General features: G+C 61.7%; 52 protein-coding genes and 1 riboswitch (2 of these 53 only partly in view). Of the genes, 39 read left to right on the forward strand and 13 right to left on the reverse strand.

Annotated features, from left to right (window positions below; translation table 11 throughout):
• A riboswitch (cobalamin riboswitch) is annotated at positions 1–116 on the forward strand (it extends 133 nt beyond the left edge of the window).
• 79 nt (positions 117–195) lie between these two features.
• The 13 genes from cobO to HBO19_RS04285 all read left to right on the forward strand — a co-directional run bounded on the left by cobO (position 196) and on the right by HBO19_RS04285 (position 11,445).
• Positions 196–807: a cob(I)yrinic acid a,c-diamide adenosyltransferase gene (gene cobO, locus HBO19_RS04225; protein WP_032857045.1), complete on the forward strand. Its 612-nt coding sequence runs from the start codon at positions 196–198 to the stop codon at positions 805–807.
• Positions 804–2,168, forward strand: coding sequence for a cobyrinate a,c-diamide synthase (locus HBO19_RS04230; protein ID WP_170056944.1), 1,365 nt, complete (start codon positions 804–806; stop codon positions 2,166–2,168). The genes cobO and HBO19_RS04230 overlap by 4 nt, the downstream gene beginning before the upstream one ends.
• Positions 2,165–2,815 (forward strand): 5,6-dimethylbenzimidazole synthase, encoded by a 651-nt coding sequence (gene bluB, locus HBO19_RS04235; protein WP_170056945.1) that lies wholly within the window; start codon positions 2,165–2,167, stop codon positions 2,813–2,815. Before HBO19_RS04230 ends, bluB begins: the two co-directional genes overlap by 4 nt.
• Complete coding sequence (gene cbiB / locus HBO19_RS04240; RefSeq protein ID WP_170042595.1) at positions 2,812–3,720, forward strand: adenosylcobinamide-phosphate synthase CbiB; 909 nt, start codon at positions 2,812–2,814, stop codon at positions 3,718–3,720. Before bluB ends, cbiB begins: the two co-directional genes overlap by 4 nt.
• Positions 3,713–4,702: a threonine-phosphate decarboxylase CobD gene (gene cobD, locus HBO19_RS04245; protein ID WP_170056946.1), complete on the forward strand. Its 990-nt coding sequence runs from the start codon at positions 3,713–3,715 to the stop codon at positions 4,700–4,702. Before cbiB ends, cobD begins: the two co-directional genes overlap by 8 nt.
• A complete protein-coding gene (locus HBO19_RS04250; protein WP_170056947.1) occupies positions 4,699–6,150 on the forward strand; it encodes a cobyric acid synthase in 1,452 nt (483 codons plus the stop codon). The genes cobD and HBO19_RS04250 overlap by 4 nt, the downstream gene beginning before the upstream one ends.
• Positions 6,151–6,160: 10 nt before the next feature.
• The gene (gene cobU / locus HBO19_RS04255) at positions 6,161–6,682 is read left to right on the forward strand and encodes a bifunctional adenosylcobinamide kinase/adenosylcobinamide-phosphate guanylyltransferase (RefSeq protein ID WP_170056948.1); all 522 of its coding nucleotides are present in this window, start codon (positions 6,161–6,163) and stop codon (positions 6,680–6,682) included.
• A complete protein-coding gene (cobT, locus tag HBO19_RS04260; RefSeq protein ID WP_170056949.1) occupies positions 6,679–7,734 on the forward strand; it encodes a nicotinate-nucleotide--dimethylbenzimidazole phosphoribosyltransferase in 1,056 nt (351 codons plus the stop codon). Before cobU ends, cobT begins: the two co-directional genes overlap by 4 nt.
• Positions 7,731–8,306: an alpha-ribazole phosphatase family protein gene (gene cobC / locus HBO19_RS04265; RefSeq protein WP_170056950.1), complete on the forward strand. Its 576-nt coding sequence runs from the start codon at positions 7,731–7,733 to the stop codon at positions 8,304–8,306. The genes cobT and cobC overlap by 4 nt, the downstream gene beginning before the upstream one ends.
• Complete coding sequence (locus HBO19_RS04270; RefSeq protein ID WP_169955252.1) at positions 8,307–9,035, forward strand: adenosylcobinamide-GDP ribazoletransferase; 729 nt, start codon at positions 8,307–8,309, stop codon at positions 9,033–9,035.
• Between the two features lie 42 nt (positions 9,036–9,077).
• On the forward strand, positions 9,078–9,482 hold the full coding sequence (locus HBO19_RS04275; RefSeq protein ID WP_169955253.1) for a MarR family transcriptional regulator: 405 nt from the start codon (positions 9,078–9,080) through the stop codon (positions 9,480–9,482).
• Positions 9,483–9,543: 61 nt separating this feature from the next.
• Positions 9,544–10,743, forward strand: a complete 1,200-nt coding sequence (locus HBO19_RS04280) for an MFS transporter (protein ID WP_169955264.1) — start codon at positions 9,544–9,546, stop codon at positions 10,741–10,743.
• 150 nt (positions 10,744–10,893) lie between these two features.
• A complete protein-coding gene (locus tag HBO19_RS04285; protein WP_169955254.1) occupies positions 10,894–11,445 on the forward strand; it encodes a redoxin domain-containing protein in 552 nt (183 codons plus the stop codon).
• Between the two features lie 65 nt (positions 11,446–11,510).
• Here HBO19_RS04285 and HBO19_RS04290 read toward each other — a convergent pair whose 3' ends face one another.
• The 3 genes from HBO19_RS04290 to HBO19_RS04300 all read right to left on the reverse strand — a co-directional run bounded on the left by HBO19_RS04290 (position 11,511) and on the right by HBO19_RS04300 (position 13,934).
• Complete coding sequence (locus HBO19_RS04290; protein WP_169955255.1) at positions 11,511–12,803, reverse strand: outer membrane protein transport protein; 1,293 nt, start codon at positions 12,801–12,803, stop codon at positions 11,511–11,513.
• 146 nt (positions 12,804–12,949) lie between these two features.
• Complete coding sequence (locus tag HBO19_RS04295; protein WP_170056951.1) at positions 12,950–13,432, reverse strand: hypothetical protein; 483 nt, start codon at positions 13,430–13,432, stop codon at positions 12,950–12,952.
• A 277-nt stretch (positions 13,433–13,709) separates the two neighbouring features.
• The gene (locus HBO19_RS04300; protein ID WP_007898912.1) at positions 13,710–13,934 is read right to left on the reverse strand and encodes a hypothetical protein; all 225 of its coding nucleotides are present in this window, start codon (positions 13,932–13,934) and stop codon (positions 13,710–13,712) included.
• Between the two features lie 879 nt (positions 13,935–14,813).
• Here HBO19_RS04300 and HBO19_RS04305 point away from each other — a divergent pair.
• Together HBO19_RS04305 and rmuC are read left to right on the forward strand one after the other, a co-directional pair.
• The gene (locus HBO19_RS04305) at positions 14,814–15,137 is read left to right on the forward strand and encodes a sel1 repeat family protein (RefSeq protein WP_169955257.1); all 324 of its coding nucleotides are present in this window, start codon (positions 14,814–14,816) and stop codon (positions 15,135–15,137) included.
• Positions 15,138–15,312: 175 nt separating this feature from the next.
• Positions 15,313–16,677, forward strand: a complete 1,365-nt coding sequence (gene rmuC, locus HBO19_RS04310) for a DNA recombination protein RmuC (RefSeq protein WP_169955265.1) — start codon at positions 15,313–15,315, stop codon at positions 16,675–16,677.
• Between the two features lie 174 nt (positions 16,678–16,851).
• Here rmuC and HBO19_RS04315 read toward each other — a convergent pair whose 3' ends face one another.
• The 3 genes from HBO19_RS04315 to HBO19_RS04325 form a co-directional block, all read right to left on the reverse strand.
• Positions 16,852–20,322: a PAS domain-containing hybrid sensor histidine kinase/response regulator gene (locus tag HBO19_RS04315; RefSeq protein WP_169955886.1), complete on the reverse strand. Its 3,471-nt coding sequence runs from the start codon at positions 20,320–20,322 to the stop codon at positions 16,852–16,854.
• A gap of 106 nt (positions 20,323–20,428) precedes the next feature.
• Positions 20,429–20,815 carry a YbaN family protein gene (locus HBO19_RS04320; protein ID WP_169955888.1) on the reverse strand — a complete coding sequence of 129 codons (387 nt, stop codon included), beginning with the start codon at positions 20,813–20,815 and terminating at the stop codon, positions 20,429–20,431.
• Between the two features lie 20 nt (positions 20,816–20,835).
• Positions 20,836–21,423 (reverse strand): YecA family protein, encoded by a 588-nt coding sequence (locus HBO19_RS04325; RefSeq protein WP_169955890.1) that lies wholly within the window; start codon positions 21,421–21,423, stop codon positions 20,836–20,838.
• 274 nt (positions 21,424–21,697) lie between these two features.
• Between HBO19_RS04325 and recQ the strand changes: the two genes are divergently transcribed.
• Together recQ and HBO19_RS04335 are read left to right on the forward strand one after the other, a co-directional pair.
• Positions 21,698–23,827 carry a DNA helicase RecQ gene (gene recQ, locus HBO19_RS04330; protein WP_169955892.1) on the forward strand — a complete coding sequence of 710 codons (2,130 nt, stop codon included), beginning with the start codon at positions 21,698–21,700 and terminating at the stop codon, positions 23,825–23,827.
• A 121-nt stretch (positions 23,828–23,948) separates the two neighbouring features.
• The gene (locus HBO19_RS04335) at positions 23,949–24,383 is read left to right on the forward strand and encodes a MarR family transcriptional regulator (RefSeq protein WP_169955894.1); all 435 of its coding nucleotides are present in this window, start codon (positions 23,949–23,951) and stop codon (positions 24,381–24,383) included.
• Between the two features lie 145 nt (positions 24,384–24,528).
• Here the strand turns inward: HBO19_RS04335 and HBO19_RS04340 are convergent, their stop codons facing one another.
• On the reverse strand, positions 24,529–26,718 hold the full coding sequence (locus tag HBO19_RS04340) for a patatin-like phospholipase family protein (RefSeq protein WP_169955896.1): 2,190 nt from the start codon (positions 26,716–26,718) through the stop codon (positions 24,529–24,531).
• Positions 26,719–26,802: 84 nt separating this feature from the next.
• Between HBO19_RS04340 and HBO19_RS04345 the strand changes: the two genes are divergently transcribed.
• Positions 26,803–27,090: a SelT/SelW/SelH family protein gene (locus HBO19_RS04345; protein ID WP_169955898.1), complete on the forward strand. Its 288-nt coding sequence runs from the start codon at positions 26,803–26,805 to the stop codon at positions 27,088–27,090.
• A gap of 38 nt (positions 27,091–27,128) precedes the next feature.
• Here the strand turns inward: HBO19_RS04345 and HBO19_RS04350 are convergent, their stop codons facing one another.
• The 3 genes from HBO19_RS04350 to HBO19_RS04360 all read right to left on the reverse strand — a co-directional run bounded on the left by HBO19_RS04350 (position 27,129) and on the right by HBO19_RS04360 (position 29,268).
• On the reverse strand, positions 27,129–27,410 hold the full coding sequence (locus HBO19_RS04350; protein WP_169955899.1) for a hypothetical protein: 282 nt from the start codon (positions 27,408–27,410) through the stop codon (positions 27,129–27,131).
• A gap of 128 nt (positions 27,411–27,538) precedes the next feature.
• A complete protein-coding gene (locus HBO19_RS04355) occupies positions 27,539–28,420 on the reverse strand; it encodes a DMT family transporter (protein ID WP_169955901.1) in 882 nt (293 codons plus the stop codon).
• Positions 28,421–28,509: 89 nt separating this feature from the next.
• The gene (locus tag HBO19_RS04360) at positions 28,510–29,268 is read right to left on the reverse strand and encodes an AraC family transcriptional regulator (protein ID WP_170056952.1); all 759 of its coding nucleotides are present in this window, start codon (positions 29,266–29,268) and stop codon (positions 28,510–28,512) included.
• 133 nt (positions 29,269–29,401) lie between these two features.
• Between HBO19_RS04360 and HBO19_RS04365 the strand changes: the two genes are divergently transcribed.
• Positions 29,402–30,211 carry a UDP-2,3-diacylglucosamine diphosphatase gene (locus tag HBO19_RS04365; protein ID WP_170056953.1) on the forward strand — a complete coding sequence of 270 codons (810 nt, stop codon included), beginning with the start codon at positions 29,402–29,404 and terminating at the stop codon, positions 30,209–30,211.
• A gap of 123 nt (positions 30,212–30,334) precedes the next feature.
• Here the strand turns inward: HBO19_RS04365 and HBO19_RS04370 are convergent, their stop codons facing one another.
• From HBO19_RS04370 to phhA, 3 genes are all read right to left on the reverse strand, one after another.
• A complete protein-coding gene (locus HBO19_RS04370) occupies positions 30,335–31,534 on the reverse strand; it encodes an amino acid aminotransferase (RefSeq protein ID WP_170042609.1) in 1,200 nt (399 codons plus the stop codon).
• On the reverse strand, positions 31,531–31,887 hold the full coding sequence (locus HBO19_RS04375) for a 4a-hydroxytetrahydrobiopterin dehydratase (protein WP_170056954.1): 357 nt from the start codon (positions 31,885–31,887) through the stop codon (positions 31,531–31,533). Before HBO19_RS04375 ends, HBO19_RS04370 begins: the two co-directional genes overlap by 4 nt.
• 105 nt (positions 31,888–31,992) lie before the next feature.
• Positions 31,993–32,784, reverse strand: a complete 792-nt coding sequence (gene phhA, locus HBO19_RS04380) for a phenylalanine 4-monooxygenase (protein ID WP_099168095.1) — start codon at positions 32,782–32,784, stop codon at positions 31,993–31,995.
• Between the two features lie 277 nt (positions 32,785–33,061).
• On the opposite strand from phhA, the gene HBO19_RS04385 reads away from it, so the two are divergent.
• From HBO19_RS04385 to fliG, 20 genes are all read left to right on the forward strand, one after another.
• Positions 33,062–34,624, forward strand: coding sequence for a sigma-54-dependent transcriptional regulator (locus HBO19_RS04385; protein ID WP_170056955.1), 1,563 nt, complete (start codon positions 33,062–33,064; stop codon positions 34,622–34,624).
• Positions 34,625–34,892: 268 nt separating this feature from the next.
• Complete coding sequence (locus HBO19_RS04390; RefSeq protein WP_057438904.1) at positions 34,893–35,633, forward strand: flagellar basal body rod protein FlgF; 741 nt, start codon at positions 34,893–34,895, stop codon at positions 35,631–35,633.
• Between the two features lie 67 nt (positions 35,634–35,700).
• Positions 35,701–36,486 carry a flagellar basal-body rod protein FlgG gene (gene flgG, locus HBO19_RS04395; protein WP_057958870.1) on the forward strand — a complete coding sequence of 262 codons (786 nt, stop codon included), beginning with the start codon at positions 35,701–35,703 and terminating at the stop codon, positions 36,484–36,486.
• A gap of 52 nt (positions 36,487–36,538) precedes the next feature.
• Entirely contained in the window at positions 36,539–37,234 is a 696-nt protein-coding gene (gene flgH / locus HBO19_RS04400) for a flagellar basal body L-ring protein FlgH (RefSeq protein WP_032859002.1), read from the forward strand.
• Between the two features lie 27 nt (positions 37,235–37,261).
• Entirely contained in the window at positions 37,262–38,350 is a 1,089-nt protein-coding gene (locus tag HBO19_RS04405; protein ID WP_169955967.1) for a flagellar basal body P-ring protein FlgI, read from the forward strand.
• Positions 38,351–38,354: 4 nt separating this feature from the next.
• Positions 38,355–39,617 (forward strand): flagellar assembly peptidoglycan hydrolase FlgJ, encoded by a 1,263-nt coding sequence (flgJ, locus tag HBO19_RS04410; RefSeq protein ID WP_170056956.1) that lies wholly within the window; start codon positions 38,355–38,357, stop codon positions 39,615–39,617.
• A 10-nt stretch (positions 39,618–39,627) separates the two neighbouring features.
• On the forward strand, positions 39,628–41,652 hold the full coding sequence (gene flgK / locus HBO19_RS04415) for a flagellar hook-associated protein FlgK (RefSeq protein WP_169955912.1): 2,025 nt from the start codon (positions 39,628–39,630) through the stop codon (positions 41,650–41,652).
• 14 nt (positions 41,653–41,666) lie between these two features.
• The gene (locus tag HBO19_RS04420) at positions 41,667–43,286 is read left to right on the forward strand and encodes a flagellar hook-associated protein 3 (RefSeq protein WP_170042613.1); all 1,620 of its coding nucleotides are present in this window, start codon (positions 41,667–41,669) and stop codon (positions 43,284–43,286) included.
• Positions 43,287–43,554: 268 nt separating this feature from the next.
• On the forward strand, positions 43,555–44,484 hold the full coding sequence (locus HBO19_RS04425; protein ID WP_170042614.1) for a ketoacyl-ACP synthase III: 930 nt from the start codon (positions 43,555–43,557) through the stop codon (positions 44,482–44,484).
• Between the two features lie 285 nt (positions 44,485–44,769).
• Complete coding sequence (locus HBO19_RS04430; protein ID WP_170056957.1) at positions 44,770–46,539, forward strand: flagellin; 1,770 nt, start codon at positions 44,770–44,772, stop codon at positions 46,537–46,539.
• A 74-nt stretch (positions 46,540–46,613) separates the two neighbouring features.
• On the forward strand, positions 46,614–46,958 hold the full coding sequence (locus HBO19_RS04435; RefSeq protein ID WP_170042616.1) for a flagellar protein FlaG: 345 nt from the start codon (positions 46,614–46,616) through the stop codon (positions 46,956–46,958).
• Between the two features lie 83 nt (positions 46,959–47,041).
• The gene (fliD, locus tag HBO19_RS04440) at positions 47,042–48,406 is read left to right on the forward strand and encodes a flagellar filament capping protein FliD (RefSeq protein ID WP_169955917.1); all 1,365 of its coding nucleotides are present in this window, start codon (positions 47,042–47,044) and stop codon (positions 48,404–48,406) included.
• A gap of 139 nt (positions 48,407–48,545) precedes the next feature.
• Entirely contained in the window at positions 48,546–48,935 is a 390-nt protein-coding gene (gene fliS / locus HBO19_RS04445) for a flagellar export chaperone FliS (protein ID WP_169955918.1), read from the forward strand.
• 25 nt (positions 48,936–48,960) lie between these two features.
• Positions 48,961–49,257, forward strand: coding sequence for a flagellar assembly protein FliT (locus HBO19_RS04450; RefSeq protein WP_057438799.1), 297 nt, complete (start codon positions 48,961–48,963; stop codon positions 49,255–49,257).
• A gap of 173 nt (positions 49,258–49,430) precedes the next feature.
• Positions 49,431–50,906 carry a sigma-54 dependent transcriptional regulator gene (locus HBO19_RS04455; protein ID WP_169955919.1) on the forward strand — a complete coding sequence of 492 codons (1,476 nt, stop codon included), beginning with the start codon at positions 49,431–49,433 and terminating at the stop codon, positions 50,904–50,906.
• Between the two features lie 110 nt (positions 50,907–51,016).
• The gene (locus HBO19_RS04460; protein WP_178121051.1) at positions 51,017–52,228 is read left to right on the forward strand and encodes an ATP-binding protein; all 1,212 of its coding nucleotides are present in this window, start codon (positions 51,017–51,019) and stop codon (positions 52,226–52,228) included.
• Between the two features lie 6 nt (positions 52,229–52,234).
• Positions 52,235–53,614, forward strand: a complete 1,380-nt coding sequence (locus HBO19_RS04465; RefSeq protein WP_170056958.1) for a sigma-54 dependent transcriptional regulator — start codon at positions 52,235–52,237, stop codon at positions 53,612–53,614.
• Positions 53,615–53,745: 131 nt separating this feature from the next.
• Entirely contained in the window at positions 53,746–54,075 is a 330-nt protein-coding gene (gene fliE, locus HBO19_RS04470) for a flagellar hook-basal body complex protein FliE (protein WP_169955921.1), read from the forward strand.
• Positions 54,076–54,091: 16 nt separating this feature from the next.
• Positions 54,092–55,867: a flagellar basal-body MS-ring/collar protein FliF gene (gene fliF, locus HBO19_RS04475; RefSeq protein WP_170042618.1), complete on the forward strand. Its 1,776-nt coding sequence runs from the start codon at positions 54,092–54,094 to the stop codon at positions 55,865–55,867.
• Positions 55,860–56,807, forward strand: the 5' portion of a protein-coding gene (fliG, locus tag HBO19_RS04480; protein WP_029292514.1) for a flagellar motor switch protein FliG. The gene runs 72 nt beyond the window's last position; 948 of the gene's 1,020 nt are visible here — the first part of the coding sequence; it begins with the start codon at positions 55,860–55,862; the stop codon falls past the right edge of the window. Before fliF ends, fliG begins: the two co-directional genes overlap by 8 nt.

Consider the following 56,807-nt stretch of genomic DNA (forward strand, 5'->3'; position numbering starts at 1 on the left):
GACGCTGCTTTTGCCACTGTATCGCCTGCGATATGGGAAGGCGCATCGTCGGCTCGCCCTGCTCAACAGGGCGCCACTCATGAGCCCGGAGACCGGCCTGATCCATCCAACAGCATCACGGTGGGCGATGCTTGGCTTCATTTAAGTGGTCTTTTCCTGCCCGCCGTTTTTGTCCAGCCCCAACGGAGAGCTGCCATGACTGATTCCCCCGATCGTGACGAACGCCACCTGGCGCGCATGCTGCGCAAAAAAGCGGTGATTGACGAGCGCATTGCCAACTCACCGAACGAATGCGGTTTGCTGCTGGTATTGACCGGCAACGGCAAAGGCAAGAGCAGCTCGGCCTTTGGCATGCTCGCCCGGGCCATGGGCCACGGTATGCAATGCGGCGTGGTGCAGTTCATCAAGGGCCGCAACAGCACCGGGGAAGAGCTGTTCTTCCGCCGCTTCCCCGAGCAGGTGCGTTTCCATGTGATGGGCGAGGGCTTTACCTGGGAGACCCAGGACCGCCAGCGTGATATCGCCGCTGCCGAAGCAGCCTGGAAAGTCTCCCGGGAAATGTTGCAGGACCCGTCCATCGGTCTGGTGGTGCTGGATGAGCTGAATATCGCGCTCAAGCACGGCTATCTCGACCTCGACCAGGTGCTTGGCGACCTGCAAGCTCGCCCACCCATGCAGCATGTGCTGGTCACCGGGCGTGGCGCCAAGCCAGAACTGATTGAAATGGCCGACACCGTCACCGAAATGGGCATGCTCAAGCATGCGTTCCAGGCCGGTATCAAGGCACAGAAGGGCATCGAACTTTGAACCAGCCGCGCCATTGCCCTGCCGTGCTGATCGCCGCGCCGGCGTCAGGCCAGGGCAAGACCACCGTCACCGCCGCCCTGGCCCGTTTGCACCGCAACCTGGGGCGCAAGGTCCGGGTGTTCAAGTGCGGCCCGGACTTTCTCGACCCGATGATCCATGAGCGCGCCAGTGGTGCGCCGGTCTATCAATTGGACATGTGGATGGTCGGCGAGCAGGAAAGTCGCCGCCTGCTGTGGGAAGCAGCGGGGGAGGCGGACCTGATCCTGATCGAGGGCGTGATGGGCCTGTTCGACGGCACGCCTTCCAGCGCCGACCTGGCGCGCCATTTTGGCGTGCCGGTACTGGCAGTGATCGATGGCACCGCCATGGCCCAGACCTTTGGCGCCCTGGCGCTGGGGCTGGCGCGTTACCAGGCAGACCTGCCGTTCGCCGGGGTCCTGGCCAACCGTGTCGGCACCGTGCGCCACGCCCAACTGCTCGAAGGCAGCTTGACCGAAGGCCTGCGCTGGTACGGCGCACTGTCCCGGGAAACCGGCATTGAGCTGCCCAGCCGTCACCTGGGCCTGGTGCAGGCCAGCGAGCTGAATGACCTGGACCTGCGCCTGGATGCTGCCGCCGCCGCCCTGGCCAGCAGTTGCGAGGTAGCGCTGCCACCGCCGGTGGAATTCGCCGCGCCCGAGCTGATCGAAGCCCAGCCGCTACTGGCCGGGGTGCGGATTGCCGTGGCCCGTGACGAAGCCTTTGCCTTCACCTACGGCGCCAGCCTGGATTTGCTGCGAGCGATGGGCGCGCAGTTGCACTTCTTCTCGCCGATCCATGACCGCGTGCTGCCCGACGCCGACAGCCTCTATCTGCCCGGTGGCTACCCGGAACTGCATCATCAGGCGCTGTCGCAAAATAGCGCGATGCTGCAGGCGATCCGTGCCCATCACGCTGCCGGCAAACCGTTGCTGGCTGAATGCGGGGGCATGCTCTACCTGCTCGATTCCTTGACCGATGTCGAGGGCACGCGCGCCGAACTGCTGGGCCTGCTGCAAGGCGATGCGGTCATGCAAAAACGCCTGGCGGCCCTGGCCCTACAAACGGTCGAGCTGCCGGAAGGCGTGCTGCGCGGGCATACCTATCATCATTCCCTGACCAGCACGCAGTGGCAGCCGATTGCCCGTGGCCTGAGCCCCAACGGCGGGCGCGGCGCCGAGGCGGTGTATCGCCAGGGGCGGATGACGGCTTCCTATGTGCACTTTTACTTCCCGTCGAACCCGGCTGCGGTGGCCGCGTTGTTTGCGCCAGACCGGCAAGCCGGCATGGCAGGCGACCACGGTTCAAATGTGGGAGCGGGCTTGCCCGCGATAGGGCCATGACCGACCACGCCTACCCCCAGGCCGAGCGCGACGCGATCTACCGCGCCATCGCCGAACGTCGTGACATGCGCCACTTCAGCGGCGGCACCGTCGCCCCCGAGCTGCTGCAGCGCCTGCTGCAAGCCGCGCACCAGGCCCCCAGCGTCGGCCTGATGCAGCCCTGGCGCTTTATCCGCATCAGCGACCGTAACCTGCGCGGGCAGATCCAGCAGTTGGTGGAAGTCGAACGCATCCGCACCGCGCAAGCCCTGGGCGAGCGTTCGGACGATTTCATGAAGCTCAAGGTCGAAGGCATCCACGACTGCGCCGAGGTGCTGGTGGCGGCGTTGATGGATGATCGCGAGCGGCATATTTTCGGGCGCAGGACCTTGCCGGAAATGGACCTGGCGTCGCTGTCCTGCGCGATCCAGAATCTATGGCTGGCCTCCCGCGCTGAAGGCCTGGGCATGGGCTGGGTGTCGCTGTTCGAACCCCAGGACCTGGCCGACCTGCTCGGCCTGCCGCCCGGCGCCAAGCCGCTGGCCGTGCTGTGCCTGGGCCCGGTGACGGAGTTCTACCCGGCACCGATGTTGCAACTTGAGGGCTGGACCGAACCGCGTCCGCTGAGTGACATGCTGTATGAGAATTATTGGGGAGTGAGTCAATGAGTGTGGCCTTGCTGAGCGTCGCCGCAGTGGCGCTGGATGCGCTGTTGGGCGAGCCCAGGCGCTGGCATCCGCTGGTGGCGTTCGGCAATTTTGCCGGGCGCATCGAGCAGCGTTTCAACTCTGCGGGGCGCGGCTGGCGCAGCCATGGCGTGACCGCATGGTTTATCACGGTGATACCGCTGACCTTGCTGGCCACTGCCTTGTCCTGGGCGCCATACTTCGGCTGGGTGATCGAGATCCTCGCGTTGTACCTGGCCCTGGGCATGCGCAGCCTGGGTGAGCACGTGCTACCGGTGGCCCAGGCCCTGCGCAGCGGGGACCTGGACGAGGCGCGCACGCGTGTCAGTTACCTGGTCAGCCGTCAGACCAGCGAATTGGACAGCACCGAAGTGGCGCGCGCGGCCACCGAGTCGGTGCTGGAAAACGGCAGCGATGCGGTGTTCGCCGCACTGTTCTGGTTTGTCGTGGCCGGGGTGCCGGGCGTGGTGCTGTACCGCCTGAGCAATACCCTGGATGCCATGTGGGGCTATCGCAACGAACGCTTTGAGCGCTTTGGCTGGGCGGCGGCGAAGATTGACGATGTGCTCAATTACATTCCGGCACGCTTGGTTGCGTTGACCTACGCCGTGCTAGGCAAGACCCGCCTGGCGCTCACATGCTGGCGCCGCCAGGGCCCGACCTGGGACAGCCCGAATGCCGGGCCGGTGATGGCTGCGGGCGCGGGCGCCCTGGGTGTCGAGTTGGGCGGGGCGGCGATTTATCACGGTGAGTTGCACCAGCGTCCGACCCTTGGCGAAGGGCCGCCGGCCGATGCCGATTCCATCGAGCGTGGCTGGCAACTGGTGCAGCGCGGCGTGTGGCTGTGGGTGTTGATCCTGTGTGCGGGGGCGCAATTCTATGCTTGAACACGGTGGACGGCTGCGCAAGGCGGCGTTGCAGTACGGCATCGCCCAGGAAGACTGGCTGGACCTGTCCAGTGGCCTCGCGCCCTGGCCCTGGCCAATCCCGCCTATCCCGCTGCGGGCCTGGGCCCGCCTGCCAGAGACCGATGACGGCCTGGAGCAGGCCGCCTGCGACTACTACGGCGCAGCCCAGGTGCTGCCGGTGCCGGGTTCCCAGGCGGCGATCCAGCTGCTGCCGCGCCTGCGCCGGGCGGGCAAGGTCGGCGTGTTGTCGCCGTGCTACGCCGAGCATGCCCAAGCCTGGCGCCGCGCCGGTTACATCGTGCGCGAGGTGCTGGAGCAGGAAGTCGACTTCTTTCTCGATAGCCTCGACGTGCTGGTGGTGGTCAATCCCAACAATCCGACCGGCCTGAGCCTTACGCCCCAGCGCCTGCTGGATTGGCATGCACGTCTGGCCCAGCGCGGTGGTTGGTTGGTGGTGGATGAAGCCTTTATGGACAACACCCCGCACTTGAGCCTGGCGAGCCAGGCCAATCAAGTGGGGTTGATTGTGTTGCGCTCGTTCGGCAAGTTTTTCGGCCTGGCCGGGGTGCGCCTGGGCTTTGTATTGGCCGAGCGCAAGCTGCTCAAGCTGCTGGCCGAGCAGGTCGGCCCGTGGGCGGTGAGCGGGCCGACGCGGGAGTTGGGCCAGGTGTGCCTGCGCGACAGTACCGGCCACACCTACCAGCGCCAGCGCTGCGAAGACGCCAGCCAGCGCCTGTTTCGCCTGTTGGAGCAGTATGGCCTGCGCCCACAAGGCGGCTGCGCGCTGTTCCAGTGGCTGATCACCGACCGCGCCGAGCTGCTACATGAGTTCATGGCCCAGCGCGGCATCCTGCTGCGCCTGTTTGTCCACGACAGCAGCCTGCGTTTTGGCCTGCCCGGGACTGACGCCGATTGGCTGCGCCTCGAACACGCCCTGACTGCCTGGAAGCAAACTTCATGACCACCCTGATGGTGCAAGGCACCACCTCCGACGCGGGCAAAAGCACCCTGGTGACCGCGCTGTGCCGCTGGGTCGTGCGCCAGGGCGTGCCGGTAGTGCCCTTCAAGCCGCAGAACATGGCGCTCAACAGTGCGGTCACGGCAGAAGGGGGCGAGATCGGCCGCGCCCAGGCCGTGCAGGCCCAGGCCGCCAACCTGGCACCGCACACCGACATGAACCCGGTGCTGCTCAAGCCCAATAGCGACACCGGCTCCCAGGTGATCATCCATGGCCATGCCGTGACCAGCATGAATGCAGTGGCCTATCACGATTACAAAGCCATCGCCATGCAGGCGGTGCTGGCCTCCCATGCGCGCCTGAGCGCGGCCTACCCGGTGGTGATGGTCGAAGGCGCAGGCTCGCCGGCCGAGATCAACCTGCGGGCCAACGACATTGCCAATATGGGGTTTGCTGAAGCGGTGGATTGCCCGGTGCTGCTGATCGCCGACATCAATCGCGGCGGGGTGTTTGCTCATCTGGTGGGCACGCTGGAGTTGCTGTCGCCGTCGGAGCAGGCGCGGGTCAAGGGCTTTATCATCAACCGCTTCCGTGGCGATATCGCCCTGCTGCAACCGGGCCTCGACTGGCTTGAGGCGCGCACCGGCAAACCGGTGGTGGGCGTGCTGCCGTACGTGATGGACCTGCACCTGGAAGCCGAGGATGGCATCGACCAGCGCCAGATCGACAAGGCCGCGCAGGTACTCAAGGTGGTGGTGCCGGTATTGCCGCGCATCAGCAACCACACCGACTTCGACCCGCTGCGCCTGCATCCCCAGGTGGATCTGCAGTTTGTCGGGCCGGGCCAGGCAATCCCCGCCGCCGACCTGATCATCTTGCCCGGCTCGAAAAGCGTGCGCAGCGACCTGGCCTATCTGCGCGCCAATGGCTGGGACCGCGCGATTGCCCGGCACTTGCGCTATGGCGGCAAAGTCCTGGGCATCTGCGGTGGCCTGCAAATGCTGGGTGAGCAGGTCCACGATCCGCTGGGCCTGGAAGGCGCGGCGGGTTCCAGCGCTGGCCTGGGCCTGCTAGCGTTCAGCACCACCCTGGAAGCCGAGAAACAATTGCGCAATGTGCGCGGCCGGCTGGTGCTGGAAGAGGCGCCGGTCAGTGGTTATGAGATCCATGCGGGCGTGACCCGAGGGCCTGCCCTGGAGGAGGCGGCGGTGCGCCTGGATGATGGCCGCAGCGACGGTGCTTGTAGCGATGATGGGCAGATCCTTGGCACTTATCTGCACGGTCTGTTCGAGACGCCCGCCGCATGCAGCGCCTTGCTGCGCTGGGCCGGTTTGCAGGATGTGCAGGAAGTCGATTACCACGGCCTGCGCGAGCGCGATATCGAGCGCCTGGCGGATTTGGTGGAGCAGCATCTGGACACTCGGTTGCTGCGCCAGTTATGTGGCATTTGAGGGCTTGACCATGTTGCAACTGATCCTCGGCGGCGCCCGCTCCGGTAAAAGCCGCCTGGCCGAACAACTCGCCAGCGACAGCGCCATGCCCGTCACCTATATCGCTACCAGCCAGCCCCTGGACGGTGAAATGAACGCGCGCGTGGCCCTGCATCGCCAGCGTCGTCCCAGCCATTGGGGGCTGATCGAGGAACCGCTGGAATTGGCGCGGGTGCTGCGTGAAAACGCTGCCCCGGGCCGTTGCCTGCTGGTCGATTGCCTGACCCTGTGGCTCACCAACCTGTTGCTGCTGGACGACCCACAGCGCCTGGGCGTCGAGCGTGAATCCCTGCTGGACTGCCTGGCGTCGCTGCCGGGGGAAATCATTTTTGTCAGCAACGAGACCGGTCTGGGTGTCGTGCCGCTGGGCGAATTGACTCGCCGCTATGTGGATGAAGCCGGTTGGCTGCATCAAGCCTTGGCCGAGCGTTGTCAGCGTGTAGTGCTGACCGTTGCGGGCCTGCCCCTGACTTTGAAAGGTACTGCGTTATGAGCCAATCCTGGTGGCTGCAACCCTGCAAGGCGCTGGACGCCACGGCCTATGAACAAGCCCTGGCCCGCCAGCAGCAACTGACCAAGCCCGCCGGGTCCCTGGGGCAACTGGAGGCGCTGGCAGTGCAACTGGCCGGGTTGCAAGGCCGGGTCAAGCCAACGGTCGAGCAGGTGTGGATCGCGATCTTTGCCGGCGACCATGGTGTGGTCGCCGAAGGCGTCTCGGCCTATCCCCAGGAAGTCACCGGGCAGATGCTGCACAACTTTGTCAGCGGCGGTGCGGCGATCAGCGTGCTGGCCCGGCAACTGGATGCACAGCTGGAAGTGGTGGACCTGGGCACCGTGACGCCAGCGCTCGACCTGCCGGGCGTGCGCCACCTGAATATCGCCCCGGGCACGGCCAATTTTGTGCTGGGCGCGGCCATGACCGAGGCCCAGGGTCAGTTGGCCCTGGCGGCGGGGCGTGACAGCGTGCAGCGGGCGATCAACGCTGGTGCGCAGCTGTTTATTGGCGGCGAGATGGGCATCGGCAACACCACTGCCGCCAGTGCACTGGCCTGCGCCTTGCTCGATTGCCAGGTCAGCGACCTGACCGGCCCCGGCACCGGCCTGAATGCCCAGGGCGTCAGCCATAAAGTGGCGGTGATCGAGCGCGCCCTGGCGTTGCATGCCGGGCAGCGGGGTGACCCGTTGCAGACCCTGTTCAACCTCGGTGGCCTGGAGATTGCGGGGTTGGTGGGGGCCTATTTGGCCTGCGCCCAGGCGGGGGTGGTAGTGCTGGTCGACGGGTTTATCTGCACCGTCGCGGCGCTGGTCGCCACGCGCCTGAACCCGTCTTGCCGGCCATGGCTGTTGTTCGGCCATCGGGGCGCCGAGCCGGGCCATCGCCATGTGTTGCAAAGCCTTGAAGCCCAGCCGCTGCTGGAACTGGGCCTGCGCCTGGGCGAGGGCAGCGGTGCGGCGCTGGCGGTGCCCCTGTTGCGCCTGGCCTGTGCGTTGCACGGGCAGATGGCGACGTTCGCAGAAGCCGCCGTGGCGGATCGCCCGGCATGACCTTGCACCTGGACCTGCTGCGCCATGGTGAAACCGAACTGGGCGGTGGTTTGCGCGGCAGCCTGGATGATGCGCTGACCGCCAAGGGTTGGGCGCAGATGCGCGAGGCGGTGCTGGCGCGCGGGCCGTGGGATCGACTGGTCAGCTCGCCGCTGCAGCGCTGCGCGCGGTTCGCTGAAGAGTTGGGCGCACGCCTGAACCTGCCGGTGAGCCTGGAACAGGATCTACAGGAGCTGCATTTCGGCGCTTGGGAAGGGCAGAGCGCGGCGCAGTTGATGGCGACCGACGCCGAGGCGCTGGGCCTGTTCTGGGCGGATCCCTATAGCTTTACGCCGCCGGATGGCGAGCCTGTCGAGGCGTTTTCCCAGCGCGTGCGCGGCGCCGTCCTACGTCTGCATCAGCTGTATGCCGGACAACGGGTGCTGCTGGTCAGCCATGGTGGCGTCATGCGTTTACTGCTGGCCCAGGCCCGTGGCTTGCCCCGTGAACAGTTGCTGAATGTCGAGGTCGGCCACGGTGGCCTGTTCAGCCTGCGGGTCGAAGCCGATGGCATGTTGAGCGAGGGCGCCTGAATGTTGCCGTTCTGGATTGCCTTGCAGTTTCTCAGCAGCTTGCCGATCCGCCTGCCGGGCATGCCGCAACCCCAGGAGCTGGGGCGCTCGCTGCTGTTTTATCCGCTGGTGGGGCTGTTGTTCGGGCTGCTGCTGTGGGGCTTGAATACGCTGTTGATGGGCGCGCCTTTGCTGTTGCATGCGGCCCTGCTGCTGACGGCCTGGGTGTTGCTCAGTGGCGGCCTGCACCTGGATGGCCTGGCGGACAGCGCTGACGCCTGGCTGGGCGGTTTTGGCGACCGCGAACGCACCTTGAGCATCATGAAAGACCCGCGCAGCGGCCCGATTGCGGTGGTGACCCTGGGCTTGGTGCTGCTGCTCAAATTCACCGCGCTGGTGGCGCTGATCGAGCAACACAATGGCGCTGCGTTGATCCTCGCGCCGTTGATCGGTCGCAGCTCGCTGCTGGCACTGTTTCTCACCACCCGCTATGTGCGCGCCGGGGGCCTGGGCCAGGCGCTGGCTGACCACTTGCCACGGATTGTCGGGCAGCAGGTATTGATCCTCAGTGGCCTGGCGTGTGTGTTGATCGGCGGTTTCAGCGGCGGGATTGCGGTGTTGCTGGCGGCCATCTGCTTTGTGGGCTTGCGGCAACTGATGATCAATCGGCTGGGCGGCACCACCGGTGATACGGCCGGCGCCTTGCTGGAGCTGCTTGAGGTAGCGGTGTTGATCGGTCTGGCTCTGTAACACTTTCTTGCATTTCCTTAATCGCGGGTATATACACGTTCCATGCTTGCCTCCCAATGTTTATGCACCAACCTGCGTCGTGCCGCCCGTGGCGTCAGCAGGCACTATGACGGCGCCCTCGATGGCTTCGGGATCAACGTCGCCCAGTATTCCTTGCTGTGTAACCTGCAGCGCCTGAACCAGCCGAGTATTTCTACCCTGGCCGATGCCATGGGCCTGGATCGCAGCACCCTGGGGCGTAACCTGCGGGTGTTGGAGGGTGAAGGCCTGGTGCGGTTGGTGGAGGGCGATGACCTGCGCAACCGTTTGGTCGTGCTCACGGAGGAAGGCAAACAGCGCCTGGCGGCCGCGTTGCCGGCCTGGGAAGCGGCGCAGCAGAAACTGATTGATAAGTTAGGCGTGCAAAAACGCGAAACCCTGTTGGCCTTGCTGGATGAACTCGCTTAAAAGCGGGCTTGTTCGAATACAAGCGGGTATATACCCGTAGCGGAGAATAATAATGACCTCGATGTGGCGTACCAGTGGCTGGATTCTTGTCGGGAGTGCGCTGATCCTGGCCCTTTCCCTGGGCGTGCGACATGGCTTTGGCCTGTTCCTGGCGCCCATGAGCGCCGAGTTCGGCTGGGGCCGTGAAACCTTTGCCTTTGCCATCGCCCTGCAGAACCTGATCTGGGGCCTGGCGCAGCCGTTTACCGGGGCCCTGGCCGACCGCTTTGGCGCGGCCAAAGTGGTGATGATCGGTGGCGTGCTGTATGCCTTGGGCCTGGTGTTCATGGGCTTGTCCGATTCGGCGTGGTCGCTGTCGTTGAGTGCCGGCTTGTTGATCGGGATCGGCCTGTCCGGTACCTCGTTCTCGGTGATCCTCGGCGTGGTCGGGCGTGCCGTGGCCCCGGAAAAACGCAGCATGGCCATGGGCATTGCCAGCGCCGCCGGGTCTTTTGGCCAGTTCGCCATGTTGCCGGGCACCCTGGGCCTGATTGGCTGGCTGGGCTGGTCCGCCGCCTTGCTGGTGCTGGGCCTGCTGGTGGCGCTGATCGTGCCGCTGGTGACAATGATCAAGGACCGCCCGCTGCCGGTGGTGGCAGGCCAGCAAACCCTGCGCGAGGCCCTGCACGAAGCCTGTTCCCATTCCGGGTTCTGGTTGCTGGCCTTTGGCTTTTTTGTCTGCGGATTCCAGGTGGTGTTTATCGGTGTGCACTTGCCGGCCTACCTGGTGGACCAGCATCTGCCGGCGACCGTCGGCACCACGGTGCTGGCGCTGATCGGCCTGTTCAACATCTTCGGCACCTACACCGCAGGCTGGCTCGGCGGGCGGATGTCCAAGCCACGTTTGCTTACCGCGTTGTACCTGCTGCGGGCGGTGGTGATCGTGTTGTTCCTGTGGGCGCCGGTGACGCAAATGAGTGCCTACCTGTTCGGCATGGCCATGGGCTTTTTGTGGCTGTCGACCGTGCCGCTGACCAATGGCACCGTGGCGACCTTGTTTGGCGTAAGAAACCTGTCGATGCTGGGTGGGATCGTGTTCCTGTTCCATCAGTTGGGCTCGTTCCTCGGCGGCTGGCTGGGGGGCGTGGTCTATGATCGAACCGGTAGCTACGATTTGATCTGGCAGGTGGCGATCGTCTTGAGCCTGGTCGCGGCCGCCCTTAACTGGCCTGTGCGTGAGCGACCTGTGGCCAGGTTGCAAGCGCAGATGGGGGTTGCATGAACTCGATCGGGTACTGGGTTAGCGCAGCCGGCCTGCTGACGTTGTTGTTGCTGGCCTGGTGGGGCTGGCAGCGCAGCGGGCTGGCGTTGATGCAACTGGGTATGTCGATCTGTTAAGTTGCTTGCCTGACTTTGTCCAAGGACACCCCACATGTTAATGCGTTGGCTTGCAGTACCCGCCCTGATGATGGCCTTTGGTGGTGTCGCCATGGCCGCCGATTGCCCGACGTTGCTTGAAGGCCAATTGCCGAAGTTGCGCGCCAAGGAATCCATCGATCTGTGCCAGCGCTTTGCCGGCAAGCCTCTGGTGATCGTCAATACCGCCAGCTTTTGTGGGTTCGCCCCGCAGTTCAAGGGCCTGGAGGCGTTGTATCAGCGCTACAAGGGCGATGGCCTGGAAGTGATTGGCGTGCCTTCCGATGACTTCAAGCAGGAAGCCAAGACGGGCGAGGAGACCGCCAAGGTCTGCTACGTGAATTACGGCGTGACCTTCACCATGACCGAGCCACAGAAGGTCAGGGGCCCTGATGCGGTACACCTGTTCAAGGTCCTGGCCGAACAAAGCAACGCGCCGAAATGGAATTTCTACAAGTACGTGGTAGATCGCCAGGGCAAGGTGATCGCCAGCTTCTCCAGCCTGACCAAGCCGGACAGCCCGGAGCTGATCGAGGCTGTGGAGCAGGCGCTGGCGTCCAAGCCCTGATTATCGGCCACTAAAAAGCCCCGCCTCCTGTGCAGGAGAGCGGGGCTTTTTTATGCAGCGTTGGATCAGAACTTGTACGTCATGCCCAGGCCAAAACCGTTGGCGCTGTTTTCATATTTGGCGTTGTACGTCTGGCCCAGCTTGTTGTGGCTGTTGACCTTGATGTCTTCTTCCTGGAGGTACGAGTAAGCCAGGTCGATGGTCATGTTATCCATGACCGCGTAGCCCAGGCCAACACTGAAGATTGTCCGGTCGCCGGTAGGGATACGTGGCGAACGATTAGTGTTGTTGGTAGGCGACTGGTCGAAAGTCAGGCCGGTCCGCAGGACCACTTGCTTGGTCAACTGGTACGAGGTACCGACTGCGTAAGCCCAGGTGTCGTGCCAGTTCTGTTCTTCCGTGATGGTGCCCACCAGCTGTGGTGCTGCACCGCCGCCGTTGCCCGCAGTGACACCTTCGTTGTTGACGGTGATGTCTTTCAGGCGGCTCCAGCGTGTCCAGGTCGCACCGGCATACAGCTTCCAGGCATCGCTCATGTCCTGGGTCACCGACAGGTCCCAGGATTCAGGGGTGTCGATCTTCAGCGAAGCGTCGTAGCGGTTGCCGCGCAGCAACTGGCCTGGAACGCCGGTGCCTGGGGACACTTCGGTGTGGCCTTCGAGCTTGTACTTCACTTTCGAGTGGTAGGTCAGGCCCACGCGAGTGGTGTCGGTGGCTTGTACCAGCACGCCAACGTTAAAGCCCAGGGCGGTATCGTCACCCTTGATCTTGATGTTGTTGACGGCGTTAGGCACTTGCGGCAGCGAAACATCCGACTCCAGCGTACCGGCGATGCGGTTGAAGGTCGGACCGAAACCTACGGACACCCGGTCGTTGAAGGCATAGCTGACAGTTGGCTGGAAGGTAATGACCTTCACTTCGCTCTTGCTGCCAAAGCCGCGACCCTGGAAGCCACGTTCGTAGTCAGTGACCAGGCCGAACGGTGCATAGACGCCGAAACCGACTGCCCACTGCTCGTTGAGTTTGTTGGTGTAAAAGCCGAACGGCACGGCAGTGAAAGGCACCATATCGCCTTTGTTGCTACCGGAAGTGTTGGTGTTGCCGCTGACCTGGCTGATATTGGTCGTGGCATCAATCGCTGCAACACCGCCTGTGACTTGCTGGCCTTCAAGGCGAGCCATACCGGCAGGGTTGCCAAAAACAGTGCTTGCATCATCGGCAGAAGAAGAACGGCCTGCGAAACCGGTACCCATCCCGCTAACACTCTGTTCGTTGAGGGCAAAGCCGCTTGCGAACAGTTGGGAAGAGGCCATGGCAACGGCGAGGCTAAGTGTGGTCTTGAGCATTACTTTTTTCATTATTAGAACTCCGTGGTGATCACCGCTGCGGAAAGTATCAATAAAATTAACTTAGCGCTATAGGCTGTAATGTAGGAGATAGAGCGGTTTTGTAGGACAATCCGACCAAAATTGCCGCTTTTTGCCGAATCTTGCAAAGTGCCCGATCAGCAGGCGACCTGATTCATTGGGTTTACACAGGTTTGCCAGGCCTGGGTGTAATCGCGCAGCCGACCCTGGGGGTGAAATATTTCTTTCCAGATACGCGCCATGGCCAGCAGGTCGTCGGGTTGGGGCAGCTCGGGGCGATGTTGTTCCACCAGCAACCAGGCGATGGCGGTGGCGTAACGCAGGTTAACCGCCAGCTCCAGCTGCGGCCCGCTAAGGAAGGCATGCTGGCTGGCGAGGCCGCGCACAAGGCTGGCACGCTCGGGGTCCAGGGCCAGGTAGTTGTCCCACAGGGCTCTGTGACGCGGTTCGGTGATGCGATACAGGCCGTGGCCGCGCCGGTCGTGCAAGGCAGAACCCAGTTCCGATTGGCTGGCGGCAACTCCCAGCAGCAGGGTTTCTGCTGTCTGGCTGTGGCGACCGAGGTAAATCAGCGTGGGTCGGATCACATAACGACACAATTCGCCGGCGGCAATGCCCATAAAACCCTCGAAACCTTGAAAGTGGTCGACGAGGCCTGAGAAGGGGGGCTTGGCAGCGGTGAATCGGATCTCAGGCTCGCCGGAGGCGGATCATGCCGCCTGAGTTGAAGTGTAGTGTCAGATTCACGACGTAAAGGACTGTTTTTAAAATATTTCCGGCCGGTGGTTATAAGCGTTATATCTGTTTGGCCTAAAGGGAACTGCTGAAAAACCGAATCGCGGGCAATAAAAAACCCTGCCTTGCGGGCAGGGTTTTCGATGTTCAGCGTCGGGTCAATCAGGCAACCAGGGCCTGACGGGTACGCTCGATCACGGCCTGCAGCGGTTCTGCGCTGGAGTATTGATCGGGGTACAGGCGTTCGCTGTGACGAGCGATACCGTGTTCGTTGACCAGGGTGAAGCTGAAGCAGCCTTTGCGAGCGGCCATGATCAGGCAGTTCATTGGGGCAAAAGCATTGGTGAGGGTGCGAATGGCATCCTGAGTATGGATTTGAGTGGACATATTATTGGTGTTCCTACAAATGACACGGATAAGATCCGTGCAACGTTAAAACGTTCCAGTGACGCTGATCACCATTGATCATGCGAAGAACCCGACTGGAACAAAGCAGCCAGTTTGAAGCGCTAAATAGTTTGGCGCGCTTGGGCTGGCAGGTAGGTACTTAGGAGGGCAGGCAACACAACAGGGGCAAAGGTTCTGGGCCCAGGGTGCAGATCCTGATCAATTTGCAGGTTGGTTCGGTCAGAGTATGGAAACTTCGCGACACCCTTTGCATTGTTCAAAGGCAGTGTCGTCGCAAGTGATACCTGGAAACCATCGAGGTGGTCGATCCCATCAAGATTGACAGAACTTCTCTTTAGGGAAGCTACATCGCGGGGATTTGTTCGACCAGAATTGACTTTCAGCTTGGTACTAACGCCGCAGATAGTAATGGCTTGAAACAGGCAAAGCAAGTGTGTTAGCCAAAATACTTTACTGGGGGCCAGGCCTCGGTCCGGGCTAGTGTGTCACCGGCGTAACGTTTTGCGCCGTGTGAGGGTGGGGATATAACCGCCAGGCAGGTAGTTGTGCACATTGGTTGCGCAGTGTGTCACCAGGATGGTGCGCGGCCGGATTGGCCCACGAATGCCTGCATCGAAAATTTAAGTCAATGAAAAACCTGGCTTTTTTTTATTGGTGAAAAAATCGTCAGTTTAAGCGCGGCCCCCATTCCATGGGCCTTTGCGCGAGTTAAAGCACGGTTGTCCACTGAGTTATCCACAGCTTCTGTGGATTGTCCCGAGCGCTTGCTCTAGAACGGGCGTGCAGGGTTTTTTCAGCTTTACCCGTACGAAAAAAGGAGTAGAGTGGCGCGCCTTCCGTTCTGCCCTACAGTGCTTTATGAAGTTTCGCTCAGTATCACCTTCTGTTACCGACAACCCTGCTAGTGTTACCCCGCCCAAGCGTTTCTCCTTGAAGGTCGCCTTGTGGCTGCTGGATAGCCCGCGCATCGGCGATAACCCCAATATCAAGCATTTCGCCGGACGTTTGCTCAAGCAGCCGGCTCGTGAAGGTGTGGTCGTGGCACAGAGCCGCCTGGGCCTGTTGATGTGTCGCGAGTGCGGCAATGCCCGGGACCGCCGCATCGGCCATGACCTCCTGCGCCAGGCCGCCCGTGCCGGCGACGTGGGCGCCCAGCGTGAATTGGGTCAGCTCAAAGACTGAGCTGTCCACGAAGCGCCTGCTTGGTTAACCTTCCTCTTTTACCGTAATGGCAGGAATGGCTATGGCTTTTGACTGGACCAGTGTGGCACTGGGCCTCGCCGCTGCGGCGTTGCCTCTATCGGTCCTGTGCTGGCAGATCCAGCGCCGCCTGAACGCACGCCGCACCGGTTGGGAACTGCTGGAAGAGCGCCTGGCCACTGCGCAACTGGCCCAGGAAGGCCTGGCCGCGCAACTGGACGCCAGCCGCGACGAGATCAGCGACCTGAGCCAGGCCAATGCGGCCAAGCAGGCGGATCTGGCAGCGGTACGCCGGGAAGTCGAGTTGCTGCAAATCGATCGCGATAACGCGCGGGATGCGGCCCACGCCTGGAACATCGAGCGCTCCGCCAAGGAAGGTGAGCTACGCCGCCTGGATGCCTTGTCGGCCTCCCTGCGCGCCGAACTGCGCGAGCAGCAGGACAGCCATCAACAACGCCTCAACGACCTGCAAGGCTCGCGGGATGAACTGCGTGCGCAGTTCGCCGAGCTGGCCGGGAAAATCTTCGATGAGCGTGAGCAGCGGTTTGCCGAAACCAGCCAGCAGCGTCTGGGGCAATTGCTTGACCCGTTGAAGGAACGCATCCAGTCGTTCGAAAAGCGCGTGGAAGAAAGCTATCAGAATGAAGCGCGCGAGCGTTTTTCCCTGGGCAAGGAGCTGGAGCGCCTGCAGCAATTGAACCTGCGCCTGTCGGACGAAGCCACCAACCTGACCCGCGCCCTTAAGGGACAGAAGACCCAGGGCAACTGGGGCGAACTGATTCTGGAGCGCGTGCTGGAACATGCCGGCCTGGAGAAAGGCCGTGAGTACCAGACCCAGGTCAGCCTCAAGGGCCCGGATGGCGAGCGTTTCCAGCCGGACGTGCTAATCATGTTGCCGGGCGACAAGCAGGTGGTGGTGGACTCCAAGGTCAGCCTGACCGCCTATCAGCAGTACGTGGCGGCCGATGACGAGGTGATCGGCCAGGCCGCCCTCAAGCAGCATGTGCTGTCGTTGCGCAATCATGTCAAAGGCTTGGCCGGCAAGGACTATAAGCGCCTGGAAGGCCTGCACAGCCTGGATTTCGTGTTGTTGTTCGTACCCATCGAGGCGGCGTTTTCGGCCGCGTTGCAGGCCGAGCCGAACCTATTCCAGGAGGCCTTCGACCGCCATATCGTGATCGTCAGCCCGACCACCTTGCTGGCAACCCTGCGGGTGATCGACAGCCTGTGGAAGCAGGAGCGGCAAAGCCAGAACGCCCGGGAAATCGCCGAACGCGCCGGCTGGCTGTACGACAAGTTCGTGCTGTTTATCCAGGACCTGGATGAAGTCGGCAATCGATTACAGCAGTTGGATAAGGCTTACAGTGCTGCGCGCAACAAGCTCACAGATGGTCGCGGCAATCTGGTCAGCCGGGTGGAGCAACTCAAGCTGCTGGGCGCGCGGGCCAGTAAAGGCTTGCCTGCCGATCTGTTGGAAAAAGCGATGACTGACGAAGATGGCGTCGCCCAGCTACCTGACTAAACACAGAACTCTATGTGGGAGCGGGCTTGCTCGCGAAAGCAGTGGGTCAGTCGACATCAATGTTTGCTGGGCCGACGTCTTCGCGGCGATGCGGCGATCCGACAAGCCCGCTCCCACAGGGGGGGGGCTCGTTCACTTAACTGAACGGCATTACGGCAAGCCAGCACCCGCACGTTACAACGGCAAATGCCGGTTCAGCAGTGCGCGCAACGCCGCCGGTTTTACCGGCTTGGCCAGGTAATCCAACCCCGCTGCATGTACCTCGGCCACCATCTCCGGACGGCCATCGGCGCTGATCACCACCCCAGGAATCGGCTCCGCCAATTGCGCGCGCAGCCAGCCCATCAACTCCGTGCCGGTCTCGCCGTGGTCCAGGTGGTAATCCACCAATGCCAATTGCGGGCGCATGCCCTCGGCCAGCAACGCCGCGCATTGCGCCTGGTCGCGTGCGGTCCAGACCTGGCAGCCCCAACGACTCAACAGGCTGCGCATGCCAATCAGGATGCTGTCTTCGTTGTCCACGCACAGCACCTGGGCGCCGCTCAGTGGCAGGCCCTTGTCCGGTGTGGCCTGCACCTGCAAGCTGGTCTGTGCCTTGGCCAGCGGCACACTGACGCTGAACACGCTGCCTTTGCCTGGCCATGAGCGCACGCGCAAGCGGTGACCGAGCACGCGGCACAGCCCGTCGGCAATGGCCAGGCCAAGCCCCAGGCCCTTTTCGGCACGGGTCTGGTGGCTGTCCAGGCGCTTGAACTCTTCGAAGATCACTTTCTGTTTATCCAGCGGGATGCCCGGGCCACGGTCCCACACCTCCAAGCGCAGTTCGCCGCGACGCCGTCTTACACCCAGCAGTACCGGGCCGTGGGCATAGCGAAAAGCGTTGGTCAGGAAATTCTGCAGGATTCGCCGCAGCAGCTTGATATCACTGTCGATGCGCAAGCGGCTGCCGCGCAGGCGGAAACTCAAGCCTTGCTCCTGGGCCAGCACCTTGAACTCCGCGCCCAGGGCGTCGAACAGTTCACTCAAGGCAAACGGCTGGCGCTGAGGGTTGATCTTGCCGTTTTCCAGGCGGGAGATATCCAGCAAGTCGCTGATTAGGTCTTCGGCCGAGCGCAGCGAACTGTCCAAGTGCTGCACCAGTTGCCGGGCCTCGCCGGATAAGCCTTCGCTCTGGTGGGAGAGGGCGGCCGAGAACAGTCGCGCCGCGTTCAACGGTTGCATCAGGTCGTGACTGACGGCGGCGAGGAAGCGGGTTTTCGACTGGTTTGCCGACTCGGCCACGCCCTTGGCATCGGTCAGGGCCACATTCAGTTGCGACAGTTCATGGGTGCGCTCGGTGACCCGCTGTTCCAGGCCTTCATTGGCCTCGGTCAGAGCCTGCTCGGCCTCGCGGAACGCAGTAATGTCAGTAAAACTCATGACAAACCCACCGCCCGGCATCGGGTTGCCGATCAACTCGATCACCCGGCCGTTGGGAAACAGCCGTTCCGACGTATGTGCCCGGCCCTGGCGCATCCAGTGCAGGCGCCGCGCCACGTGGACTTCGGCCTCACCCGGGCCGCACAGCCCGCGCTCGGCGTTGTAGCGAATAATGTCGGCAATCGGCCGGCCGACGCTGATCAGGCCGTCGGGATAGTTGAACAGTTCCAGATAGCGACGGTTCCAGGCCACCAGCTTGAGGGACTGATCCACCACACTGATGCCCTGGGTGATGTTCTCGATGGCGCCTTGCAACAGCGCCCGGTTGAACTGCAGCACTTCGGAGGCTTCGTCTGCGATACGGACTACGTCCTCTAGCTGCATTTCGCGGCCTTCAATGGCCGCTTTCACCACCGCCCGTGTGGATGAGGCGCCGAGCACGCCAGCCAGCAGTCGTTCGGTGTGGGCAATCCAGTCGTTGTCGGCGTTCTGGTTGGGGTTAAAGCCTTTGCCTTGGCGATAGGCGAAGCGGATGAAGCTCTGCTGCGCGCGTTCCTCGCCAACAAACCGCGCGGCCAGGCTCAACAGGTCATTGATCTGCACCGACAGCATGGAGCGGGCGCTGGCGCGCTGGCTGGTTTCCTGGCCGATAAAGCGCCCGGCCTGCCAATGCTCCGACACCCGTGTACGCGACAGCACCGAGACCCAGGCAAACAGGGTGAAGTTACCGGCCAAAGACAGCACCACACCCTGGGTCAGTGGCGTGATCGGCAGCCCCAGCGGGTTGCCGTGCAGCCAGGCCAGGCCCGGGAAGATATTCAGCGACCAGCCCAGGCTATGGGCGGCAATCGGCAACACCAGGGTGTAGAACCACAGGAAGGTGCCTGCCGCCAGGCCGGCAAACACGCCGCGTCGGTTGGCTTGCTTCCAGTACAGTGCGCCGAGCATCGCCGGTGCCAGTTGGGTCACCGCAGCAAAGGCGATCTGGCCGATGGTCGCCAGGCTGGCGGTGGAACCGAGCAGGCGGTAACTGACATAGGCCAGCAGCAGGATAATCACGATGCTGACCCGGCGTACCGAGAGCATCCAGTGGCGGAAGACTTCGAACGGGCGCTCGGCGTTGGTGCGGCGCAGCAGCCAGGGCAGCAACATATCGTTGGAAACCATGGTCGACAGCGCCACACTGGCCACGATGACCATGCCGGTCGCCGCCGAAGCGCCGCCGATAAACGCCAGTAGCGCCAGGGCCGGATGGGCTTCGGCCAGGGGCAGGCTGATCACGTAGGAGTCCGGCAGCACCGAGCCGGGCAGCAGCATTTTGCCGCCCAGGGCAATCGGCACCACAAACAGCGCAGCCAGCACCAGGTACGCGGGGAACACCCACTTGGCCAGACGCAGGTCCTGGGGCTCGATGTTCTCCACCACGGTGACGTGGAACTGGCGGGGCAGGCAGATGATCGCCATCATCGCCACGCCGGTCTGCACCACCATCGACGGCCAGTTGACGGTCTCTTTCCAGTACTCCTCCAGCCTCGGCGCGAGCATGGCCTGGCTGAACAGATCGTTGAAACCGTCGTACAGGCCGTAGGTAACAAACGCACCGACGGCGAGAAACGCGAACAGCTTGACCAGGGATTCGAAGGCAATCGCCAGCACCATGCCACGGTGGTGCTCCGTGGCGTCGAGGTTGCGGGTACCGAATACGATGGTGAACAGTGCCAGCACCAGGGACACGATCAGGGCGGTGTCCTGGGCCCGCGTGCCGGTGGCATCGGCACCGGCGCCAATCAGCAGGTTGACCCCCAGCACGATGCCTTTGAGTTGCAGGGCAATATAAGGCAGCACGCCGACCAGGCAGATCAGCGCCACGACCACCGCCAGGGACTGGGATTTGCCATAGCGCGCAGCGATAAAGTCAGCGATGGAGGTAATGTTTTCCTGCTTGCTGATCAGAATCATCTTTTGCAGGACCCAGGGTGCCAGCACCAGGAGCAGGACGGGTCCCAGGTAGATCGGTAAAAATGCCCACAGCTGTTCAGCAGCCTGGCCCACAGCGCCGAAGAAGGTCCAACTGGTGCAGTACACCGCCAGCGACAGGCTATACACCCACGCGCGCACCCGTGGCGGCAGCGGCGCGCGGCGGCGGTCACCGTAGAAGGCGATGGCAAACATAATGGCCATGTAGGCCAGGGCAACGGCGGCGATCAGCCCGCTGGACAGCGTCATGAGTACTCCGGACATAAGAACACCCGGGCATTCCAGGCCCGGGGCGACAGTCTCGCATGATGGCCGGGGTTAGTCAGTGTCGACGAAGGTCGTGTAGGGGCGGTTCCTACGAACGTGGAGGTAGGGTCTTCTGACGCAGGATGTAGATCGTCACCAGCACCGCACTGGTCAACATGAACCCGCGTGCCCAGGGCAATGGCACCAGGTAGCAGGACAGGCCGATGCTCAGCCACATCAGGCCGATGGCGTACACCTTGCCTTTTAATGGAATGCCGTTGCCGTCCAGGTAGTCGCGAATCCACGGACCAAGGCGCGGGTGATTCACCAGCCAGTCATAGAAACGCGGGGAGCTGCGGGCAAAGCAGCCGGCAGCCAGGAGCAGGAAGGGGGTGGTCGGCAAGACCGGCAGGAAGATCCCGATCACCCCGAGTGCGACGCTCAACCAGCCAATGGCCAGCAGCACGTAGCGCACAATCGGGGAGCGGTTGCCCATGGGCGCCACGGGCGGGGTACTCAGTGGTGGCGAGGCTTGAGGATCGCCGGTTTTTCGTCGGGGGCGTTGCACAGCAGGTACAGGGCGGTCAGTGCTTCCGGGATCTGTACGATCATGTCGTCCATCAGGTTGGCGTCGCTGGCGATATCGGCGAACTCAGGCTGGTCGTCGAACAGGCCGGAACCGACCATGATCGGCAGCAGCATTTCGCTGACTTCTTCCTCGGCGGTTTCGAACCAGGCCGCTTCACGCAGGAACACACCTTCCATGAAGCCAATGCACCAGCCGCGCAGGTCGGAGTCGTCGGGCTCTTCGCCGAGGTCGAGGTCGCAGGGCAGCTCGAACTCCTCATCGGACGCCAATTGGCGTGAGATGTGCGCCTTGAGCTGGAGCAGGGTTTCTTCGATCTCGGTGCGCTGGGCCTCATCCTTGTAGTGCGGCTCTTCGGCGAACAGGGCGTCGATCCATTCACGATCAGGCACAGGTTCGGAGCAGATCGACAGCGCAGTCAGGTAGCCGTGGGCGGCCACGTAGTCCAGCGCCTCGTCATGCAGCTCATCGGCATCGAGGAAGGCTTGCAGGCGGTTTAGTTGCTCAGCGAAGGACATTGAAAGACTACCTTGGGAATAAACGATGCTGAATTCTAGGCCTTCTTGAGCGTGCAGGCCAGCCGCACGGCATATTTGCAAGGTTTTCAGATGGGCCGCTATTCGTCAGTGGCACCCTTTGCCGGAGAGCGCTCGGGTATACTGCCGCGTTTTGTGATGCCCCTGCAGGCCGGATGCGGTTGCGGGAAAAGTTCGCTTACGGATTATTTCCCGGCCAGGCGCGCTTTTTCAGCCAGCCTGTACAGAGGGATTTCGGTGGAATTTGGAGTTTTTCATGCTTGAACAGGCTCAACGCGTCCTCAAGGACATCTTCGGCTACGACAGCTTTCGTGGCCGCCAGGGTGCGATCATTGAGCGCGTGGCCAGCGGCGGTGATGCCCTGGTCCTGATGCCTACCGGTGGCGGCAAGTCGTTGTGCTTCCAGGTGCCGGCATTGTTGCGTGAAGGGCTGGCGGTAGTGGTCTCGCCGTTGATCGCGCTGATGGACGATCAAGTGGCCACCCTGGAAGAGTTGGGCGTCGCCGCCGCCGCGTTGAACTCTACCCTGAGTGCCGAACAGCAACGCGACCTGGCGGCGCGGATCCGCCGTGGCGAAGTGAAGATGCTCTACCTGGCGCCCGAGCGTCTGGTCCAGCCGCGGATGCTGGCATTCCTGCAGAGCCTGGAAATCTCCCTGTTCGCTATCGACGAGGCCCACTGTGTATCCCAGTGGGGCCACGATTTCCGCCGTGAATACCTGCAATTGGGGCAACTGGCCGAACTGTTCCCCAATGTGCCGCGCATCGCCCTGACCGCCACGGCCGACAAGCGCACCCGCGAGGAAATCGTCGAGCGCCTGCACCTGCAGAACGCCGAGCGTTTTCTCTCCAGCTTCGACCGTCCCAACATTTTTTACCGCATCGTGCCCAAGGAACAGCCACGCAAGCAGTTGCTGGCGTTCCTCTCCGAGCGGCGCAGCGATGCCGGGATCGTCTACTGCCTGTCGCGCAAGAAGGTCGATGAAGTGGCGGCGTTCCTGTGTGAGCAGGGCTATCCCGCGCTGCCTTACCATGCCGGCCTGCCCAACGAGTTGCGGGCCTATCATCAGAAGCGCTTCCTTAACGAGGAAGGCCTGATCATGGTGGCGACCATTGCGTTTGGCATGGGCATCGACAAATCCAACGTGCGCTTCGTGGCCCATATGGACCTGCCAAAGTCCCTTGAGGCGTACTACCAGGAAACTGGGCGTGCCGGTCGCGATGGCCTGCCGGCGGATGCCTGGATGGTCTACGGCCTGCAGGATGTGGTGATGCTCAAGCAGATGCTGCAGAACTCCGAAGGCGATGAGCGCCACAAGCGCCTGGAGCAGCACAAGCTCGACGCCATGCTGTCGCTGTGCGAAGAAACCCGCTGCCGTCGTCAGACCTTGCTCGCCTATTTCGACGAAGACATGCCCCAGCCCTGTGGGCATTGCGACAACTGTGTGGACGGCGTGCAGACCTGGGACGCTACCGAGCCGGCGCGCCAAGGCTTGTCGGCGATCTTCCGGACCGGCCAGCGTTATGGCGTCGGCCATCTGGTGGATGTACTGCTGGGCAAGGACAACGAAAAAATCCGCAGCTTTGGCCATCAGCACCTATCGGTGTACGGCGTAGGCAAGGCGCGGGCTGAAGGCGAATGGCGCTCGCTGTTCCGCCAGATGGTGGCACGCGGCCTGGTGGATATCGACCTGGAAGGCTACGGCGGCCTGCGCCTGAACGACAGTTGCCGGCCACTGCTCAAGGGCGAGGTCAGCCTGGAGCTGCGCCGCGACCTCAAGCCGCAGACCACTGCCAAATCCAGCAGTACCAGCCAGGCCAGCCAACTGGTGCGGGGCGAAGAGCGCGAACAGTGGGAAGCCCTGCGTGCCTTGCGCCGCAAGCTGGCGCAAGAGCACAGCGTGCCGCCCTACGTCATCTTCCCCGACTCCACGTTGCTGGAGATGTTGCGCGAGCAACCGACCACCATGGCCGAAATGGCCCGGGTCAGTGGCGTCGGCGCGCGCAAGCTTGAGCGTTATGGCCAGGCCTTCCTGGAAGTCCTTGGTGGCCAGGCCGAGGCACCCAAGGAAATCGCCGATATCCGCCACGAACTGATCAGCCTGGCCCGCGCCGGCATGACCCCGATCCAGATCGCCGGGCAGTTGCAGTGTTCGGAAAAAAACGTCTACACCTTGCTGGCCGAGTCCATTGGAAAACAGCAATTGTCCCTGGAGCAGGCCCTGGATCTGCCGGAAGATTTGCTGGGTGAAATCCAGGATGCGTTTCTCGACGGCGAGGGCGAGTTGCCACCGGTGTCCGACATCGGGCCGCTGTTCACCGGGCGAGTGCCGGAGGGTGTTTTGTACTGTGTGCGGGCCGCTTTGCAGTCGGAATTCGAGATTTGATGCGCCAATTACGACAATGTAACGAATCAGTACATTGCAAGCCTTGCCTACTGTCATAGGTCATGCTTAGCTGACTAATAATTAGCCACACTTTATTTTCAGTCTAATCCATGAGTTTTTTATGCCGTTAACCGATCAACACCGTTTTGGCATGCAGTTGGCGCAAATGTCCCGTGGCTGGCGCGCCGAACTGGATCGCCGCCTGGCTGGGCTGGGGTTGTCCCAGGCGCGCTGGCTGGTGCTGCTGCATCTGGCCCGCTTTGAAGAAGCACCGACCCAGCGTGAGCTGGCCCAGAGTGTCGGGGTGGAAGGGCCTACATTGGCGCGCCTGCTCGACAGCCTGGAGAGCCAGGGCCTGGTGCAACGCCAGGCTGTGCTGGAAGACCGGCGTGCCAAGCGCATTGTGTTGTGTGATCCAGCAAGGCCGTTGATCGATCAAATCGAGACCATTGCCACGGCTTTGCGCCAGGAGCTGTTTGTGGGGGTCGATGAAGAAGAGATGCGGGTGTGCATGCGTGTGCATGGGCATATTCTGGCGAACCTGGAAAAGACCTGATCCGATTACGCCGCTGATCAAAATGTGGGAGCGGGCTTGCTCGCGAAAGAGGTGTGTCAGTCAATGTATCCGGTGACTGAACCACTGCTTTCGCGAGCAAGCCCGCTCCCACACAAGCCTGCTCCACCTCGGATAAGCGTCGTTGTTAGAACGTCTGCCCAAGATTCAGATACACCGCCTTCTGATTGTCATCATTAAACCCATAGCTGAAGTTCAACGGCCCCAGCGGTGTATCAAACCCGAGGAAGATGCTCGCGGCATTGATATAGCCACTGTCGAACTCATTGTCGTTGTTCCACGCCCGCCCGCGTTCCAGGGAGGCGCCCAGGTACAGCGGGAAGTCCAACGGCAAGTAGGAGCGTGGGGTGAGGCGGCGGTAGTAGACCGCGCGCATCAGGCTGACGTTCTGCCCGGAAATCGCATCCTGGCGGAACCCTGACAGCTGCCGCGCACCGCCCAGCAGGAAGCTGGAAATCACCACGTCGGAATCATCCAGGGTGCGCCCGTAGCGCCCGCCCAGTACCAGGGTGTCCGGGCCGTGGCTCATGGCCTTGTCCAGCTTGAACTCCCATTGCCGGTAGCGCTGGTCGGAGCCCAGGCCCGGTTCGAATTCGCGGTAGGCCAGGCCAATATCTTCACCGGTATGGGGGAAGTACACGTTGTCCAGGGAGTCGAAGGAGTACTTCAGTTCATAGAAACCCTCGTTGAAGCTCACGCTGGGCAAGTCGCGGTCGCCGATGCGCACATCGGCCTTGCCCCAGGCTTCGCCGACGCCGAAGCGGATTTCGCCGCTGTTGCCGATCTGCCGGCCAACGTTCAGGCCAAACCCGTAGCGCTCCAGACGGTATTCGGAGATCGGGTCGTTATCCAGGATCAGTTCGACGTTCTGCGCCTGCGCGCTGATATAGGGTGCGACGAAGTAACGTGAGCCGGTATCCATCGGCTGGTAGAACTCACTGTACAGCTCCTGTCGATCGCCGATCTGCACCCTGGTGAGCCATTCGGCGCCAAGGCGGTTGATGCCGTTGACACGGTAGCTGGCGCCGAGGTTGAACGCGCTGTCGCCGCGCATGTCATCGGACAGGTTGAGCCCCAGGCGCAGGTAGTCGGTGCCGCTGCGTTTGCCGCGCGCGCTGATGACCAGGGTGTTGTCCGGGCCTTTTTTCACCACGCGGTATTGCACCTGCTCGAAGTAATCCAGGCCGTATAGGGTGCCCATGTCCGATTGCAGGCGGGCCAGGTTCAGCGGCTCGCCAATAGGTTGGCGGATGTAGTAGCGGATCACGTCGTCGCCGACTTTCGAGTCGTTCTCCACCTTGATCGCGGTAATTGTCGGGTTGCGCTGGCCTGGGGTGCGGGCGGCGGTCAGTTCGGCGTCCACCGACCCGGTTGGGCGCAGGCGTGCCAGGCGGGTATCCAGGGCCCTCGTGGCGCGGTAGCCGGCGTCGATCATGTCCTTGGCGCGGCCAAAATCGGTCACGCCATATGCGGCCAAGGGTGGCTGGATCAGCACGTCGCCTGGGTGCAGGGCCTTGAGTTGCTCCTCGGAGTTGCGGCGGGTCATCAGGGTGATGGACTGGTTGAGCACATCCACCACCGTCGCCAGTTGCTTGCGGTTGCGCAACGGCGTGCCGATATCCACCACGATGGCGATATCGACTCCCATCTCCCGCGCCACATCCAGGGGGATGTTATCGGTCATGCCGCCATCCACCAGCAGCCGGCCGTCCAGTTCCACCGGGGCGAACACTGCGGGGATCGACATGCTGGCGCGAATCACCTGAGGCAGATGGCCCTTGCGAAACACCACTTTCTCGCCGCTGGTGATGTCGGTGGCCACCGCGCGAAAGGGAATCGGCAGCTTGTCGAAGTCGCGGGTATTGCTGCTGTGGGCGAACATGCTCTCGAGCAGCAGCGCCAGGTTCTGGCCTTGGATCACGCCCAGGGGCAGGCCCAGGCTGCCGTCGTCGCGAAAGCTCAGTTTCTGCTTGATCAGGAAGTCCCGGTCATCCTGCTTGCGCCGGAACGGCACGTCTTCCCTGGGCGGGGCGTCGGACAGCGCCAATTGCCAGTCGATGCTCAGTGCCAGTTTTTCCAGTTCGTCGATCTTGTAGCCCGACGCGTACAGCCCGCCAATCACCGCGCCCATGCTGGTGCCGGCAATCGCATCGATGTGGATGCCTTGCTCTTCGAGGGCCTTGAGCACGCCGATGTGCGCCAGGCCACGGGCGGCGCCGCCGGAAAGCACCAGGCCGATTTTCGGGCGTGGGGCTTCAACGGCTTGGGCAAGGACAGGGAGCAGGCACAGCAGCAGGCAGGACAACAGGCGGCGCATCATCAATCTCGGGGCTGGGCGGCAAAGGCCGGTATTATAGCCATCCGATCCACCTGTCTCGTCATCTCAGGAGTTCTTCATTTTATGTCCGCATCCAAGCCCGAGATTGTCATCACCTATTGCACCCAATGTCAGTGGCTGCTGCGCGCCGCGTGGCTGGCCCAGGAACTGCTGAGCACCTTTGCCGACGACCTCGGCAAAGTCGCCCTGGAGCCGGCGACCGGCGGGGCGTTTCGCATCACCTGCGACGGCGTACAGATCTGGGAGCGCAAGGCCGATGGCGGTTTCCCGGAGGCCAAGGTGCTCAAGCAGCGGGTACGCGACCAGATCGCCCCAGAACGGGACCTGGGGCACAACGACCGGACTTCTTAGGCGACACTGCCGGCGCATGGCCGGCAGTGTGGGGTGGTTTATTTGGCAGCCATTTTATTCTTGATCCAGCCGACGACAAACGTCAGCACCAGGCCGCCGACACCGCCGCCGACGATATTGCTGCCCACGGCGGCAACATCCAGCGCGCCACCCGCTGGCATGCCAGTGATCGCCGCGACGATCTGCCCCAGCACCAGGCCGCCGACGCCACCGACCACCGTATTGAGCCCGGAGCCCAGGCCTTGCTTGCTCAGGCCGGCAATGTTGCCGCCGACTGCGCCACTGATGATCTGAATGATCAGGGGGATGAACATGTCCATGGTGAAACTCCTGCATAGCATTAAGGGAGCGACCACTCGCATGCAGCAACTTCAAGGACCACGGCTGTCGTCGAGGAGTCTGTATCCGTTGAACGACAGCTGACTGTTGCGGATAGGAAAAGTATAGATCAGGCCATGGCCGGCGGCTGTTTGGCCTTGGCCGGGCGGCTCATCAAGCCCGAGACGACGATGGCTGCAATGATCAGCGCGCCGCCCAGCAACATGCGCAGGGTCGGGGTTTCGCTGAACAGCAGCCAGGCTACGGTGATGCCATACACCGGCTCCATGGCGAACACCACCGCGGCGGTGCGCGCCTTGAGCACCTTGAGGCTGGCGACAAACAAACTGTGGGCCAGCCCGGTACAAAACACCCCCAGCAGACCGATCCACAACCAGTCCAGGGCACGTACCTCGCCAAGGCCTGGAGCGGCGACGGGCAGCAGGCACACGGCGACCACTACGTTTTGGCACAGGGCTGCCTGCACCGGGGGAATGCTGGCGCTGGCGCGGTTGTTCAACGAGAGCAGCGAGAACAGCAGGCCCGAGACCACGGCCCAGACCAGGCCGCTGGTGGCTTGGCTGGCCAGGTCGAAGTCCGGGGTGACCAGCACCAGGCCGACGCTGACCAGTACCACCAGTACCATTTCATTGGCGCGGATCCGCTCGCGGAAGATCAGGCCTTCAAGGATCACCGTGAACGCCGGGAACGTGGCGAACCCCAGCGTCGCAATCGCCACCCCCGCCACTTTTACCGCGATGAAGAAACTCACCCAGTGCCCGGCCAGCAGCAGGCCGCTGAGCAGCAGGCGCCGCAGGTCAGCGCTGTAGAGTTTTTGCCACGGTGTGCTGCTGGCAAAACGCGCGAACAGCACCAGGGCCAGCACCGCGAAAGCGGCACGGCCAAACACAATAATGCTCGGCGAGGCGGCGGCGAGTTTGCCGAAGACGCCAGTAAGGCCAAACATCAGTGCACCGATGTGCAGGGCGCCGAGGGCAGTGCGCGGGGTCATGACAATCCTTAAAGCAGTGGGCAGGCATCCAGTCTAGAGCGCCTGGCGCCTGGGTGTCTGTCGTGGGAATCGCCGGTTTTATCGCAGGACTAGCGCCCGTTGTCGAGCCGGCGCAGGGCCCCGGGCGAGCTGCCGAACGCGCGCAACATCGCTGCGGCAAACGCACTTTGCGAACCGTAGCCAACCCGCGCGGCGATCTCGCCAATCGGCAGGTGGCTGTCGCGCAGCAAGCCACGGGCCATGTGCAGGCGGCGGTTGCGGATGTAGTCCATGGGGGTCAGCCCGCATTCGGCGATAAAGCGTGCGTGCAGGCGGGCGACGGACATATCCGCCAGCCGCGCCAGATCCGCGACCTGCAGCGGGTAGGCCGCATGCTGGTCGATATGGGCGTTGAATGCGCCATAGGGCAGGCGTCGCGCGCCGGCTTGAGCCGGCGGCTGGCCATTGAGCGTAGCCAATAACAGTACCGCGCCTTGCTGGGCGATCAGTGGGTCATCCAGGGCGCCGCTCGCCAGCCAGTTGACCAATTGGCCCTGGCGGGCATCCAGGGTCACCCGGGCCGGTTGGTCGAGCAGGCGGCGACTGGCATCCGCGTGCTCGCCCAAAGATTGCACCATCCACTGTTCGTCGGGCACATCCAGCACCAGGCATTGGCTGCCCCGGGGGCTGCCACAGCTGTGGTGGGTGGAGAAGGGCAGGACCATCACCCCTTGTGGGCAAATCTCGCCGCCCATGCCTTCGACCTCGAAATCCAGGCGGCCGGCCAGGCCGAACACCAGTTGCGCGTGGTCATGGCTATGGGCAATCAGGTCATGGGTGTAATGGCGCAGCGTGAGGGTCGGTCTCATCGCAATCTCCCGGGCAGGCCGGCAGTTTACACCGCCCGACGGGCGGCGGGCGCTGTCATCTGACTGACGCAAGACTGTCATGGGCTATTAATTGCCCGGGAGCAAGCTGGCGAAAACACCCTCGAGGTATGCCATGACCAGCGCCGAGATCGCCAAACCCAGCCGCAAGCAACGGGTTCGTACCCTGTGGATCTCCGACGTGCACCTAGGCACCCGGGACTGCCAGGCCGAACATCTGTCGCAGTTCCTCAAGGGCTACCATGCCGACAAGGTGTACCTGGTGGGCGATATCATCGACGGCTGGAAAATGCGCGGCGGCATGTATTGGCCCCAGGCCCATACGAACGTGATCCGCCGCCTGCTGACCATGAGCAAGCGCGGCACCGAGGTGATCTACGTCACTGGCAACCACGACGAGTTCCTGCGCCGCTATTCAAAGCTGATCCTGGGCAATATCCAACTGGTGGACGAAGCGGTGCATGTGACCGCCGATGGCCGGCATTTGCTGGTGATCCACGGCGACCAGTTCGACGTGATCACCCGCTACCACCGCTGGCTGGCGTTTCTTGGCGATTCGGCCTACGAATTCACCCTGACCCTCAACCGCTGGTTGAACCACTGGCGGGCGCGTTATGGATATGGCTACTGGTCGCTGTCGGCGTACCTCAAGCACAAGGTGAAGACCGCGGTGAGCTTTATCAGCGATTTCGAGGAAGCCATCGCCCACGAAGTGACCAAGCGCGAGTTGCACGGCGTAGTGTGCGGGCATATCCACCATGCGGAGATTCGCAAGGTGGGCGAGGTGGACTACCTCAATTGCGGGGATTGGGTGGAGTCGTGCACGGCATTGATCGAGCACTGGGATGGGCATATCGAGTTGTATCGGTTGGCGGATGCCCAGGCCAAGGAGGCGCAGGTCAAGGCCGAGATGGTTGCGGGCTGAGGATCGCCTCGGTCAAAAATGTGGGAGCGGGCTTGCTCGCGAATGCGGTGTATCAGTCAACATATCCATCACTGACCCACCGCATTCGCGAGCAAGCCCGCTCCCACATTTGATTCGGTTTCGTCAGTTGCGGCACACGTCTGCAATGGCCTCGGCCAGCAACCCCAGCCGCGTTTCATCAATCCCGGCCACGTTGGCGCGCCCGGAACTGACCATGTACACGCTGTGTTTTTCCCGCAGCTGTTTCACCTGCTCGGCACTCAGGCCGGTGTAGGAAAACATCCCGCGCTGCACGCCGACATGGGCAAAGCGCTCAGACAGCCCGTGGGGCGCCAGCGCTTCGACCAGGCCCGAACGCAATTGCGCGATACGCGAGCGCATGCCTTCGACTTCGCTGCTCCACAGCTGCTTGAGCGCACTGTCACCGAGGATAGTCGCGACCACGGCGGCCCCGTGATCCGGTGGTGTCGACCACAGGTTGCGCGCGATAAACGCCAGTTGGCTGCGCACATCCAACAGTTTCTCGGCATCGTTGGCACACACGATCAGCGCGCCGACGCGGTCGCTGTACAAGCCGAAATTCTTCGAGCAGGAGCTGGTGATCAGCACCTCAGGCAGTTCATCGGCAAACAGGCGTACCGCCCACGCGTCCTGCTCCAGGCCATCGCCAAAGCCCTGGTAGGCGAAGTCGATCAGCGGCAGCAACTGGCGCTCGCGCACGATCTGCAGCACCTGGCGCCAGTCGTCCTGGGACAGGTCGAAACCGGTGGGGTTGTGGCAGCAGGCGTGCAGCAGCACCACGTCGCCCTCGGGCACGGTGGCCAGGGTGGCGAGCATGGCCGGCACGTCCAGGCGGTTATCACTGCCCACATAGGGGTAGTGGCTGACCTTGAGCCCGGCCTTGGCGAAGATGGTTTCGTGGATCGGCCACGTCGGGTTGCTCAACCACACGCCACGGCCTGGCAGGCTGTGGGCGATGAAGTCGGCGCTCAGGCGCAGGGCGCCGGTGCCACCCGGGGTTTGCGTGGCGCCGGCGCGTTGTGCCTTGAGCAGCGCGGAACCTGCGCCCAGCACTAATTCGCTGATCAGGCGGCCGAAAGCCGGGTCGCCATGCCCGCCGATGTACGTCTTGGTGGTTTGCTGCTCGACCAGGCGCTGCTCGGCGCGTTTTACCGCCTGCAGGACCGGAGTCAGGCCCTGGGCATCCTTATACACGCCCACACCGAGGTCGAATTTTTGCGGGTTGGCGTCCTTGGCATAGGACTCCATCAGCCCCAGGATCGGATCACCAGGCACCCGGCCAATCGCGGCGAAATGCATCACTTGCGGCCCTCGGCGTCCTTGGCCACTTCGTCGGTGCGCGCGGCCATGATGAAGTCGTTGCGGTGCAGGCCCTTGATCGAGTGGCTCCACCAGGTCACGGTGACTTTGCCCCATTCGGTCAGCAGGCCTGGGTGATGGCCTTCAGCCTCGGAGATTTCGCCCATGGTGTTGGTAAAGGCCAGGGCGAATTTGAAGTTCTTGAACAGGAATACTTTTTCCAGCTGCATCACGCCGTCGCGCACTTCGATGTTCCAGTCGGGGATCTGCTTGATCAGCACCGGCAGTTCTTCGTCGCTGACTTGCGGGGCGTCGGCGCGGCAGGCTTCGCAATGGGCTTGGTTCAAGGTGGTCATAAAGGTGTTCCTGAAATCGAGTATGTGGAATTCGGTTGCCAGTCGCGTCACCCTAAAGCAACGCGCGGCCAGGGAACAGGCTCACCTGGCCTTTAAAGCATCAGTTCAAGCCGCCTTGGGCTTGGGTGGGAACAGCGGCGCGTGCAGACCCAGCTGCATGCCGCGCTCGACCATGCCCATGATGTCTTCCTGCGCCACTTCGAACAGGCGCTTGAGGTTGGGCAGGGCGAAATACAGCGGCTGCAGGATGTCGATGCGATAGGGCGTGCGCATGGCTTCCAGGGGGTCGAAGGCTTGGTGCTTGGGCTCATCCGAGAGGCAGTACACCGTCTCCTTGGGCGACGACAGGATGCCGCCACCATAGATGCGCCGGCCTTCGGGGGTGTCCACCAGGCCGAACTCGATGGTCATCCAGTACAGGCGCGCCAGGTACACGCGCTGCTCCTTGGTGGCCGCCAGGCCGAGCTTGCCGTAGGTGTGGGTGAATTCGGCGAACCAGGGGTTGGTCAGCAGTGGGCAGTGTCCGAAAATCTCGTGGAAAATATCCGGCTCTTGCAGGTAATCCAGCTCTTCGCGGGTACGAATAAAGGTCGCCACCGGAAACTGCTTGTTGGCGAGCAATTCAAAGAAGGTCTGGAAGGGGATCAGCGCCGGGACCCGCGCCACTTGCCAGCCAGTGGTTTCGGCCAGCACTTTGTTGATTTCGGCGAGTTGCGGAATACGGTCATGGGGCAGGCCGAGCTTGTCGATGCCGTCCAGGTATTCCTGGCAGGCGCGACCCTCGATCACTTTCAATTGGCGAGTGATCAGGGTGTTCCACACCGCGTGTTCTTCGGGCGGGTAGTGGATAAAACCTTGCGCATCGGGCTCGCGGGCCACGTAGTGCGTCTGCTTCATACGGCTCTCCTGCTAGGCATTCGTTCTTGTTATGTCCTGCTATGGGCTTATTGATACTCCGCCTGGCGGTGGATTCCACCTGCTGTTAAGGGAAGGCTGTAGGAAAATTCTACGTTTTTCGTAAAATATTCGTTACGATTTTGCCGTTGCGCACGCCGCATTGCGTTTTGCTAGTTTGAAAAGCACGTTGGCTGTCACATAATCTTGACGACTATCTGCGTCCGGTGACAAAAAGACGCAGCCCGATCAGCCCTCCTACAACAAACCGGGCCTTTACATGCGTATCAAAGTGCATTGCCAGAACCGCATTGGCATCCTGCGGGACATCCTCAACCTGCTGGTGGAGTACGGGGTCAACGTGGCCAAGGGCGAGGTCGGCGGCGAGCACGGCAATGCCATTTACCTGTATTGCCCGAACCTGGTGAACATGCAGTTCCAGGCCCTGCGCCCGCAGTTCGAGGCGATTGCCGGGGTGTTTGGCGTCAAGCGGGTAGGGCTGATGCCCAGCGAGCGTCGGCATATGGAGCTCAACGCCTTGCTGGGGGCGTTGGAATTCCCGGTGCTGTCCATCGACATGGGCGGCTCGATTGTCGCGGCCAACCGCGCGGCGGCGCAGCTGCTCGGGGTGCGCGTGGATGAGGTGCCGGGCATTCCCTTGTCGCGCTACGCCGAGGACTTCGACCTGCCGGAGCTGGTGCGTGCGAGCAAGTCGCGGATCAATGGCCTGCGGGTCAAGGTCAAGGGCGACGTGTTTCTTGCCGACATCGCCCCGCTGCAATCGTCCGAGCATGACGACAGCGAAGCCATGGCCGGCGCCGTGCTGACCTTGCACCGCGCCGATCGCGTCGGCGAGCGTATCTACAATGTGCGCAAGCAGGAGCTGCGGGGCTTTGACAGTATTTTCCAGAGCTCCAAAGTCATGGTCGCGGTGGTGCGTGAAGCCCGGCGCATGGCGCCCCTCGATGCGCCCCTATTAATAGAAGGCGAAACCGGTACCGGCAAGGAACTGCTGGCGCGCGCCTGTCACCTGGCCAGCCCGCGCGGGCAGTCGCCGTTGATGGCGCTCAATTGCGCGGGGTTGCCGGAGTCGATGGCCGAGACCGAGCTGTTCGGCTACGGCCCCGGTGCGTTTGAAGGGGCGCGGGCGGAGGGCAAGCTGGGGCTGCTGGAGTTGACGGCGGGCGGTACGTTGTTTCTGGATGGCGTGGGCGAAATGAGCGCGCGGTTGCAGGTGAAGTTACTGCGCTTTCTGCAGGACGGTTGCTTCCGGCGCGTAGGCAGTGACGAAGAGGTTTATCTGGATGTGCGGGTGATCTGCGCGACCCAGGTGGATTTGTCGGAATTGTGTGCCCGAGGGGAGTTTCGCCAGGACCTGTATCACCGGCTCAATGTGTTGTCGCTGCATATCCCGCCGCTGCGCGAATGCCTCGACGGGCTGCCGCCGCTGGTCGAGCACTTTATCGACCAGGCCAGCCGCCTGATCGGCTGCCCGCTGCCCAGGTTGGCGCCGGCGGCCATGGAGCGGCTCAGCCACTACCATTGGCCGGGCAATGTGCGGCAGTTGGAAAACGTGCTGTTCCAGGCGGTGTCGTTGTGCGAGGGCGGCACGATCAAGGCTGAGCATATTCGCTTGCCGGACTACGGCGTGCGTCAGCCGCTTGGCGACTTTTCCCTGGAGGGTGGCCTGGAAGAGATTGTCGGGCGGTTTGAAAAGGCGGTGTTGGAAAGCCTGTATGCCGAGCACCCCAGCAGTCGCTTGCTGGGTAAGCGCCTGGGCGTGTCCCACACCACCATCGCCAACAAATTGCGCGATTACGCAGTGCTCAAGGCCGACAAATAAACCCCTGACACAACGGGATTAAAAGTGTGGGAGCGGCGGTGCGACGATTCCACAATGGACCTGTGTCACTGCCAAGACCTGTGTTTGCCGCAACCGGCAGAACTCCGCCGTTTTTCCGACTCGTCCTGCCCCTGCAATAATCCTTGATACGCCCCAACCCCTTGCCCCACCTGCCTTTCCCTGACTTTTAAAAAGTTGGTGCGCAAATTGCTAAAGACTCCTCAGTACATCGGTGGGCGGCAAACGTCCGTCAGTAAGAGGAATGAGCGTGGACAAGTACCTTTATGTGGCAATGACCGGCGCCAGCCAGAATGCACTGGCGCAAAAGGCCCATGCCAACAACCTGGCGAACATTTCCACCAACGGTTTTCAGCGTGACCTGGAACAGGCCCGCTCGATGCCGGTGTTTGGTGACAGCTTTCCGGCGCGGGCGTTTGCCCTGACCGAGCGCCCCGGCACCGATTTTTCCCCTGGCTCGATGGTCGAGACCGGCCGTGACCTGGACGTTGCCGTCGGCGGTGACGGCTGGATCGCCGTGCAAACCCCTGATGGCGGCGAAGCCTACGTGCGCACCGCGAGCATGAATATCGACGCACTGGGCGTGCTGCGGGCCGGCAACGGTATGCCGATCATGGGCAATGGCGGGCCGATTTCGGTGCCGCCCGAGCAAAAGGTCGAAGTCGGCGAAGACGGCACCATCAGCATCCGCGCCATGGGCGAAGGCCCGCGGGTGATGGCTGAAGTGGACCGCATCAAGCTGGTCAAGCCGGACCTGGCCAACATGACCAAGGGCCTGGATGGCGCGATCCATACCAAGGACGGCCAGCCGGCGGTGGCCGATGCCAGCGTCAAGGTGAACTCGGGCTTCCTGCAGTCGAGCAACGTCAATGCCGTCGAAGAAATGACGGCGGTGCTGGCCCTGTCCAAGCAGTTCGAATTGCACGTGAAAATGATGAACAGCGCCAAAGAAGACGACCAGGCCATGACTCGCGTCATGCAGATGAGCTGATTGCAGCGCCACTGACTACTAATTTTGTAACGCGGCGCCAACAAACAGGCGCACGAAGGAGAACAGCATGCTTCCGGCTCTATGGGTTGCCAAAACCGGTCTGTCCGCCCAGGACACCAACCTGACCGTTATTTCCAACAACCTGGCGAACGTTTCGACCACGGGCTTTAAACGTGATCGCGCCGAGTTCCAGGACCTGCTCTATCAAATCAAGCGCCAGCCGGGTGCACAGTCGACCCAGGACAGCGAATTGCCGTCGGGCCTGCAAGTGGGTACCGGTGTGTCCATCGTCGGCACCCAGAAGAACTTCACCGCCGGCAACCTGCAACAGACCGGGCAGCCGCTGGACATGGCGATCAATGGCCGTGGCTTCTTCCAGATCCTGCAACCGGATGGCACTACGTCCTACACCCGTGACGGTACTTTCCACCTGGACTCTAACGGCCAGGTCGTGACCGCCAACGGTTTTGCCCTGGAGCCGGCGATTGTCGTGCCCAACGATGCCCAGACCTTCACGGTCGGCGCCGACGGCACCGTGTCCGTCACCATTGCCGGCAACCCGGCGTCGCAAGTGATCGGCAACCTGCAGACCGCCGACTTCATCAACCCGGCCGGCCTGCAAGCCACCGGTAACAACCTGTTCCTGGAAACCGCCGCCAGCGGCGCGCCGCAAGTCGGCACCCCGGGCCTCAACGGGTTTGGCACCACCCTGCAAAGCACCCTGGAAACCTCCAACGTCAGCACCGTGGAAGAGATGGTCAACATGATCACCACCCAGCGTGCCTACGAGATGAACTCCAAGGTGATCTCCACCGCCGACCAGATGCTTTCGTTCGTTACGCAGAATCTGTAATCCAGTCTATGGGGCGCTCATAAGGCGCCTGCAACACCGTGAGGGAAGGGTCATGAGTCGCTTTGTTTCTGTTCTGGCATTGAGTGGGATTGCCGTGCTCGCGGGCTGTGTCGCCCCGACGCCAAAACCCAATGACCCGTACTACGCGCCGGTGTTGCCGCGCACGCCGCTGCCAGCGGCCGCCAACAATGGCTCGATCTACCAGGCCGGTTTCGAACAGAACCTGTACAGCGACCGCAAGGCGTTCCGTGTGGGCGACATCATCACCATCACCCTGAACGAGCGCACCACGGCGAGCAAGAACGCCAACTCCCAGGTGGCCAAGAACAGCAAGACCGGCATCGGCCTGACCTCGCTGTTTGGCGGTGGCTTGAACACCAACAACCCCCTGGGCAGCGGTGACTTGAGCCTGGACGTGGGCTACAGCGGCGACCGTGCCACTAACGGCAGCAGCAAGGCCGGGCAGGGCAACAGCCTGGTGGGCTCGATCACCGTGACCGTGGCCGATGTGCTGCCCAACGGCATCATTGCCGTGCGCGGCGAGAAGTGGATGACCCTCAACACCGGTGACGAACTGGTGCGCATCGCAGGCATGGTGCGCGCGGACGATATCGCCACCGACAACACCGTGCCGTCCACACGGATTGCCGATGCGCGCATTACCTATTCGGGTACGGGTTCGTTTGCCGACGCCAGTCAGCCGGGTTGGTTCGACCGTTTCTTCCTTAGCCCGCTGTTCCCTTTCTAGGTGATCACTTTGAATCTCAAACAGCTGATGGCAGCGGTGTTGTTGCTCTCCCTGAGCGTTGCTGCCCAGGCCGAACGCCTGAAGGACATCGCCAGTATTTCCGGGGTGCGCACCAACCAGTTGATCGGCTATGGCCTGGTGGTGGGGCTCAATGGCACGGGTGACCAGACCACCCAGACCCCGTTCACCCTGCAGACCTTCAACAACATGCTCTCGCAGTTCGGGATCAAGGTGCCGCCAGGGTCGGGCAACGTGCAGTTGAAAAACGTCGCGGCGGTGTCGATCAGTGCCGATCTGCCGGCGTTCTCCAAGCCGGGGCAGGTGGTGGACATCACCGTATCGTCCATCGGTAACTCCAAAAGCCTGCGCGGCGGCACCTTGCTGATGACGCCGCTCAAAGGTATCGACGGCAACGTCTATGCCATCGCCCAGGGCAACCTGGTGGTGGGCGGGTTTGATGCCGAGGGTCGCGACGGCTCGAAGATCACCGTCAACGTGCCATCGGCCGGGCGGATTCCTGGCGGTGCCACGGTGGAGCGCACCGTGCCCAGTGGTTTCAACCAGGGCAACAGCCTGACCCTGAACCTCAACCGTTCAGACTTCACCACCGCCAAGCGCGTGGTGGACAAGATCAACGACATGCTCGGCCCTGGCGTGGCCCAGGCCATCGACGGCGGCTCGATCCGCGTGACCGCGCCGCTGGACCCAAGCCAGCGTGTGGACTACCTGTCGATCCTGGAAAACCTTGAGGTCGATCCGGGCCAGGCGGTGGCCAAGGTCATCATCAACTCGCGCACCGGTACCATCGTGATCGGCCAGAACGTCAAGGTGTCGCCGGCGGCCGTAACCCACGGCAGCCTGACCGTGACCATCACCGAAGACCCGATTGTCAGCCAGCCCGGGCCGTTGTCCGGTGGCCAGACCGCTGTGGTCCCGCGCTCGCGGGTCAATGCCCAGCAAGAAGCCAAGCCGATGTTCAAGTTCGGCCCCGGTACCACCCTGGATGAAATCGTACGTGCGGTGAACCAGGTGGGTGCGGCGCCCGGCGACTTGATGGCGATCCTCGAAGCCCTGAAACAGGCCGGCGCCTTGCAAGCCGACCTGATCGTGATTTGAGGTCATGGCCATGGACATGCGCAAGAGCGGTATCGCCAGCACGGCAGACTCGGGGTCTTACTCCGACCTGAACCGGCTTAACCAGCTCAAGTTCGGCGACAAGAACAGCGACGGCAACATGCGCAAAGTGGCGCAGGAATTCGAGTCGCTGTTTCTCAACGAGATGCTCAAATCCATGCGCTCGGCCACCGATGCCCTGGGCAAGGACAACCCGCTGAACACGCCGGCGGCCAAGCAGTATCAGGAAATGTACGACCAGCAACTGGCGGTCTCGCTGTCTCGCGAGGGTGGCGGTATCGGCCTGGCGGACGTTTTGCTGCGCCAGATGCAAAAGAACAAGCCGGTGGAAGGGCAGGCCTCGACCCTGCAGGGCCCGGACGCGGCAGAGAAGAAGGTCGACGTGCCGACCCCGATTGCCGCCGGCACCCTGGCGGATGGCCCGCTAGGCCGTTCCAATGGCCAGCGCGCGCTGTGGGCGGCGCGGGTCGAAGTGGCGCCACGGGCCGATGAAGGCACCCTGCGCAATGACATGGCCCTGATGAATCAGCGGCGCATCGCCTTGCCGAGCAAGCTCACCGATCGCCTGCTGGCCGGTATCGTGCCAGGTGTCGAGGCGCCGGCTGCTGCCAAGGCGGCGCCACTGCGCAACAGCGCGGCCGAAGATGGTGTGATCAACGGTGCCGCGCGCACCTTTGCCGCCCGCGATTCGCGCATGCAGGTCTACGGCCGCGCCGTGGCCCAGCCACCGCTGGCCCCGGCGAAAAAAGCCTTCACTTCCCAAGACGAGTTTGTCGCCACCATGCTGCCCATGGCCAAGCAGGCAGCCGAGCGCATTGGCATCGACCCCCGCTACCTGGTGGCCCAGGCCGCCCTGGAAACCGGTTGGGGCAAATCGGTGATGCGCCAGCAAGACGGCAGCAGCAGCCACAACCTGTTTGGCATCAAGGCCGGGCAGAGCTGGCAGGGCGCCCAGGCGCGCGCGATCACCAGCGAGTTTCGCAATGGCGAGATGGTCAAGGAAACGGCGCAGTTCCGTTCCTACGACTCGTACCAGGACAGCTTCCACGACCTCGTGACCCTGTTGCAAAGCAATGATAGATATCAAGAAGTTTTGAAGTCGGCCGATAACCCGGAACAGTTTGTACGCGAGTTGCAAAAAGCCGGTTATGCAACGGATCCGGACTACGCCAGCAAGATTTCGCAGATCGCCAAAACCATGAACAGCTACCAAAACTACGCTGCCGCTGGCGCATCCACTCATTTATAAGGTTTGAACCATGGGTTTGCTCAATATCGGGATGTCAGGACTCAATGCGGCTCAGGGATCGCTTGCGACCTTGAGTAACAACATTGCCAACGCCAAGACCCCTGGATACTCGCGTCAGCAGACCATGCAGACGGCCAATGGCATGTCCGGGGTCGGCGGGGTCTTTGTCGGCACTGGCACGACGCTGTCGGATGTGCGCCGGGTATATAACCAGTTCCTCGACACCCAGTTGCAGACCACCACATCGCTGAACTTCGACGCCAAGGCCTACCTGGACCAGATCGGTTCGGTGGATAAGCTGCTGTCCGACAAGTCCACCGGGGTCGGTGCGGCCTTGAACAGTTTCTTCGCCGCGTTGCAGACGTCCTCGGCAAACCCTAGCGACAACTCCGCGCGCCAGTTGGTCTTGACCATTGCCCAGACCCTGGGCAACCGCTTCAACTCGATTGCGACCGAACTGAATAAACAGAAAGAAGGCATCAACAGCCAACTGGAAACCATCACCGGCCAGGTCAACCAGTTGACCTCCTCGATTGCCGCCCTCAACCAGCAGATTTCCCAGGCCAAGGGCCAGGGCAACGGCGAGCCGGCGAACCTGCTGGATGCGCGCAACGAAGCAGTGCGCTCGCTCAACGAACTGGTGGGGGTCAAGGTCACTGAGGCGGACGGCCACTTCAATGTCTCCCTGGGCACCGGGCAAACCCTGGTCGCGGACGGCGTGTCGAACAAGCTGTCGGCGGTGCCGAGCAAGGATGACAAGAGTCAGTACTCGGTGGTGTTGACCACCGGTGGGCAACCGATGGACGTCAGTTCGGTGGTCAGCGGTGGCTCCATTGGCGGCTTGCTGCGGTATCGCCAGGACGTGCTGATGCCGGCCATCAACGACCTGGGGCGTACCGCCATGGTTGTCGGTGAAGCGGTCAACACCCAGCTGGGGCAGGGCCTGGACGCCAACGGGCAGTTCGGCGCCGCGCTGTTCAATGACATCAACAGTGTGTTTGCCATCGGCCAGCGCAGTGTGGGCGGCTCCAGCAACAGTGCGAACTCCGGCAACCTGAACGTCACGATCAAAGACACCAGCAAACTGAGCACCTTTGACTACAAGGTGACCTTCAGTGACGACAAGAATTACACCGTGCTGCGTTCGGACGGTAAGTCCATGGGCACCTTCGACATCACCCAGGCGCCACCGGAAATCGACGGCTTCACCCTTGCCCTGGATGGCAAGGGCCCGGTGGCTGCTGGCGATACGTTCAAGGTCAGCCCGACCGCCGGTGGCGCCATGGACCTCAAGGTGGTGATGACCGACCCCAACAAGCTGGCGTTTTCTGCGCCGCTGCTGGCCGAGGGCAACAAGAACAACAGCGGCACTGGCGTGTTTGATCCGCCGACCCTGACGCTGCCCCTGGATATCCATGGCGGTGCCGACACGGCGCAGTTGGAAGCGGCAATCAAGAGCTCGATGCCGGTTAAGATGACCTTTGGCGAGCGTGCCGCCGATGGTACCCAGAGCTATGTGATCAATAATGCCCAGGGCCAGCCCATTGGCACCGGTACCATCGTGCCCGGTCAGGACAACAAGCTGACGATCAATGTGCCCTACGTCGACGGCGCCGGTAATGCGAAGACGTTCGGGGTCAACACAGTGATCCGTGGCGAACCCAAGCCGGATGATAGCTACACCGTGTCGTTCAACAGCAGCGGCAAGCTCGACAACCGCAACGCCCTGCAATTGCTCGACCTGCAAACCCGCAAGACCGTGGGCGCCACCGATGGCAACGCCGGCGTGAGCATGAGCACCGCGTACAGCCAGTTGGTCTCGTCCGTGGGCGGCAAGGCCAGCCAGGCCAACGTCGACAACAGCGCGACCAGCGCCATGCTTGCGGCCGCCACCTCTAATCGCAGCTCCGTGTCCCAGGTCAACCTGGACGAGGAGGCCGGCGACATGATCCGTTTCCAGCAGTACTACACCGCGTCGTCGCAGATCATTAAAGCTGCGCAAGAAACCTTCAGCACGCTGATCAACAGTCTTTAAGGGAGTTTGAGACGATGCGAATCTCGACCGAACAGTATTTCAATACCACGACTGCGCGTTACACCAACAACTTCTCCAACGTCATCAAGACGCAGCAGCAGATCGACTCCGGCGTGCGTATTCAAACTGCGGCGGATGATCCTGTAGGAGCGGCGCGTTTGCTACTGCTGCAACAGCAGCAGGACATGTTGGGGCAGTACGCCGGCAATATCGGCAGCATGAAGAACTCGCTCAACAGCGAGGAAAGCGTGCTTGACGCTCTCGACACTGCGCTGCAGCGTGCCAGTGAACTGTCGCTGAAAGTGGCGGGTAAGGGCGGTGGCGGTATCAGCGATGCCGAGCGCAAGACCGTGGCCGCCGAAATCGGTGAAATCGAGAAGCAGGTGCTGAGCCTGCTCAACAGCAAGGACTCGTCCGGTCATTACCTGTTTGCCGGCGGCAAGAGCGATACGCCGCCCTACGCCCGTAACAGCGACGGCACCTACAGCTACCAGGGTGACGAAACGCCCCTGAGCCTGAAGGTCTCGGACACTTTGTCGATGGTGGTCAACGACACCGGCAAGTCGATCCTCGAAGGCACGGTGAATGCTGGTCGCACCCAGGCCATCGGTAGTGTCAACGATGGCAAGGTGCTGGTCTCGGGCGGCATCGTGACCTCGCCGTCGACCTACGACAGCAGCTTCACTGGCGGCCAGCCGTACAAGCTGACCTTTATCAGTAGCACCGAATACACCGTGTCGGATGCGGCGGGTAACGACATCACGTCGCAAACCCCGGGCAACGGCAAGTTCGATGCGACCAAGGAAGGCAGTGCGTCGGTCACCGTGCGCGGCGTGACGTTTGATATCGGCCAGAACCTGGGCGACGCCAAGCCCGGCGCCGAAGCGGACGCGATCTACAAGGACCGCGAATTCACCCTGCAAAGCAAGCCGGACAGCTTCAGTGTCTCGCGCACGCCGAGCAACCAGTCCTCGGCGCAGTTGGCGGGTGGCACGGTCACCAGCCAGGCTGACTACAGCAGCACGTTCCCGAACAAGGGCGCGGTGATCAAATTCACCTCGGCCACTGCTTACGAGGTGTACGCCCAGCCGATCACCGCCGACAGCAAGCCGGTCTCCAACGGCACTGTGGTACCTGGCACGCCAGCGCAGCCGGGGCCACCGCCGGTGCCCGCGACACCAGACAGCATCACCGCTGCGGGCGTGAAGTTCGACCTCACCGGCGCGCCAGACATCGGTGACCAGTTCGCCGTGGGTTCCAATACCCACAAGACGCAAAACGCGCTGGATACCCTCAGCCAGTTGCGCCAGGCCCTGGAAACCCCGTCCGACGGCAACCCGCTGGCCCAGGCCATGGTGACCGATGTGGTCAACGCGGCCATTACCAATATCAAGGCTTCGCAGGTTCAGATCGATAGTGTGCGCGGCTCCATTGGCGCGCGGATGAACTCGCTGGCAATTCAGGAAACGGAGAACACCAGCATGGTTCTGGCCAACAAGTCGACCATCGCAGTCATTGGTGACACCGATATGGCTGGAGCCTCGATTGATCTGGCTTTTCAGAAGGCAATGTTGGAGGCCTCGCAGTTGGCCTTTGTGAAAATCTCTCAGCTGAGCCTGTTCAGCAAGATGTAAACGCTTGAGCAATCCCCGACGGCCCACCGTGGAAACACGGTGGGCCGTCGTCGTTTCTAGCGCAGGCTTTTGAACAAAGCGCACAAAAATGAGTGACCTATGAGTCATAAAGCGCATCTTCACTGTATCGTGTGAAAAGGCCAGACCGCTTTGCAGGCTTTGGCTTCGGTAGTTTCGGCGGGTTTTTGCGGGGTTATCCCCTTTATTGTCAGCGCTCCTGAAGGGTTTTCAGGGGTGTTCTCCAGCTATTTTGTATTGGGAAGCCACAATGATTGGCATAAAAAGCATCGCCAGCTACGTGCCGGCAGAAGGGCTGGACAACTACGCCCAGGGTGCAAAATTCGCCAAGGATGAAGAGTTCATCATTGGCAAGATCGGCTCGGCGTTCCTGCCGCGCAAGGATGCTGCACAGGAAACCTCGGATTTGTGCGTCGAGGCAGTCAATGCCTTGTTTGCCAACAACCCCGGGCTCAAGCGTGAGTCGATTGACGCGCTGATCGTCGTGACCCAGAACGGCGACGAAGAAGGGCTGCCGCACACCGCCGCCATCGTCCAGGACAAGCTGGGCCTGCCAACCCACGTCGCGGCCTTCGATATTTCCCTGGGCTGCTCCGGCTACGTCTACGGCATCTACGCGATGAAAGGCTTCATGGAAGCCGCCGGCCTGAAAAACGGCCTGCTGGTGACCGCCGACCCGTACTCGAAGATCGTCGACCCGGAAGATCGCAACACCACCATGCTGTTTGGCGACGCCGCCACCGCTACCTGGATGGGCGAAGACGCTCCCTGGCAGCTGGGCAAGGCCAAGTTCGGCACCGACGGCTCCGGCGCACCGCACTTGAAGGTCAGCGATGGGGTGTTCTTCATGAATGGCCGCCAGGTCTTCAACTTCGCATTGCTCAAAGTGCCGGCGCATTTGCACGAGCTGCTCAAAGAGTCGGACCTTGTGGCCGATGACATCGACGCGTTCTGCATCCACCAGGGCAGTGCGGCGATTGTCGACGCCGTGGCCCGCCGTTTTGAAGATGCACCGGTGGAGAAATTCATCAAGGATATGGTCGAGACCGGTAACACCGTGTCATCGAGCATTCCGCTGCTGCTGGAAAAGCACGTGATGGACGCCGAGTGGAAGCGCGTGGCCCTGAGTGGGTTTGGCGTTGGCCTGTCGTGGGGCTCGGCGATTATCTATCGGCCGTGATGCTTTGATAGGCTGCATAAAAAACGCCCAGGGTCGAAAGATCATGGGCGTTTTTTTATGCGCGTATTGAGGCGGTGTTCTGGCGCCAGTAACCCGTGATCGCTGGCATTTTGACCATCTATAAGGCCTTGAAATACAAGGGGTGGCACAGGGCTAGTAAAAAAATTCAAAAAAATCCTCAAGCAACCTGCATTCACGACGATAACTATTACGAAGGTTCTCTAGGCCACACCCGGCGGTTGCCAGGGCCGGAAGCCGCAGTATCCAACCCACGAGGATTTCGTCATGGCTTTATCAGTAAACACCAACATTACATCGTTGACCGTTCAGCGGAACCTGAACAAAGCCGGCGATGCCCTGGGCACCTCGATGACCCGTCTGTCTTCCGGCCTGAAAATCAACAGCGCCAAAGACGACGCCGCTGGCATGCAGATCGCTAACCGTCTGACTTCCCAAGTCAAAGGCATGACCGTTGCCATCGCCAACGCCAACAACGGTACTTCCATCGCCCAGACCGCTGAAGGCGCGATGCAAGAATCCACCAACATTCTGCAACGTCTGCGTGAACTGGCTCTGCAGTCCGCGAACGGTGATAAAAGCGACGCTGACCGTGCTTCCTTGCAGCAAGAGTTTACGGCTAAATCCGGTGAGCTGACTCGTATTGCTCAGACCACTACTTTCGGTGGTCGTAAACTGCTGGATGGCTCCTTCCAGAACGTTGGCTTCCAGATCGGTGCTGATGCCAACCAGACTATTTCGTTTGGTATGAGCGACCTGAGCGCTGCGGGCCTGAAGGGTACTTACAGCGAAGCAAATGTAAAAGGTGCAACCACCTCCCTATCGGCTTCCGTTACTGCTAATGCTGTAACGCTGCCAGGTGGTACTCCAGCAGTCACTACCACTACTCCGTTCACCTCTACCGGTAACGCTGCGTGGGGCACCATCCCAGCTGGTGGTGAAACACTGACCATCAACTCTAAAGCGGTAACGCTGACAGCTGGCATGACGTTGACTGCAGCCATTACTGCAATCAACAACACCGCAGATATTGGTGTTGTTGCAAGCGACGATGCCGGCAAGCTGAAACTGACCTCTGCTGCGGCAATCACTGTAGCTGGTGGTACTGCCAACAGCGGTATGACTACTCCAGTTGCGGTTGCAGGTACTACTACCACTACCCCGGCTGTGCCTGGCAAGCTGGACGCTAAAGCTGAGATTAATATCAATGGCAAAAACGTTGCCTTTGCTGTTGGTGACGACCTAGCTGCAATCGCTGGCAAGATCAACACTGCGGCCGCTGATGTAGCTGGCCCGCCGATTGTTCCTGGCACTGGCGTTACCGCCACTGTTTCTTCGGAAGGCCGCTTGCTGCTGAGCTCCGCTGATGGCAAAGCTATCAAGCTGGGCAACGGTACTGGCGTAGCTACAAATGGTGGTGCTGGCGCACTGGCCAAGTTGGGTCTGTCGGCCGGTACTACTGAAGCCAAGCTGGGCACCGCTACTTCGGTAAGCTTGAACGGTACTGAAGTGAAGTTCACTGCTGGTTCGACCATGGCTGACATCGTGTCGTCCATCAACAGCGCCAGTACCGGTGTGACTGCCAGTAAAAACGCTGACAACACCCTGAACCTGTTCTCCACCAAAGACATCACTGTTGCTGACGGTAGCGCCGGTACTGGCTTGGCTACCTTGGGTCTGACCGCAGCGTCTGCAACTCCGACCGCAGCTACCACCATGGACACGACTGTTGCTGACCTGAGCATTCTGAGCGCAACCTCTGCTCAACAAACCATCCAGGCTCTGGAAGGCGCGATTCAGCAAGTGGATAGCCAGCGTTCGCAACTGGGTGCTGTACAAAACCGTTTCGACAGCACCGTGGCCAACCTGCAAAGCATCTCTGAAAACTCCACTGCTGCCCGTAGCCGTGTACAGGACGCCGACTTCGCTTCTGAAGCCGCTGAACTGACCAAGCAGCAAACCCTGCAACAGGCTTCGACTGCGATCCTGTCCCAGGCCAACCAACTGCCATCCGCTGTTCTGAAGCTGCTTCAGTAATAGTCGGTATCGGTTGATTAACGGAAGGGCGCGTCTACGTGCCCTTTCGTTTTTTTCAGTTTTGAGGTGATGACATGGACATGAGCATCAAGCTGAACGCGTCTTACCCGGCTGGGACAACCCAGGCCCCTAGCGCTTCCGTCACGCCGGTCAAGCCTGCGCCGGAGAATGACTCGGCTTCCACCGAGGCCCCGCAGCGTGTGGCATTAGAAAAAGCTGTAACCGATATTCGCGAGTTTGTGCAGGCTACCCAGCGTAACCTGGACTTTTCCATCGATGACACCACCGGTAAAGTGGTCGTCAAGGTGATCGCCACCGACAGTGGCGAAGTGATCCGCCAGATTCCATCGGAGACCGCGCTGAAGCTGGCGCAGAACCTGAGCGATGCCAGCAGTCTGTTGTTTGATACACGGGCTTGAGTTGGCACGAAACATGTTTCTGATTGCTGTCTGGGCGTTCATCCGCCAATAAAGCGGCAGCCGCAGGACAAGGAGAAAAGCAAATGGCTAGTTCAACGATTTCCGGCCCGGGTTCGGGCTACGACACGCAGGCTATCGTCAAGGCGTTGGTGGGGGCGGAAAAAGCGCCAAAGCAATCCCAAATCACCAACCAGCAAAAAATTACCACAACTCAGTTGTCGGCAGTTGGCACTGTAAAGAGTGCGCTGGAAGCCTATCGGGCGGCGATCGCCAAGTTGAACAACGTGTCAGCCTTCAATGGGCTGGCGGCTACCTCGTCCGAAGATAAAAACATCAAGGTTACACTGGGTGATGCAGCCTCCAGTGGCAAATACGTGGTTGTGGTAAATGACTTGGCGACTTCGTCCAAGGCAACCACTAAGGTATTCACTGGTGCGGCAGCAGTAGCCAACCCAACTGAAGAAAACCAGACGCTGACTATCACTCAGTCGGGCAAGAATTACGACGTATTGATACCAGGCGGCGCGACCCTGCAACAAGTGCGTGAGTCGATCAACACCCAGCTGTCTGCCCAAGGTATCAGTGCCAACGTGTTGAGTGACTCCAACGGCGCACGCCTGGTGATTGGCTCAAGCAATACCGGCGTTGGAACCGACATCACATTGAGTGGCAACGCAGACCTGGCAGTTGGTTACGACAAGGGGCCAGTCGCGCAGAACGCGAAGTACACCATCGATGGTATTGCCATGGAGTCCACGAGCAACAAGGTGACTTCTGCTATCAGTGGTGTGACGTTGGACTTAGTAGCGGCTGACAAAACCAAGCCAATCACCATCAACGTTGAAAGCAACACGGCTACGCTGAAGACCTCGGTGCAGTCCTTTGTCACGGCGTACAACGCCCTGATGACGAGTATCAATGCCCAGACCAAGGTTACCGCCACCGGCGATGCTGCGACTACCACGGCTGGCGCCTTGACCGGTGATGCGTCGATGCGCGACCTTGTTTCCAGCGTGCGCAGTGAATTGGTCAACGGTTCGGGCGGGGGATCTATTAGCAGTCTTTCCCAGATGGGTATCACCACGGATCAGAAAACCGGCTTGTTAAGCCTGGACGATAAGTCGTGGGATAAGGCAGTGGTTAAGGGGGCGGCTGATATTGCCAAGCTCTTCACGGGTACCAATGGCTTGATTTCGCGTATGACCAAGGTCACCGATTCCTACGTCGGTACCACTGGGACGCTGGCCTCTCGTGTCACGGATCTCAATAACAAGTTCACGGCTCTGACAACCCAGCAGGCAGACCTTGATCGGCGCATGGAGAGCTTGCAGACGAGCCTCATGTCCAAATACACGGCGATGGACACGATGATCGCCAAGATCAATGCCAGCAGCTCCAGCATCATGACCACTCTCAACTCGCTGAATAATCCCAAATCATCGAGCTGATCCCGGGCTGGCTGACGTGCTCAAGAAGGGTACGTCAGCTCCTTCGGGGGGCGAGTGCTGGATTAAAGTTTTTTACGTCCTGGTCGAAAAACTGGTTAGAGCAAACCTATTCGCCCATGGCGTGTAACGAGGTAGCAACATGAACCCGATGAAAGCCCTTCGCCAATATCAGAAGGTTAACTCCCACGCTCAGGTGTCCGAGGCCAGCCCTCACCGCCTGATCCAGATGCTGCTTGAGGGCGGCCTTGATCGTATGGCTCAGGCCAAAGGGGCAATGGCCCGTGGCGACGTGGCTCAAAAATGCGTACTGATTGCCAAGGCTATCGACATCATCACTGGGTTGCGTCAAGGGCTCGATGAAGAGAAGGCTGACGATCCTGCCGCGATCCAGCAGTTGGACAGTCTGTACGAATATATGAATACACGTCTGGTTCAAGCCAATTCCAGCAACGATCCCGAAATTATCGACGAAGTTGCCCGCCTGATGATCACCGTGAAACAAGGCTGGGATGCCATCGCGCCACAATAAGGCCGTCGGCCTTGAGGAACACAGCATGAGCCACGCACTGCAACGGATTGACGAAACCCGCGACGCTTTGGTTGGCGCACTGGCAGAGCGCAATTGGGATGCGATCAGCGAATTGGACATGGGCTGCCGTGTCTGGATCGACGAGGTGCTCAGCGAAGCGCCGGTGGACGAGGACGCGCTGCGGGAGAAGCTGGAAAGCCTGTTAGCGGTCTACCAGCAGTTGCTGGAAGTGACGACCGGCGAGCGCCAGGCGATATTTGAAGAGATGTCGCAGATCAACCAAGCGAAAAATGCGTCAAAGGTTTACCATCTGTTCGGCTGATCTGGCTCAGTTAATCCGAACATAGTGCGTCATAAATTTGACTGCTCGCATAATTTTGACTTAACTAGTGCTATTTTCAGACGTCAGGTATCCGTAGCGCAGAAAACGCCTACAGCTATCTAGATTGCCCCGATTCGAGGGCATTAGAGTTTTACTAGGGAAGTTGCTATTGCATGTGGCGTGAAACGAAAATTCTGCTGATTGATGACGATAGCGTCCGTCGCCGCGACTTGGCGGTGATTTTGAATTTTCTTGGCGAAGAAAATTTGCCCTGCGGTAGCCACGATTGGCAGCAGGCGGTCAGCTCTTTGTCGTCGAGCCGTGAAGTCATCTGTGTGCTGATCGGGACGGTAAACGCTCCTGGCGCAGTTCCTGGCCTGTTAAAGACACTCTCAACCTGGGATGAGTTCCTTCCGGTGTTGCTGATGGGCGATATTTCTTCCGTGGATTTGCCGGAAGACCAGCGCCGCCGTGTGCTTTCCACCCTGGAAATGCCCCCCAGCTACAGCAAATTGCTCGACTCCCTGCACCGTGCCCAGGTCTATCGCGAGATGTACGACCAGGCCCGCGAGCGTGGACGTCACCGCGAACCCAACCTGTTCCGCAGCCTCGTCGGCACCAGCCGTGCGATCCAGCACGTGCGCCAGATGATGCAGCAAGTGGCCGATACCGATGCCAGCGTGCTGATCCTCGGCGAGTCCGGCACCGGCAAGGAAGTGGTCGCGCGTAACCTGCATTACCACTCCAAGCGCCGCGACGGACCTTTCGTGCCGGTCAACTGTGGGGCGATCCCTGCGGAGCTGCTTGAAAGCGAACTGTTCGGCCACGAGAAGGGCGCCTTCACCGGGGCGATCACCAGCCGTGCCGGGCGTTTTGAGCTGGCCAACGGCGGCACCCTATTCCTCGACGAAATCGGCGATATGCCGCTGCCGATGCAGGTCAAGCTGCTGCGCGTATTGCAGGAGCGCACTTTCGAGCGTGTGGGCAGCAACAAGACCCAGAGCGTCGACGTGCGCATCATCGCGGCCACCCACAAGAACCTCGAAAGCATGATCGAGGTCGGCAGCTTCCGCGAAGACCTGTACTACCGCCTCAACGTATTCCCCATCGAGATGGCCCCGCTGCGCGAGCGCGTGGAAGACATCCCGTTGCTGATGAACGAACTGATCTCGCGCATGGAACACGAAAAGCGCGGCTCGATCCGTTTCAACTCTGCCGCGATCATGTCCCTGTGCCGCCACGGCTGGCCGGGCAACGTGCGCGAGCTGGCCAACCTGGTGGAGCGCATGGCGATCATGCATCCGTACGGGGTGATCGGTGTGGTCGAGTTGCCGAAGAAATTCCGCTACGTCGACGATGAAGACGAGCAGCTGGTGGACAGCCTGCGCAGCGACCTCGAAGAACGCGTCGCGATCAACGGCCACACCCCGGACTTCGGCGCCACCGCCATGTTGCCGCCCGAAGGCCTGGACCTGAAGGACTACCTCGGCAGCCTCGAACAAGGGTTGATCCAGCAGGCCCTGGACGACGCCAATGGCATCGTTGCCCGTGCCGCCGAGCGCCTGCGCATCCGCCGCACCACCCTGGTGGAGAAGATGCGCAAGTACGGTATGAGTCGGCGTGAAGGTGATGAACAGGCGGATGATTGACGCCTGTTTTTCAACCTGTTGAAAAATAAGGATATTTTTTTAGGCACGGGTATTGCTATAGCACTCGCAACGTTCCGTTTAACTGACGGTCAGCCAAGCGAGAGAGCACGATGCCCCACGCCGCCCACCTTTCTTCAGTCCCTGACACCCAGGGACTTGTCCCGTCCGTAGAGCAGATCAGCCGGCAAGGGCTTGAGCAGGCGTTTTCGCTGTTCAGCCAGATGTCCAGCCAGTTGACGGACTCCTACAGCCTGCTGGAAGCCCGGGTTTCGGAGCTCAAGGGCGAGTTGGCGGTGGTCAGCGCCCAGCGCATGCAAGAGCTGGCCGAGAAAGAGCGCCTGGCCAACCGCCTGCAAAACCTCCTCGACCTGTTGCCCGGTGGCGTGATCGTGATCGACGACCAGGGCCGCGTGCGCGAAGCCAACCCGGCAGCCTGCGACCTGCTGGGCCTGCCGCTGGAAGGCGAGCTGTGGCGCCATGTCATCACCCGCTGCTTTGCCCCCCGTGAAGACGACGGCCACGAAATTTCCCTCAAGGATGGGCGCCGCCTGTCCATCGCCACCCGTTCCCTGGATGCCGAGCCCGGCCAACTGGTGCTGCTCAACGACCTGACAGAAACCCGGCACCTGCAGGACCAATTGGCGCGCCATGAACGCCTGTCGTCCCTGGGGCGGATGGTCGCTTCTCTGGCGCATCAGATTCGCACGCCGTTGTCCGCCGCGTTGATCTACGCCAGTCATTTGACTGATGAGCAATTGCCAGCCGCCACCCATCAGCGGTTTGCCGGGCGGCTCAAAGAGCGCCTACATGAGTTGGAGCATCAGGTGCGCGACATGCTGGTCTTCGCCCGGGGCGAGTTGCCGCTGACCGACCGCGTCACGCCCGCCGCCTTGCTGCAGGCGCTGCAAGCCGCCGCCGCCACCCATGTCCAGGAAGCGTCGGTGCGCTGGCAGTGCGACAGCCATTGGGGCGAGTTGCTGTGCAACCGCGACACCCTGGTAGGCGCGCTGCTCAACCTGATCGAAAACGCCAGCCAGGCCAGCGGCCCGGGGGCGCGGCTCAAAGTGCACCTGTACAGCCGCGGGCAAACCCTGCGCCTGTGCATCAGCGACAGCGGCAGCGGGATTGATCCGGCGGTGCTGCAACGCCTGGGCGAACCTTTCTTTACCACCAAGACCAACGGGACCGGCCTGGGGCTGACCGTGGTCAAGGCAGTGGCCCGTGCTCATCAGGGAGAATTGCAGTTGCGCTCCCGTGTGGGGCGCGGCACCTGTGCATTGATAACGCTGCCGCTGTTTTCAGGCGCGGCAAGCGCGGAGTAAGGATAAATGGCTATCAAGGTTTTACTGGTTGAAGACGATCGCGCCCTGCGTGAAGCACTGGCTGACACGCTGCTGTTGGCGGGCCATGACTATCGGGCGGTCGGTTCGGCCGAGGAAGCCTTGGCGGCGGTGGAGCAAGAGTCCTTCAGCCTGGTGGTCAGTGACGTCAACATGCCCGGCATGGACGGTCACCAGTTGCTCGGCCTGCTGCGCGCACGCCAACCGCAACTGCCGGTGCTGTTGATGACCGCCCACGGCGCGGTAGAGCGCGCGGTCGATGCCATGCGCCAGGGCGCGGCGGACTACCTGGTCAAGCCATTCGAGCCCAGGGCGCTGATCGAGCTGGTGGCGCGCCATGCGCTTGGCGTGGTGGGCGCGGCAGACGGCGAGGGCCCGATCGCCTTCGAGCCGGCCAGTGCGCAATTGCTCGAGCTGGCGGCCAAGGTCGCCCGCAGTGACTCCACGGTGCTGATCTCTGGTGAGTCGGGTACCGGCAAGGAAGTGTTGGCGCGCTACATCCACCAGCAATCCCATCGGGCCAGCCAGCCGTTTATCGCGATCAACTGCGCGGCAATCCCCGACAACATGCTCGAAGCCACCTTGTTCGGCCATGAAAAAGGCTCGTTCACCGGCGCCATTGCCGCCCAAGCCGGCAAGTTCGAGCAGGCCGATGGCGGCACCATCCTGCTCGACGAAATCTCCGAAATGCCCCTGGGCCTGCAAGCCAAGCTGCTGCGCGTGCTGCAAGAGCGCGAAGTGGAGCGGGTGGGGGCGCGCAAGCCGATCCAGCTGGATATCCGCGTGGTCGCCACCACCAACCGCGACCTTGCCGGCGAAGTGGCGGCGGGGCGCTTTCGTGAAGATCTGTTCTACCGGCTTTCGGTGTTCCCGCTGGCCTGGCGCCCGCTGCGTGAGCGCCCGGCCGACATCGTGCCACTGGCCGAGCGCCTGCTGAGCAAGCACGTCAATAAAATGAAGCACGCCCAGGCGCGCCTGTCGGCCGAGGCCCAGGCCTGCCTGATCAGTTACCCATGGCCTGGCAACGTGCGCGAACTGGACAACGCGATCCAGCGCGCGCTGATTTTGCAGCAGGGCGGCCTGATCCAGCCCCAGGACTTCTGCCTGGCCGTCGGCGCCGGTTCTGCGCCGATGCCGAGCCTGGCCCCAGCCCCGCTGGAAAGCGCCCCGGCCGAGGCTGCCGGTGGCCTGGGCGACGACCTGCGGCGCCGTGAATTCCAGATGATCATCGACACCCTGCGCGCCGAGCGTGGCCGGCGCAAAGAGGCGGCCGAGCGCCTGGGCATCAGCCCGCGCACCCTGCGCTACAAGCTGGCGCAAATGCGCGATGCCGGGATGGATGTGGAAGCGTTCCTTTTCGCCAGCTGAGATACACATTGGCTGACAAGGTTTGTTGGCTTTTCTTACGAGTTGCCAGGGAGCTGGCACCCTTGTTGCTACTACCCGTACTAACCGCTGCGTAGTGTCAAAAAATTGCGGGTCGTCGGAGAGAGAAGTTCATGAGCCAAGGTGTTGAGTTCAATCGGTTGATGTTGGATATGCGTTCCATGCAAATGGACGCCATGTCCCAGCCGAAATCCGTCGCGCAAGTGCCGGAATTGGGCCAAAGCAGCTTTGCCGACATGCTCGGCCAAGCCATCAACAAAGTCAGCGACACCCAGCAGGCGTCCACTCAATTGTCGACGGCCTTTGAAATCGGCAAGAGCGGCGTGGATCTCACCGACGTGATGATCGCTTCGCAAAAAGCCAGCGTTTCCTTCCAGGCTCTGACCCAGGTGCGTAACAAGCTGGTTCAGGCTTATCAAGACATCATGCAGATGCCGGTTTAAGGACGAGATTTAAGTCATGGCAGAAGCAGTCGTGGATAACGTACCCGCCAAGACAGACGGCAAGCCGCCGCTGTTTGGCCTGTCGTTCCTGGAAAACCTCTCCGAAATGACCATGTTGCGTCAGGTGGGCCTGATGGTCGGCCTGGCTGCCAGCGTGGCGATTGGTTTTGCCGTGGTGTTGTGGTCCCAGCAGCCCGATTACCGGCCGCTTTATGGCAGCCTGGCGGGGATGGATGCCAAGCAGGTCATGGAAACCCTGGCCGCCTCCGATATCGCCTACACCATCGAACCCAACTCCGGCGCCTTGCTGGTCAAGGCCGACGACGTCGCCCGTGCCCGCCTGAAGCTGGCCGGCGCGGGTGTGGCGCCGACCGATGGCAACATCGGCTTTGAGATTCTCGATAAAGACCAGGGCCTGGGTACCAGCCAGTTCATGGAAGCCACCCGCTACCGTCGCGGCCTGGAAGGCGAACTGGCGCGCACCATCGCCAGCCTGAATAACGTCAAGGGTGCCCGTGTGCACCTGGCCATCCCGAAAAGCTCGGTATTCGTGCGCGACGAGCGCAAGCCCAGCGCCTCGGTATTGGTCGAGCTGTTTGCCGGGCGCTCCCTGGAGCCGGGCCAGGTCCTGGCCATCGTCAATCTGGTGGCGACCAGCGTGCCCGAGTTGAGCAAGTCGCAGATCACCGTGGTCGACCAGAAGGGCAACCTGCTCTCCGACCAGGCGGAAAACTCCGCGCTGACCATGGCCGGCAAGCAGTTCGACTACAGCCGCCGCATGGAAAGCATGCTCACCCAGCGTGTGCACAACATCCTGCAACCGGTGCTGGGCAACGACCGCTACAAGGCTGAAGTGTCTGCCGACGTGGACTTCAGCGCCGTCGAGTCGACTTCCGAGCAGTTCAACCCCGACCAGCCGGCCCTGCGCAGCGAGCAATCGACCAGCGAGCAGCGCACCGCCGCCAATGGTCCGCCGCAAGGTGTACCCGGCGCCCTGAGCAATCAGCCGCCAGCCCCGGCCAGTGCCCCGCAAACCACCGGTGGCGCCGCCGCGACCGCCAGTGCCGTGCAGCCGGGCCAGCCACTGCTGGACGCCAACGGCCAGCAAATCATGGATCCGGCCACCGGCCAGCCGATGCTCGCGCCATACCCGGCCGACAAGCGTCAGCAGTCCACCAAGAACTTCGAGCTGGACCGCTCTATCAGCCACACCAAGCAACAGCAAGGGCGCTTGAACCGCCTGTCGGTGTCGGTGGTGGTGGACGACCAGGTCAAGATCAACGCCGCCAACGGCGAAACTACCCGCGCGCCGTGGACCGCCGATGAATTGGCGCGCTTCACCCGCCTGGTGCAGGACGCCGTGGGCTTCGATGCCAGCCGTGGCGACAGCGTCAGCGTGATCAACATGCCGTTCTCCCTGGAGCGCGGCGAGGTGATCGCCGATATTCCGTTCTACTCTCAACCCTGGTTCTGGGACATCGTCAAGCAAGTGCTGGGGGTGTTGTTCATCCTGGTGCTGGTGTTTGGCGTGCTGCGCCCTGTGCTCAACAACATCACCGGCCACGGCAAGAAGCAGTTGGCGCCGTTCGGCGATGTCGAGTTGGGTGGCATGGGCGGCCTGGATGGCGAACTGGCCAACGACCGCGTCAGCCTCGGCGGGCCGCAGAGCATTCTGCTGCCAAGCCCGAGCGAAGGGTATGACGCGCAGTTGAATGCAATCAAAAGTCTGGTGGCAGAAGATCCGGGTCGTGTGGCCCAGGTCGTGAAAGAGTGGATCAACGCAGATGAGTGATAATCGAGCCTCTGTTGCCAAGCTGACCCGGGTCGACAAAGCCGCCGTGCTGTTGCTGTCCCTGGGTGAGACCGACGCGGCCCAAGTGCTGCGCCATATGGGCCCCAAGGAAGTGCAACGGGTCGGCGTAGCCATGGCGCAGATGCGCAACGTGCACCGCGAGCAAGTCGAGCAGGTGATGAGCGAGTTCGTCGAGATCGTCGGCGACCAGACCAGCCTGGGCGTCGGCTCCGACAGCTATATCCGCAAGATGCTCACCTCGGCCCTGGGCGAAGACAAGGCCAACGGCCTGATCGACCGCATCCTGCTGGGCGGCAACACCAGTGGCCTGGACAGCCTCAAGTGGATGGAGCCGCGGGCGGTGGCGGACGTGATACGTTACGAGCACCCGCAGATCCAGGCGATTGTCGTGGCTTACCTGGACCCGGACCAGGCCGGCGAAGTACTCGGCCATTTCGACCACAAGGTGCGCCTGGACATCATCCTGCGCGTCTCGTCGTTGAACACCGTGCAACCGGCGGCCTTGAAAGAACTGAACACGATCCTGGAGAAGCAGTTCTCCGGCAACTCCAACGCGGCCCGCACCACCCTGGGTGGTATCAAGCGCGCGGCCGACATCATGAACTTCCTCGACAGTTCGGTGGAAGGCCAGTTGATGGACTCGATCCGCGAGATCGACGACACCCTGTCGGTGCAGATCGAAGACCTGATGTTTGTGTTCAACAACCTGTCCGATGTCGACGACCGTGGCATCCAGGCGTTGCTGCGCGAAGTGTCCTCCGATGTGCTGGTGCTGGCCCTCAAGGGTTCGGACGAGGGCGTCAAGGAAAAGATCTTCAAGAACATGTCCAAGCGTGCCTCCGAACTGTTGCGCGACGACCTCGAAGCCAAGGGCCCGGTGCGCGTCAGCGACGTGGAAACCGCGCAGAAAGAAATCCTC

Origin of the sequence: Pseudomonas sp. WS 5021, from assembly GCF_012985535.1 — a bacterium.
Lineage (GTDB): Bacteria > Pseudomonadota > Gammaproteobacteria > Pseudomonadales > Pseudomonadaceae > Aquipseudomonas.

Bases quoted from the DNA above. Each gene is read 5' to 3' on its own strand.
- HBO19_RS04430 (WP_170056957.1), top strand. From the start codon at position 44,770: ATGGCTTTATCAGTAAACACCAACATTACATCGTTGACCGTTCAGCGG.
- HBO19_RS04450 (WP_057438799.1), top strand. From the start codon at position 48,961: ATGAGCCACGCACTGCAACGGATTGACGAAACCCGCGACGCTTTGGTT.
- HBO19_RS04250 (WP_170056947.1), top strand. From the start codon at position 4,699: ATGACCACCCTGATGGTGCAAGGCACCACCTCCGACGCGGGCAAAAGC.
- HBO19_RS04340 (WP_169955896.1), bottom strand. From the start codon at position 26,718: ATGCGCCGCCTGTTGTCCTGCCTGCTGCTGTGCCTGCTCCCTGTCCTT.
- HBO19_RS04365 (WP_170056953.1), top strand. From the start codon at position 29,402: ATGACCAGCGCCGAGATCGCCAAACCCAGCCGCAAGCAACGGGTTCGT.
- fliE (WP_169955921.1), top strand. From the start codon at position 53,746: ATGAGCCAAGGTGTTGAGTTCAATCGGTTGATGTTGGATATGCGTTCC.
- flgK (WP_169955912.1), top strand. From the start codon at position 39,628: ATGGGTTTGCTCAATATCGGGATGTCAGGACTCAATGCGGCTCAGGGA.
- HBO19_RS04295 (WP_170056951.1), bottom strand. From the start codon at position 13,432: ATGGGCATTGCCGCCGGCGAATTGTGTCGTTATGTGATCCGACCCACG.
- HBO19_RS04305 (WP_169955257.1), top strand. From the start codon at position 14,814: ATGAAGTTTCGCTCAGTATCACCTTCTGTTACCGACAACCCTGCTAGT.
- HBO19_RS04355 (WP_169955901.1), bottom strand. From the start codon at position 28,420: ATGACCCCGCGCACTGCCCTCGGCGCCCTGCACATCGGTGCACTGATG.
- cobO (WP_032857045.1), top strand. From the start codon at position 196: ATGACTGATTCCCCCGATCGTGACGAACGCCACCTGGCGCGCATGCTG.
- HBO19_RS04285 (WP_169955254.1), top strand. From the start codon at position 10,894: ATGTTAATGCGTTGGCTTGCAGTACCCGCCCTGATGATGGCCTTTGGT.
- cobD (WP_170056946.1), top strand. From the start codon at position 3,713: ATGCTTGAACACGGTGGACGGCTGCGCAAGGCGGCGTTGCAGTACGGC.
- fliS (WP_169955918.1), top strand. From the start codon at position 48,546: ATGAACCCGATGAAAGCCCTTCGCCAATATCAGAAGGTTAACTCCCAC.
- HBO19_RS04335 (WP_169955894.1), top strand. From the start codon at position 23,949: ATGCCGTTAACCGATCAACACCGTTTTGGCATGCAGTTGGCGCAAATG.
- HBO19_RS04280 (WP_169955264.1), top strand. From the start codon at position 9,544: ATGTGGCGTACCAGTGGCTGGATTCTTGTCGGGAGTGCGCTGATCCTG.
- HBO19_RS04345 (WP_169955898.1), top strand. From the start codon at position 26,803: ATGTCCGCATCCAAGCCCGAGATTGTCATCACCTATTGCACCCAATGT.
- HBO19_RS04290 (WP_169955255.1), bottom strand. From the start codon at position 12,803: ATGAAAAAAGTAATGCTCAAGACCACACTTAGCCTCGCCGTTGCCATG.
- HBO19_RS04325 (WP_169955890.1), bottom strand. From the start codon at position 21,423: ATGTCCTTCGCTGAGCAACTAAACCGCCTGCAAGCCTTCCTCGATGCC.
- HBO19_RS04455 (WP_169955919.1), top strand. From the start codon at position 49,431: ATGTGGCGTGAAACGAAAATTCTGCTGATTGATGACGATAGCGTCCGT.
- cobU (WP_170056948.1), top strand. From the start codon at position 6,161: ATGTTGCAACTGATCCTCGGCGGCGCCCGCTCCGGTAAAAGCCGCCTG.
- HBO19_RS04385 (WP_170056955.1), top strand. From the start codon at position 33,062: ATGCGTATCAAAGTGCATTGCCAGAACCGCATTGGCATCCTGCGGGAC.
- HBO19_RS04270 (WP_169955252.1), top strand. From the start codon at position 8,307: ATGTTGCCGTTCTGGATTGCCTTGCAGTTTCTCAGCAGCTTGCCGATC.
- recQ (WP_169955892.1), top strand. From the start codon at position 21,698: ATGCTTGAACAGGCTCAACGCGTCCTCAAGGACATCTTCGGCTACGAC.
- bluB (WP_170056945.1), top strand. From the start codon at position 2,165: ATGACCGACCACGCCTACCCCCAGGCCGAGCGCGACGCGATCTACCGC.
- fliF (WP_170042618.1), top strand. From the start codon at position 54,092: ATGGCAGAAGCAGTCGTGGATAACGTACCCGCCAAGACAGACGGCAAG.
- HBO19_RS04460 (WP_178121051.1), top strand. From the start codon at position 51,017: ATGCCCCACGCCGCCCACCTTTCTTCAGTCCCTGACACCCAGGGACTT.
- HBO19_RS04465 (WP_170056958.1), top strand. From the start codon at position 52,235: ATGGCTATCAAGGTTTTACTGGTTGAAGACGATCGCGCCCTGCGTGAA.
- phhA (WP_099168095.1), bottom strand. From the start codon at position 32,784: ATGAAGCAGACGCACTACGTGGCCCGCGAGCCCGATGCGCAAGGTTTT.
- HBO19_RS04425 (WP_170042614.1), top strand. From the start codon at position 43,555: ATGATTGGCATAAAAAGCATCGCCAGCTACGTGCCGGCAGAAGGGCTG.
- cbiB (WP_170042595.1), top strand. From the start codon at position 2,812: ATGAGTGTGGCCTTGCTGAGCGTCGCCGCAGTGGCGCTGGATGCGCTG.
- HBO19_RS04360 (WP_170056952.1), bottom strand. From the start codon at position 29,268: ATGAGACCGACCCTCACGCTGCGCCATTACACCCATGACCTGATTGCC.
- HBO19_RS04315 (WP_169955886.1), bottom strand. From the start codon at position 20,322: ATGACGCTGTCCAGCGGGCTGATCGCCGCCGTTGCCCTGGCCTACATG.
- HBO19_RS04435 (WP_170042616.1), top strand. From the start codon at position 46,614: ATGGACATGAGCATCAAGCTGAACGCGTCTTACCCGGCTGGGACAACC.
- HBO19_RS04300 (WP_007898912.1), bottom strand. From the start codon at position 13,934: ATGTCCACTCAAATCCATACTCAGGATGCCATTCGCACCCTCACCAAT.
- HBO19_RS04420 (WP_170042613.1), top strand. From the start codon at position 41,667: ATGCGAATCTCGACCGAACAGTATTTCAATACCACGACTGCGCGTTAC.
- HBO19_RS04275 (WP_169955253.1), top strand. From the start codon at position 9,078: ATGCTTGCCTCCCAATGTTTATGCACCAACCTGCGTCGTGCCGCCCGT.
- cobT (WP_170056949.1), top strand. From the start codon at position 6,679: ATGAGCCAATCCTGGTGGCTGCAACCCTGCAAGGCGCTGGACGCCACG.
- HBO19_RS04350 (WP_169955899.1), bottom strand. From the start codon at position 27,410: ATGGACATGTTCATCCCCCTGATCATTCAGATCATCAGTGGCGCAGTC.
- flgG (WP_057958870.1), top strand. From the start codon at position 35,701: ATGCTTCCGGCTCTATGGGTTGCCAAAACCGGTCTGTCCGCCCAGGAC.
- flgJ (WP_170056956.1), top strand. From the start codon at position 38,355: ATGGCCATGGACATGCGCAAGAGCGGTATCGCCAGCACGGCAGACTCG.
- cobC (WP_170056950.1), top strand. From the start codon at position 7,731: ATGACCTTGCACCTGGACCTGCTGCGCCATGGTGAAACCGAACTGGGC.
- fliD (WP_169955917.1), top strand. From the start codon at position 47,042: ATGGCTAGTTCAACGATTTCCGGCCCGGGTTCGGGCTACGACACGCAG.
- HBO19_RS04405 (WP_169955967.1), top strand. From the start codon at position 37,262: ATGGCAGCGGTGTTGTTGCTCTCCCTGAGCGTTGCTGCCCAGGCCGAA.
- flgH (WP_032859002.1), top strand. From the start codon at position 36,539: ATGAGTCGCTTTGTTTCTGTTCTGGCATTGAGTGGGATTGCCGTGCTC.
- HBO19_RS04375 (WP_170056954.1), bottom strand. From the start codon at position 31,887: ATGACCACCTTGAACCAAGCCCATTGCGAAGCCTGCCGCGCCGACGCC.
- HBO19_RS04320 (WP_169955888.1), bottom strand. From the start codon at position 20,815: ATGGGCAACCGCTCCCCGATTGTGCGCTACGTGCTGCTGGCCATTGGC.